This is a genomic window from Schaalia sp. lx-100 (assembly GCF_021083625.1).
Classification (GTDB): domain Bacteria; phylum Actinomycetota; class Actinomycetes; order Actinomycetales; family Actinomycetaceae; genus Pauljensenia.
In genome coordinates this window covers 115,344-173,014 of the sequence record NZ_JAJNRP010000001.1, presented here as the reverse complement: position 1 = coordinate 173,014, position 57,671 = coordinate 115,344, and the positions used below count along the sequence as shown (strand labels likewise).

The following is a 57,671-nucleotide window of genomic DNA, read 5'->3' as shown; positions in this document are numbered from 1 at the left end:
GGTTGCGATTCCTGTAGATCCGTACGCTATAGATACCTGGCCTGATGCTCAGCTCGTATGGTTGAATTCACCTGGGAATCCCGATGGGCATGTTTTATCTGTGCAACAGTTGTGTGCGGTACGTGAATGGGCTGCCCGTCGTGGAGCGATTGTTATTTCTGATGAGTGTTATGCCTCTTTGCCCTGGGAAGAACCTTATGCTTCACAAGGGGTTCCCTCTCTTTTAGATGAGCGTGTATGCGAGGGGGATCCGACGGGTCTGTTGGTTGTGTATTCACTGTCAAAACAGTCGAATCTTGCAGGTTACCGCGCTGGTCTGTTGGCGGGAGATCCGGCTTTGGTTTCTCTGGTCGTTCAGTTGCGTAAACATTCAGGAATGATGGTGCCAACTCCTGTACAGCATGCGATGGCCGTTGCTTTAGATGATGTGCAACATGTGGATGAGCAGCGTGAACGTTATCGTGTGCGCCGTGAGTGTTTGTTAGCGGCTTTGCAGGGAACAGATTTGGTGTGTGATCCGCTTTCGGTTGCGGGCTTGTATTTGTGGGTGCGTCAAGCGCAGCAAGGTGAGGATGCTGCGACTGTTTTTTCCCGAGGCGGAGGCGATTCGTGGGCTTTGGTGGATCGTTTTGCTCGTGCGGGGATTGTGGTTGCTCCGGGTGATTTTTATGGTGAGGCGGCCCGTGGTGCGGTGCGTGTGGCTTTGACGGCTAGTGATGATCGTATTCGCGCGGCGGCTTTGCGTATTTCGGCTATGACACGGTAAAACAGTAAAAGGAGTAAAGGTCAAAAGTAAAACTCCTGCAATATAGAGCAAGAAGTAGTAAAGTTTAGGACTAGGGTCCCATTTTGAATGAGATGCCAAGGTCGAGACAACAAAGACGATGCTCGTCGCGCCGACAGGAGGATACGATGTCCCAAGAAAATACACCACATCACGATGAAGGTGACCTAAATTCAAATCTGCGCACACACGTTCCCGCATACCTGACCATCGGTGAAAATAGTCTGGAATTACCACGTCAACAAGCCACGGCAGGTACAGATGGTATTCGTATTGGTCGCCTCATGTCAGATGCCAATGTGGTCACGCTGGACACAGGTTTTACAAATACGGCCTCATGTCAATCAGCTATTACGTATATCGACGGGGAAGCTGGTATCTTGCGATACCGCGGTTATCCCATTGAACAACTTGCGAAACATTCATCATTCCTTGAAGTTGCCTACCTGCTGATTCACGGAGATTTACCGGATGCTTCTACTTTGGAAGCATTCATTCGTCGCGTCCAAAGACACAGGCTTCTACATGAAGATTTCAAAGCCTTCTTTACAGCTTTCCCGCATAAAGGTCATCCGATGGCAATTTTGCAGGCAGGTATTGCTGGCTTGGCAACATACTACGAGGACACCTTGAACCCGCGTGATGAAAAACAACTGCAAGATGCTCTTGTTTTATTGATCGCAAAAGTGCCGACAATGATTTCGTATATTGCAAAACGGGCCGCCGGATTACCGCTACTATACCCCGATGCACAACGCAGCTATATTGAAGATTTCATTCGTCTTACTTTCGGCATGCCCTTCCAAGCCTACGATATCGACCCTGCTTTAGTACGTGCGCTCGATATGCTCCTTATCCTGCATGCCGATCATGAACAAAACTGCTCAACCTCGACAGTCCGACTTGTGGGTTCCTCCCAAGCGAACCTGTATGCCTCGGTTGCTGCTGGTGTAGGTGCGCTCGCCGGACCGCTCCACGGTGGGGCAAATGAAGCTGTGTTACGCATGCTCCACAGTATTCGCAATACGGGAGAAAGCGTACGCACATTTGTTGAACGAGTGAAAAATAAAGATGAACATGTGCGTCTCATGGGCTTTGGGCACCGCGTGTACAAAAACTACGACCCACGTGCTGCCTTAGTGAAAGAAACAGCTCATGATGTCCTTTCGCGTCTAGGTAAGCGTGATGAACTTTTAGATATCGCAATGGAACTTGAAGACATTGCCCTCAGCGATGACTACTTCAAGGAACGTAAACTGTATCCGAATGTTGATTTCTATACGGGTCTTATTTACTCAGCAATGGGTTTCCCCACCAAGATGTTCACACCGCTTTTTGCTTTAGGGCGTTTACCGGGCTGGATTGCGCAATACGTTGAAATGACACGTGACCCAGAAAATAAGATTGGTCGTCCGCGACAGGTATATGTAGGCGAAACCTATCGTGACTACATACCTTTACGTCAGCGTTCGTCGCGTCGAGTGCTCTGAGCCGGAAAAGCGAGCGGGGGGCTGCTGGAAAATATTCCAGCAGCCCCCCGATGACTTATTCATATCGTATGAGAGAGGAATAAGTCAGTTTGTCGAATGCAACTCATCATTCAAAACGATGCCATGACCACCACGCGCCAGAGCCTCGACGCGACCAGAGAGTGAATTACGGCGGAACAAAACATTGGAAGCGCCAGCTAATTCACGCGCCGACACGGTGCGTGGCTCAGCGAAAAGACCATGCGCATTAGGGATAACTCCACCTGAAGGCATAAGAGTGACTTTTGTTCCTGCCGTCAAATATAGGCCAGCTTCAACAACACAATCATCCCCTAGTGGAATACCTAGACCAGAATTTGCTCCCAAAAGGCAACGCTTACCTAAACGCACCCGTTCTTTACCTCCACCGGATAACGTGCCCATTGTGGATGCCCCGCCACCAACATCAGATCCATCATCAATGACAACGCCTTGTGAAATACGGCCTTCCACCATGGAACGTCCAAGAGTTCCTGCATTGAAATTGACGAATCCTGCGTGCATCACTGTTGTGCCTTCGGCTAAATGTGCGCCTAAACGGACTTTAGCTCCATCGGCAATACGTACACCGGAAGGAAGGACATAGTTGACCATTGGTGGGAATTTATCCACACCCATGACGGTGACAGGATGGCCTAAATGTGCGCGCAGACGTAAACGTGTTTCTTCGAAATCTTCTACTGGGCAGGGGCCAACAGAAGTCCAGACAACGTTGGGTAGGCGTGAAAAAATGCCATCAAGATTAATTGTGTTGGGTTGAACAAGCCGATGGGACAGCAAATGTAGTCGCAGGTAAGCATCTGCGGTGGATTGGGGTTGATCTTCTAAATCAGTGCTGCACACAACTACCGTGGTACGCACACGTCGAGCATCATCTGTTTTTTGCAGCGTGCTGAGCGTGTCAAGAAGCTGTGCGTCCCCATTTTCTGGACGTTCACCAAGGTGCGGGTCAGGAAACCAGACATCTAAAGTACATCCACTGAGTGTGACTGTTGCCAGGCCAATACCCCATGCTTTCGTTGTATCCATCCCCTCACTTTATGAGAGAGGCTCAGGATAGGCCTGTTTATTCCATACCGTGGCCATCTTTCGTGTACGCGCAAGAGCAAAGAGGGGTGGACTCTGCATGTGGAGGTATTGAGCAGGCCGCCTTTTGAACAGAATATCGTGGAGATATGCCACTGCCTATTGGCGACGGTGATCCCACAAATCGGGCCAGAAAACACCGAGTTCGTTGGCAAGAGAACGCAGCAGAGGTAAAGAAATGCCAACGACGCTGTGATGGTCACCTTCCACGCCTGTGATGAAAGGCCCTCCAAGTCCATCGATTGTGAAAGAACCGGCAACATGTAATGGTTCGCCTGAATCAACATAGGCGTCGATCTCTGCATCACTTATATCGCCAAAATGAACCAAGGTGGAAGCACTTGCGGTCTTATAACCGATGAGGTCACGGTGACCATTCGTTCGAGTTTCGCTAAGTAATGCTAGGTGATGTCCGGTCCACAGTGTGGCTTGCGTGCGGCGCATATGACGGATGCGTTCACGAGCAATATCGGGGGTATGTGGCTTACCTGCCATTTTCCCATCTATTTCAAGCATGGAGTCGCAGCCAACAACCAGTAATTTCTCATGTGCAGGTATATCGTTCAAATCCTCTGGATTTTCTGACGCATGATCTGTTTGCGGGCGGCAGAGTATAGAAACAACCGCCATGCATTTTTCTTGTGCGAGTATGCTTACTTCATCTGCTGGGGTCGTGTTCCCGCCGCTAAAAGCCCGACCGCCTGGAAGCTGGCGAAGAACAGCATCTTCGTCGATGTCAGATATTCGGACAATGGGAGTAATACCTGCATGTATCAAAGTGCTACGACGTGCAGGTGAGCGTGAGGCAAGTATAAGGCGCATAGAAGTATTGTCTCTGATTATGTAAAAAAGTGTGATGAGGTGGCATGAAATATGACGAACTGGATCACCAAGATGATAATATGCGTGAGTTGCATTACACTGGAGAGTGATAGCTGACACACTTTGGAGGTGTGGGTACCTGTGAACACCCAACGGGGTGACCATTTTAGAGAACTTTTGCCCTCTGGCACTGCTGTGTATGAAAAACAGTGTGAGGACATAAGTTCTTTCGTTGCACCCGCTGAAAGTGCGCATGCGACTGCTGTCTCTGCCCCAGTGCCTATGGATACATCAGCCTCTGAAACCCTCCAGACCCATATGAAATCCTCCTATCTGCATGATGTGGAAGTGCCTGAAAATACTCACAATAAAAACTGCGAGCAGGAGTCACTGACCTCAGAAATATCTCAATGGTTGCGTGGCGGTACACCGGTATATAGTGCCCAAGATCTAGCGTCATGTACGGGTAGTAGCATCGAAGCTGTATGTGATTATTGGGCGCATATGGGTTTTCCTGTGCGTGATGAATATGCGGTTGCTTTTACTCAGCGAGATTTAACGGTCTACGCATTGTGGGCTGATCTTTTGCAATCAGGTGCTATTGATAGGTCAACAAGCAGGTCGCTTCTGCGTGCAAATGCGCATCTTGCCGATCGATTAGGCCTATGGCAAGTGGAAGCCTTGGTTGATGATGTTGTGCGACGGATGAGTGTGAATGATACGCAGGCGCGTGAAGTTGTTTTGCGAACAATGCAGGAAAAAGTCGCCGTCTTTGAAAAAATGTTTACGCACTCATGGCAACGGCAATTAGAGGCACTACTTACTCGCACTGAAAAAGAAATATCCAAGCGTAGCGGTGATGATATGCGCGCCCGATTCCCGCTGAATCGTTCCTTAGGTTTTGTTGATATGGTCTCCTACACTTCCTCGTCAACGATTTTAGGTGGAGCGCTTGTTGATCTCATTGGACATTTTGAGGACGCATGTCGAACGGCTGTAACTGAAGCCGGCGGTAGGGTTGTCAAAATGATTGGCGATGCTGTTTTATACATCGCTGATGATTTACCTACGGGTCTGAAAGTGGCAATGGATCTGGTTGAACGTTTGAGTGCAGATGATGAGATTTTGCCTGTGCGTGCCTCTTTTGTTCGAGGCGATGTCTTTTCGCGTTCAGGTGATGTTTTTGGGCCAACGGTGAATTTGGCATCACGTTTAGTGGATATCGCGCCCGTGGGAAAAATTTTGACCGACCCGACAACTGCCGCGGCAATTGCTGCAGGGCAAGGTGGGGATGGGTATCACTTGGAAGAATTTCCCAGCGCTCAATTGCGAGGCTTTGGAACGATCGCGCCTTATGTGGTTTCTGAACATCGGGCACAATGATCTGAATTTTTATGGAATTTTCCCTCTGTTTCACAATTTTACTATGTGAGCAAAAGGGAGTGAAAAGGTCAAAAAATATGAAAGTTGTATCAGGTAATAGTATAGGATAGCTACGTGACTATAGTGCTTCTTGTTGAGGATGATCCAGCAATCGCCGAACCACTTGCTCGTGCGCTCGGACGAGAAGGTTACGACGTGCGTGCGCATGGCACGGGTCGAGGTGCCCTAAATGAAGTTGACGGTGCTGATCTTGTAGTTCTTGACCTAGGCCTGCCTGATATGGACGGTCTTGAAGTTGCGCGTGAGATCCGTGCGGCCGGTCGGGCAACTCCTATTCTTATTTTGACAGCCCGAACAGATGAAGTTGATATGGTTGTTGGCCTTGATGCGGGTGCAGATGACTATGTGACTAAACCATTTAGGCTTGCTGAATTGTTGGCACGTGTACGTGCTTTACTGCGTCGCACAGTTGGTGAGACACCAGAAACGGACCTATGCGCGCAAGACGTGCGGGTAGATGTCCATGCTCATCGAGCTTTTATAGCCGATCAGGAACTTCAACTCACCGCTAAAGAATTTGATCTACTTCGTGTCCTTGTCCGTGAAGCTGGCAACGTTGTTGAACGCGATATTTTGATGCGCGAAGTCTGGGGTTCTGATCCAGCAGGCTCAACCAAGACTCTTGATATGCACGTGTCATGGTTACGACGCAAACTCGGTGACGATGCTGCTGATCCTCGCTACATTGCCACTGTACGAGGAATGGGTTTCCGTTTCGAGAAAGCCAGTCGATAACATACTTTTAATGCGTAAGCTCGGCTCAAAAGCCGAGCTTTCGTGTATTACCGGTACCCGCATAGCTATAGTGTGGCGCACCCCAGCAGGAGGAAAGAATGCGCAAAAGAACCGTTCGTATGATTCTGACGGCCGTCACAGTAGTAGCACTACTTTTAGGGATTCCCGGCGCTTTCGCTGCCTCTGTTTTTCAATGGCATTCTGAACAACGCGCATTGGATACGCGGGTCACCTCACTGGTGCGTGCGCTGGAACGTCGTATCCAACTGGGACACGAGATCACCGAAACAACAATTGAAGCGTGGACACTTCCCTCAAAGGAAGATCCGATGAGTGCGTGGACCCGTGTGGTCCTACCCAAAGGGCAAGTAATTACAGCAGGCACGCCGCACACAGGACTACGATTAACCTCCTCCACAGTATCTTCCACTCATATTCGTGTGCGTATGGATGTATCAGCCTATCCTGCGATTGAAAAAATTTTTTATGTGTGCCTGCTTTTCTTGGGCGGAGTGGTTTTTTCTCTCATCGTCGGCTGGATTATGGCTAATCGTTTCTCACGTAAGCTCTCTGCCCCTCTCATTTACCTATCCGCCCAAGCTGAGCAAATTGGGTCAGGGCATGTGCGGGCACGAGTCAAACCCTCTGGCATAGAAGAAATTGACCTCGTCCAAGAAGAACTCGTTCGTACCGGTGAACGTATGGCAGGACGTCTGGCTGCTGAACGACAATTTGCCGCCGATGCCTCACATCAGTTGCGTACTCCATTGACAGCTTTATCGATGCGCCTAGAAGAAATCGAACTGATTACTACGCAGGATGAAGTACGTGAAGAAGTACATTCATGCCTTGAACAAGTTGAACGTCTGACAGGTGTTCTCACGGATTTACTTGACGCAAATGCCCGCGGAGGAGGTCGTACAGAGGCTATTCATATCCTCGAAGTATTTAATACGCAGCGCGAAGAATGGGAAAACACATTTGAAAATGCTGGTCGCTCCCTCGTATTTACTGATGAGGCTGAATGTCCTCTTTTGGCAGATAATGCCAAACTTGGTCAAGTGCTTGCTACCCTCATTGAAAACTCGTTGAACTACGGTGAGGGGATAACTCGCGTTATTGCTCGACGTTCCTCAAATAAGCGTGGTGTGGTTATTGATGTATCCGATGAGGGACAAGGGATTGATCCTGATTTTTCTGCGGAAATCTTTGAATATGGAATATCTGGACACGGTTCAACAGGAATTGGTTTAGCACTGGCGAAAGACCTCACAAATGCTATGGGAGGGCGTTTAGAACTCGCTCAGGCTCAGCCACCGATTTTCCGTCTTTCACTTGCCGCAGTTCCGGCCTCGCTTGATCCTAACCGTGTGATGCCAGTGGGTCCTCTTGTTTCTATGGGGCGACGGTCACGACGATTCTAAAAAGAGCATTTTTACTGTGTGCTCAGTGACACCTGTAAATGCCTACAGATTCAATGATTATGCTCATGAGCCACTGGCTTATCTGTGTCTCACAATGAGCTTTACTTACCGTTACATGACAAGCGCGATAAAGTGGGAGAGTGGATCAACATCTTTGTACACGTCCTGTCCTCGCTGTTATTGGTGGAGGCCAGCTTGCCCGCATGATGCAAGAAAGCGCTATAGCGCTAGGAATAGACTTGCGTCCCCTTGTGGAAAGTCCCGATGGATCCACTGGGCAAGTGGTTGTTGACGCGCCCGTGGGTAGTCCAACACAGATACGTGATGTAGAGGCACTCATTTACGGCGCTGACGCTTTAACATTTGAACACGAACATATTGGACAAGATATCCTCACTGATCTTCCAGAGGGCCTGCCAATCCATCCCAGTGCCTCGGCACTTCTTTATGCGCAAGACAAAATCGCCATGAGGAAAAAACTCGCACATCTGGGAATCCCATGCCCCCGCTGGGCTGAAATCACCACGGCTGACGAACTGGAATCTTTCGCGCAAAAAGTAGGCTGGCCCCTGATCGTCAAAACACCGACAGGTGGCTATGACGGTCACGGTGTGCGCCTCATAAAGGCAACCCATGACATTGATGACTGGTTAGCGCGCGGGAAACCGCTCCTTGCAGAAGAAAAAGTTCCTTTTATCGCTGAAGCTGCGGCTCTTTTGGCACGTAGGCCCTCAGGAGAAATACGTTCATGGCCCCTGGCCACCACTGAACAAGCGCACGGGGTGTGCTCAATTGTGACTGCTCCTGCACAGGGACTTTCTGCTGATCTCATGGAAACTGGCATAAAAATTGGACGCACAATCGCTGAGGCGCTTGACGTGACCGGAGTACTTGCAGTGGAACTTTTCGTTGTTTCCACAGATAAAGGCATGAAATTACTGGTAAATGAATTAGCGATGCGCCCGCATAATTCAGGGCACTGGACCATTGATGGCTCTGTGACCAGCCAATTTGAACAACACATTCGCGCAGTTTTAGACCTTCCACTTGGTAGCACAGATATGCTTCGACCTGACTGCGTGACGGTGATGGCGAATCTTCTGGGCTCAGAGCTACCTGAGCCTGCGCGCGCACTGCCGGAAGCTTTAGCGGTGGACCCTGCTGTGCGTGTTCATCTCTATGGGAAAGAAGTGCGACCGGGCCGTAAACTTGGTCACGTAAATGTGGTGGATAAAGACCCTGCCCGCGCACGTGACCTCGCTATACGCGCGGTTGAAGCTTTAGCTGGTCATAGTGACAAAGCTGCAAACAGCGGCGCCGAGAAAGACTGAGATTATTCCAGCGTGGCATGAAGAAGAATCTATCGGTGCGAACGAAAAGGAAAAAAATGAATTTACCTGAGGATCTTTTGCTCAAAGCAACAGGGGCACAACCTGTCGTTGGAGTTGTGATGGGGTCAGATTCGGATTGGTCAGTGATGAGTGCTGCGGTGGAGGCACTCGCAGAATTCGACATCGCATGTGAAGTAGGTGTGCTCTCTGCGCACCGTATGCCAGAGGATATGGTGGCGTATGGGCGTATGGCTGCAGAACGTGGGTTACGTGTCATCATTGCTGGCGCAGGGGGAGCAGCTCATTTACCGGGGATGCTTGCTGCTTTAACGGAGCTACCGGTTATTGGTGTTCCTGTTCCTTTATCTCATGTCGATGGAATGGATTCCCTTCTGTCAATTGTGCAGATGCCTGCGGGCGTACCGGTTGCTACGGTGTCGATTGCTGGTGCGCGTAATGCTGGGCTACTTGCAGCACGAATCCTAGGTGCCGGTCAGGACGAAAATGCAGCTTCCTTGCGTGAAAGAATGCGTTCTTTCCAAAGAGAATTACGTGCTGTTGCTGTGGCAAAAGGTGAAGCGCTTACACACCGAGTGAATGAGGATAGGTCCACCTGCTCATGAGTGTGGTACCGACATAAAAAGTATGTATATGTCATGTGAATGTGTCGTACGCGCTCAGGTTGAACGAATGAGAATTATTGTGTTACAGAAATATGATTCAGTGTGTCTATCTGCAAAGAGTGGGATAGGGCGCTAGGCTGGAAATATGAGTATTCTTGTTACTGGCGGCGCGGGTTATATCGGTGCGCATGTGGTAAGGCTGCTTGAGCAGTCTGGTGAAAAAGTTGTCGTTGTTGATAACTTATCAACGGGACGCGTAGAGCGCATAGGTGGAGCAAAACTGATAACCGTTGATATTGCTACGGATAAAGCGCGGACACTGCTGGCAAATCTGATGGTTGATGAGGATGTTTCCGCTGTTATCCATTTTGCAGCGCGTAAACAAGTGGGTGAGTCAGTAGAACGACCAGCTTGGTACTATCAGCAAAATATCGGTGGCCTCGCAAATATCCTCATGGCTATGGGAGAAACCGGTGTTGACCGAATGATTTTCTCATCCTCTGCCGCCGTGTATGGGATGCCACCCGTTGAAGTTGTTAGTGAGGATGAGCAATGCCACCCCATTAATCCATACGGGGAAACAAAACTCATCGGTGAGTGGATGATGGCTGACTGTGAACGTGCATGGGGGCTGAACTGGATAGGTTTACGCTACTTTAATGTTGCCGGAACAGGATGGGTTGACCTTGAAGATCCAGCAATTTTGAACTTAGTTCCTATGGTTCTTGACCGATTAGCTAAAAATGAGCCACCGAAAATCTTCGGCACAGACTATCCCACACCAGATGGGACCTGTATCCGTGACTACATCCACGTCCTTGATTTGGCTCATGCTCATATTGCTGCTCTGCGGGCGCTCGAATCAGGAAAACCAGGACACCGCACCTACAATGTGGGCACAGGGGAGGGGACCTCTGTACGAGAAATTATTGAGGGAATACGACGGATTTCCGGATGGGAATTTCCTGTAGATGAATTGCCTCGCCGCGCAGGTGATCCACCGAAGCTCATCGGTAACGCTGAAAATATTTCTCACGATCTTGGATGGAAAGCTCAGCAGAGCGTGGAGGACATCCTCATATCTGCATGGGAAGCATGGCAGCAAGGACCTAGGCGTATTACTGTTCCTACGGAATAATCCATTACCTACACGTAAAGAAATCCTCCGTGTCACTGATGCGGAGGATTTCTTTGTATGCCGGTACTATCCCGAATGATCTGAGTAAATAACGGGATCAATACGACAGAACAGATCATCAAATCAGAATTTTTGAATGAAATCTTCTGCGGTCAAAGTTCCAGTACGCATTGCAGAAAAAAAGCGCGGTGCGGTTGTATCCACAAGGAGCACAGAAGAACCTGCAGCGGTTTGTTCATTGAGAGAAGCAATAGGTGGTGCGCCGACGAGCTGGTCTTTTTGAGCTTTCTTGAAAGCAAGTAATAAGCGCGCCACATCAAGAACAGAAGCATTTTTATCCACAGTGATAGCGCTTGAACCTGCCCGTTCAAGTGACAGAGTGCGCCCAGGATGAACAAGAGTCGAAGGTGAAAGGGCAGTAGCTACGGTTTGTGAAATAACTTGTCGTTGCCGTTGAGTACGACCAATATCACCCAGAGGATCGGCGTAACGCATCCGTGAGAAAGCAAGTGCCGTGGTTCCATCAGATACATGACAGCCAGCAGTCCAATTCAGTTGAGAGTACTCGTCTGACACGTCCATATCCATGCATAATTCAATGCCGCCGAGTGAATCAACGATGTGCGCTACGCCGCCCATCCCGATTTCCACATAATGGTCAACGGTAAGTGTGGTGAGTTTTTCAACGGTTTGCACTAAAAGTTCAGGGCCGCCGTATGAATAAGCGGCATTAATTTTTGACCAACCGTACTCAGGTATTTCCACATAGGTGTCGCGTGGAATAGAAACCATTGACGTTTGCCCGTTAGGAGCTTGGTGAATCAGAACAATTGAATCTGAGCGTTGCCCTTCGGCTCCGTCGCTGACAGCGCCATCAGCACGCGAATCTGAACCAGCAAGTAACCATGTAGTACCCGGAGTATCAGGGGCGGCAGAAAGCGCAGAAACTCGTTCTAAATGAGCGTTTGCATCCCATATGAGAAAAGCAGGCCACCCTACGAAAATAAGTATCGCCGTTACTAAAACACCTACTAAAAAGCCAGGCCAGCGACGACGTTTACGTCCCGGTGAACGTGCAGGGACCGTAGAGGGTGAAACTCTATTTGTTGGCGTAAAACCTGAAAAACGCGGGGAGGAAGCCGGAGCTGAACGTGCAGGATGAGGGTGAGGGGAAGTAAGTGGAGTGCGCCGCGCAGGTTGAAAAGATGGCGGCATAGTGGCTTGAACGCGATGCGGTACTTCTTGACCAGGCAGAGGAGTAGAACGAGAACCTGAAGATTCACAATGACCAGAAGTGGGAGTACCTGTGTCCTGATGACGAATTGAACGACGCTCGGGTACGGCACGACGATCGACACGTGGACTAAAAGATGGAGGGAGAGTCTGGTGATCTGACAGCTCAGAATTGATGGGAGAATCAGACTCTTTGAGCGAATGTGGAATAGAAGGTGAAAAATCTTCCTCTTTTTGCTGTTCCAGGGAGGGGTTACGCGGGCGCTGTCGTTTACGCGAAGGATCTGGTGAAAAAGAAGGAGGCTGAGTGGTCATATTAGTTCTGGGGAGGGCAAGAATCGGCTACCTGAGTTTCTGCGGCAGGCGCAGTGGCTGGGGCATTTTCAGAGGGGGTGGGAGTACTTTCTAAGACGGAAGATGATGGTGCTGCTGAATCTGGTGCGGTATTTTCTGTTGCCTGAGTAGGGGCAGTGACTATGGTTTCTTCACCTGAAATATCACGGTAAAGCGTGCCGATGGGGAAAGGAGAATCAGATTTCAAGGCTTCCCATACTGGACGAGCACGCGGGAGATCTTCTATAACGCGATTGAGGTCCCAAGGTGCAGGAGCATTCGGCATAGTGATGAATTGAAGACCGCTGCGCTCTAAAGAGGTCAGGGAAAGCATGAGTCCTGCCGCAGTGTTGATGTCGGCTAAATTCGGGGAAACCTTCAGAGCAGAAACTGTGGCTTTTAAGAAAGTGAGTAAAGAGGGTAAATCTGTCAGATAATTCTTAGACTTCAATGTTTTGAACATAGCGCCAACTAATTGATGTTGGCGGCCAATTCGTGAAAGATCTGAACCATCACCAAGATTGTATCGAGCGCGGGCATAAGCTAACGCCTGAGTAGAATCAATATTGTGGCATCCGGCGGATAAGCTTAAACCGGATAAAGCATCGTAGACTTCTTCTTCAAGGTTAAGCCACACGCCACCTAAAGCATCGACCATTGATTTGAAGCCAGAAAAATTCACGACAACGAAAGCATCAATTGTTAGACCAGTCAATTGTTCAACGGTGGCTTTCGTGCAGGCAACACCGCCTGCGAGGTCATCTGTGACCGCTCCTGTTGTAAAAGCGGAGTTAAACATACCGTCATAGGGCCGTGTTTGTGAACCATCGGAGCGCGTACAACTGGGGATTGCTGTAATGAGATCGCGCGGAATTGAGACAACTTGGATACGTGATCGGTCAGCGGATAGGTGAACAACCATTGTCGTATCAGATTGAATGGTGGAAAGTTCCTCAGAACTCCCATAGGCACGTGGATCTTCACCGTAACGTGAATCAACGCCAGAAACCAAGATATTGACTGCCTGACCTGTAAAAGGATCTCCTGGAGGTTCTTCCTCAGGTTCACTTTGAGGCATGACATTCTCAAAGGCAGAAATATCTAAGGCACTGTCGGATACTTGTCGCGCCAAGTCAAGGTAGATCCCTAAAACAGTTGTGCTGACAAGCAGAACAATACTCAAAAGAGCAGCGCACATCGTTTTCCATACCCCGAAACGGTAAGGATAAGTTGCAGCATGAGCAGCAGGGACAGTATCCGAATGTTGTATATGAGATGTCATCGTCACGAGTCTAAAGGGTTGAAAGAAAATATGGGATTTGACTGTGGAACATGTTGCAATTGTGTTGAATTCTACTGTGTGCCACCAGGGGAGTCAGAGGAAAAGCCAGATGCCTCAGTAGAGGATGGGACAACAGGTGGGGTTTGTGCGTTCTGGAGGGCAACTGCGCGTGCCAGTTGAGTGAGTTTATGTTCGGTTTGAACAGAGCGACGGTACGAGGTCATCATCTGCGCGAAGAAAGCAATAGTAAGGAAATAAACCAAAAGATTGATGCCGCGTTCAACACCGATCAAAGTGGCAAATTGGTTTAAGAAATGTGGAAAAAGAACAGCAAAAACAGCCAAAACAATAATAAATAACGTGCCAAGTCTGCGCAGAGCTTGATGTTGCGCTGTTTTTACAGGTTTGAGCATGAAAAAAATAAGGATCAATAAAGCTAAGACGAGGATAGCTTTAATTAACCAGTAGCTTGGCATAATTACCCCAGAATCAGGTCGACGAGAATATTGACAGAGTTAAGTAAAGACTGGCCTTTCGCACGTGAATAATCTGTGTAATCAATATGCACAGGCATTTCAGCCCAGGGCAGACGTGTACGCGCAAGTTCATTCACGATTTCGCTGGCGTGTGCCATGCGACTTTGACGTAGGTAAATACGTTTGACAGCATCCATACGCAGTAGACGTAAACCATTATGCGCATCAGTGAGGTGCAGGCCTGTCTGCCAGCGCGTGACCATAGCAGCCGTTTTAAGAACGAGGCGTTTCAAAGGGCTGATATCCACTTGCCCTTCAAGAAAACGTGAACCGTAAATAATCGCAAGATCATCTGCTAGAGCGCGTTCGCGCATAGCAACAGCATCCGAAACACGATGCTGCCCATCCGCATCAAAAGTAACGGCATAACGGGCATCAGTGTATTTCGTGAGGTAATCGAAACCTGTTTGTAAGGCTGCCCCTTGGCCAAGATTAATCGGATGCGTGATGACTGTGGCACCGGCATTCAAAGCAGCTTGACCTGACTTATCTGTGGAACCATCATCAATACACACAATATGTTCAAATGTGGGCAGAGCAGCGCGTATCACATCGCCGATTACTTGTTCTTCGTTATACAACGGGATAACGAGCCATGTGTCATGAATAGGCTTCATGAAACCAGTATTTCACACTGTTCTATGTGTGGTTGCTATTTATGCGCATATGTGTGATGTCTGTGTATTTCCTTGCCTAATGGGGAATGGCATTCCACATGAAACACATAGGTAGGCTGCATCCTCTGAAAGCCCTACGTAGCGTAGTATCGCTGTAGTACTTCTTATCCTTGTAAGGCACTCATAGTCCTGAATAGTCCTGAATGACGAAAGAGATCCGCATGAGCGAACTATCCTCACGTAAAGAACTTGGAATTGAAGAAACACCGATTCCCGGATTTTTACGCATTGATTTAACAGTGCATGGTGATAATCGTGGATGGTTCAAAGAAAACTGGCAGCGAGAAAAAATGGTGGACCTAGGCTTGCCAGACTTTCATCCCGTGCAGAATAACATCTCTTTCAATGATGAAATTGGTGTGACACGAGGAATTCATGCTGAGCCGTGGGATAAATTCGTTTCTGTTGCCACAGGCAAAGTTTTCGGCGCATGGGTGGATCTGCGTGAAGGCCCCAGTTTTGGAACGGTTTATACAACAATTATTGATCCGTCTGTTGCTGTTTTTGTTCCTCGGGGAGTAGGAAATGCCTATCAGACCTTGGAACCTCACACGGCCTACACGTACCTTGTAAACGATCACTGGTCACCGCAGGCTCAGTACACGTATGTTCATTTAGGTGATCGCACTGCAAATATTGCATGGCCAATTCCATTGGAACACGCGATTATCTCTGACAAAGATCGTGCTCATCCTGCTCTTGAAACAGTCATACCTTTTCCTGCGCAGAGGAATACGCGACAGCGAGTACTCGTCACCGGTGCAAATGGGCAACTGGGACGAGCGATGATGCAGCGTTTAGCGGATGCGGGATATCAGGCTCACGGTGTGGATTTACCAGATTTTGATATATCTGATGAACAGGCTCTTGCGAACGTGAACTGGTCCGAGTATGACATTGTGGTTAATGCAGCGGCTTGGACACAGGTGGATGCTGCTGAAACTGATGAAGGACGGCCCTTGGCTTGGCGTGCGAATGCGACAGGTCCTGCCCTTTTATCACGTGTCGCAGCTCGTCATGATCTGCTCCTTGTTCACGTGTCCAGTGAATATGTTTTTGACGGAAAACACAGCATCCATACAGAAGATGAGCCCCCAAGCCCCTTGGGAGTGTACGGACAATCAAAAGCTGGCGGAGACGCGGCAGTATGCGCTGCTCCACGCCACTACCTTGTAAGAACCAGTTGGGTTGTTGGCGAAGGAAAGAACTTTGTGCGAACAATGATGAGCCTTGCTGAAAGGGGAGTAAAGCCCGCTGTGGTCAACGATCAGGTAGGCCGCCTTACTTTTACATCAGAACTTGCTGAAGGGATTATCCACCTGATCTCTCAGCGCCCTGAATACGGGACATATAACCTGTCATGTGAAGGCGAAGTCACCTCATGGTTTGATATTGCTCAGCGTGTCTTTGAGCTATGTGGAAAAGACCCGCAATCAGTGACACCTGTATCTACCGAGGAGTATTTCCACGGAAAAGAAGGCATTGCCCCGCGCCCATTACATTCGTTACTTGATTTAACGAAAATCAAAAAGGTAGGTTTCACGCCGCGTCCTGCACACGAATGTTTGGATGAATACGTGAAAGTAGCTTTGAATCAATAAAAGGCAGATTCGCTGCTTACGCTGTAGGGTAGTTTTTGCTGCTCAGGATTTCCTCTGTTATGCATATGTGAGTACACAAGGTGAATACATCATCAGGAAAGTGCAGGAAAACCTCAAAAATCCTGAGTTATTGCCCGGAATCCTGAATAAATAACGTGTACATAAAGACCTGCGTTCACTAAAAATACAACAGGGAATATGCGTTAGACTCCCAAGGATTGGAAATGCTACCATCTGCTGACGAGAATCCGGATGTGCGTGTTTTATCGGTGAAAAACACGATATTGAGGTTACAAGTGAGGGTGTGACATGAATAAGCGAGATGCCATTCGTTTCGGTACGGTTGTTTCCTCACGCGATAACAACCTTGATCTTATTCGCTTTGTCAGTGCAATCGCAGTGATTTGGTCACATTCATTTTCTTTAACTCAAGGGCCTCACAGTTTAGGGGCTTTTTTGGATCAGTGGACTGACCAGCGCCTGAGCTTTGGTGGTATGGCAGTTGCTGTATTTTTTCTTTACGGTGGCATCCTCATTGCGAAAAGCTGTGAAAGCCATCCAGATACACGTAAATTTTTTATTGCTCGCTGTCAAAGAATTTTCCCACAACTCATATTTATTGTCCTTTTCTCAACATTCGTGTGGGGAGGGGTATTGACAACTCTGTCAATAACAGACTATCTAACGAATGGTGAAACCTACCGGTATTTACTCAACGCCATTCTTATTCCTGTTCATACTTTGCCGGGTGTTTTTACATTTAATCCTTATCCTGAAGTAGTCAACGGCTCTTTGTGGACACTACCGGTTGAATTTGCTGCATATATTCTGTGTTACCTTATTTTTCGATTAACGGCTTTTCGGAAGAAAACCTATATATGGACCATTATCGTCGTAATCGCTTGCGCAATTGTCTATTTTGCTTTCTTTCATCTGTATATGCTGAGCGTGGTACGCGCCGTTCTTGAGTTTTATATTGGTGTGTGTTTATGGGTGTGGCGTGACAAAATTATTTTGCGTCCCTCATGGGGTATTTTGTCGATATTCGCAACGATCGTTTTATGCTACTTCGGTTGGGATATCGCTGCGATGCTCGTGACTTTCCCTTACGCATGTCTGTGGTTAGGCTGGGGGACACGACGTAAGTTTTCTCATTTTGCCAAATACGGGGAATTTTCTTACGGCATTTACTTGTGGGCTTTCCCCTTACAGCAGACACTCGTATTCTTATGGCCAACACCTATGCATTGGGCAGTAAATGCCTCACTTATATCCCTTATTGCAATATGCGGGGGTATCTTCAACTATCACGTCATTGATAAACCTGTGATGAATATGGTGCGTCGCCGCCGAAAAATTACTGCCAGCACCAGTCACATGTGATGCGTAGGCACGCGAGTATCAAAAATACTCACAATGAGGACTCAGATGTGACTGAAGCTGCGCACTCCCTTACACATTATGAGTTTTTACTGTCTGAAGTGAGGAAATCAGGTAAATCTGAACTATCGTTCTCATACCAGGCGAGTAGGTCATCAATATATGTTGCCGCGTAGGAATAGTAGGTCAGAAGCCACTCGCCGACATCATCTCCTTCGGCTTCTTTTGCTAGTGCCCACACATACCAACACCAGCCGGCAAAAACAACGTATGCCCAGAAATGACGCATTTCTTCGTGTGTAGGTATGCGGTCAAAGTAATACCGTAAAGCTTGTTGCGCCTTGTCGGGGCACAATCGTGTACACACAACTAGTGTCCCAAAATCACTGGCCACATCAGACATGCCAGCATATTCCCAGTCAATTAAATGAATGGTGTTATCTGTTTCAATGAGGAAATTTGGTGGATAAAAATCGTTATGGCATGGCACGTGAGGGAAATCATCATTATCGGCTTGAGTTTTAAGGCGGAGGATTTTTTCACGTAGTTCAGCGTATTCTGGTAAATCAATGGGACCATGCTGTTCTAGTACGCGCTCGTAAGAAAAGCTTTCAGAAATAAAATCGAATGAACGAGAAAGCGTTTTACCGCTGTTATGTAGGGTGCGGGCCATACGCATTGCTTGAGCTAGTTCTTCAGGATTTTCTGGGTCAAGATTGCGCGTATGTGGAATATAACGTGAAATTTTCCAACCAGAATCTGGATCTCCTGAAATAAAAGTTGAATCTAACCCTAAATCAGCGGCAAGATGCATAGCCTCAAATTCTGCTTGTCGATCAACAAGTTTGCTGGTTCCTGTTCCTGGATGGCGGTACACGTATTCTTTACCATCGAGGGAAAAATGGCAGGAAAGATTTGTGACCCCTTGTTTCAGTGGGAAAATATCGTGGATATCATTGATAGGGCAATGAAGGACAGAAGAAATATTATGGAAAACCTCAGAGTCAATATTTTCCATAAATAACGGATCAAAATTGCGTAATTCATCAACAGAATCAAATTCATTAATCATTCCTGCGGGATAGCGACGTATCACCATGTGCAAATCTTTAATGTGGTCAAGATAAATGGATTCCCACAGTTGTGGCACGGTACGCGGTAAGTCATAGACCTTATCGAGGATACGACAGAATGCGCGTGAGAATTCGCGGTCGAAATACACATGTCCGAGCATTGTCCATGAATCGTGACCACCGATAGTTGCTCCGGTGATTCTGTCGCCAGGGCCTGTCGTTATACACCATTCTTGTGTGGGGCCCTCAACGTATTGAGCTGAATAATAGGCTTGGTAGACGTGTGATTCAAAAGGATTTTCGGTGAAATAATCATCGGAAGAACAAATATATGTGTTGGCGAGTTGATCGCGTACACGCCACAGCGAGCCATTGTTATTACGTGTCGCGTATTCGTCATTAATAACGAGTTTCACGCCAAATTTTTTAGCAAGGTAGAAGAAATACTCTTTTTTATAGCCAACAACGATAGTGATGTCAGTGATACCTGCCTCAATGAGTTGACGAATTTGCCTTTCAATGAGGATTTCACCGCGTACACGCAGAGTTCCTTTAGGTCGCTCATAAGAAATTGGCGCAAAACGTTGGGATAAACCGGCTGCCATGATAATTGCGTTATTGACACGATAAGGAGCAAGGGCTGCGCGACCCGCATCTGTAATAACTTTGTTGGCTATGTAGCCGCGTTGTTCGCATATGCGCACGGCAGTGTTGATGCGTCCCAGCGATATCTGTGTTTTTTCGTGAAGTTGCCGCTGGGTGAGGGGAATATGAGCGCATGAAAGTGCGTAAAGAACCTCAAATTCAGATCGGGTGAGCGAATCCATGTGTATCAACCAATCGTGTGTATGCCAGCTCAATTATGTTCAATTTTACTGCAGGAAGCGGTGCGGGTGAACGATTACGAGGATAAAACACAATATATTGCTGTGCACACAATCAACTACTTATCTAATAAAATCTCAAAAAGATCATTTCCTGACGAGGAAAATATAGGAAAAGTACCCTTTTATTTGTCTAGCAGCCCCAAAAGGTAAGCCCCATAACCGGATTTAACCAATGGTTCGGCGCGTTGACGTAAACCCTCATCGTCAATAAAGCCCATACGCCATGCGACTTCTTCGGGCGCGCCAATCTTCATACCTTGACGTGCCTCAATAGTGCGCACAAAAGCAGTGGCATCAGCCAAAGAATCAAAAGTTCCTGTATCAAGCCACGCACTTCCGCGGGGGAGTACCTCTACGGCAAGCGTGCCGGCTTGTAAGTAGGCCTTGTTAATATCAGTAATTTCATATTCACCACGCGCAGAGGGCTGTAAATTCCGTGCAATCTCAACAACATCGTTATCGTAGAAATACAAACCAGGCACAGCGTAATTTGACTTAGGATTTGTGGGTTTTTCTTCAATTGAAAGCGCAGTGTAATTCTCGTCAAATTCAACGACACCGTATTCCTGCGGGTTTGTCACATGGTAGGCAAAAACAGCTCCACCATGCGGATCTACATGTCGGCGCAGGCGAGTGCCCATACCTTGCCCATAGAAAATATTATCCCCGAGGATAAGCGCGGCACTTTCGCAGCCAATATGATCGGCACCTAAAACAAAGGCTTGTGCCAGACCGTTAGGAACTGCTTGAACAGCGTAAGTAATATGAACACCCAGCTGTGAGCCATCACCCAGTAAACGTTGGAAAGCTGGGGCATCATGAGGTGTTGTAATGACAAGGACATCCTGTATTCCAGCAAGCATCAGCGTGCTCAGGGGGTAATAAATCATGGGTTTGTCATACACAGGAACCAGCTGCTTTGAGGTTCCTAAAGTAATGGGATTAAGTCGAGTACCTGAGCCACCTGCCAGAATGATGCCCTTCATTGTGCCTCCTGCTTGCGTGAAATCTGCTCCTCTTGATTATGCCCTCTGAATCGGGTTCTAGCTAAACCATTCATTGAAAAGCCGCCAGAAATTACGATTCCCATACGTTGAACACTGATCTCCCGTGCCGCTTAAGTGACGTAATGCGGCAGCATTAGGCTGGTAAGGGGTGTAGTTGTACAAAGCCGCAGTTGCACGATTTGCCATAGTGACCCGTGAACCGCCACAACTTGCATTCGGGTGATATCCCACCCATGAAGTGCGTCCGGCTGCATGATTGAATTTATGAGGTTCCTCGCCGTACTGCACAAGGCGTGAGGCTGCTCCATATACCTGCAAAGGGAATGAAGCATAAGCTGAAGAACAAGGAGCTGAATCAGGACACGCATACCCCATAGCTTTGCTATACCTAGTCTGGCTTAGGCTATTACCACTGGCAGTAAGTAGGCCTTGTTCTTTTTGAAGCATGGTGAGCAGTACCTGAGGGTTAATCCCACATGCCTGCGCTGCCTTATAAATGACTTCCGCGCTACTTTCAGAAGGACTTCCCTGATAGGACGCGCAGTAGGGGAACTTCATTGTCGATGACGTTATTCGATAATCTTTCAAACAGGCAGTTCCATCAGAAGCTGGACGACATGAACGGCCTTTCTCAGATAAGAACTGTTGGATAGCGCCAGTGGACATTGTGTGCGCGTTAAACATCTGGGCATCAGATATAAGAAAGGCGGGGTTAAAACCACTGGCAGGAGCGGCAGAACCAGAATCAACGAGCGCTCCATTTTCGTCGAAATAGTAGGTGGTGTTATTGATAACTCGGCTGCCGGTGGACATAGCGCCACTGGGTTCAAGGTAGTACCAGTAGGCCCCGAGTTTAATCCAACCGGTTGTCATTGCGCCGCTAGAGCCAAAGTGATACCAGTAGGTTCCAAGTTTGGCCCAACCTGTCGTCATTCCTCCGTTAGAGCCAAAGTGATACCAGAGGCCACCGATATTCTTCCAACCGGTTGCCATTACCCCAGTGGAATCAAAGAAGAACCAATATCCTCCTATTGATTTCCAACCGGTGGCCATAATGCCGGTAGGTTCGAGGTAGTACCAGTAGTCTGCGACTTTGATCCAACCGGTTGTCACTACTCCGTTGGAATCAGCGAAATACCAAGCGTTTTGATACTTTACCCATCCTGCGCTCAGAGCACCGCTGTTGGCAAAAAGATACGTGGTTTTATTGACCATGTACGGGCCGGTAACCATGGTGGCATCAACGTCAAAGAAATACCAGGTTCCGTTGATTTTTTGCCAACCGGTGACAAGCTCCCCATTGGAGGATACCCAGTACCACTTGCCGTTGGCTTGAGTCCAACCACTGGATGCCTGCGAGCCGCTATCAGTGAAAAGGTACATCTTGCCGCTGATGACACGCCTTCCAACTGCCATAGTGCTATCGGAGTCGAAGTAGTACCAGGTGCCGTTGATTTTTTGCCAACCGGTTGCTAATGCGCCATTGGAGGATACCCAATACCAAGTGTTTTGAAGTTTGAGCCACCCCTGTGGGGCTAGTGCTCCGCTATCGGTGAAGTAGTAGAGATCTGAGTCAATGATACGTTTCCCGGTGACCATTGATCCATTGGAATCAAGGTAGTACCAGGTTCCGTTGATTTTTTGCCAACCGGTGAGCATATCGCCATCATCAGAGAGGTAATACCATACTCTGTCGATTTGTTGCCAACCGGTGGCCATCGCACCATTGGAATTGAAGTAATACCATTTATTGTTGATTTTTTGCCAACCGGTTGCCATTGCGCCGTCAGAGCCCAAGTAAAACCATGTGCCCTCTGATAGCAGCCAGCCGATGTGCTTTTGACCGGTGCTGAGCACGTAATACCATGATGTGCCTCCGCGAGAATTTGTGAGCTGCTGCCATTGCCCAGCCGGGGAGGAATTTGAGCCTGAAGTGGCAATAGAACGGATGACTCCGAGTTTTGCATATCCCATATTTCCTGGACATTCGGTAGCTCCGTTATCGCGGTGTCCAGAAATACGTGGGAGGTAGGCGACTTGGCCGGCTGTGTATTTTCCGCTGTTACCTTGAGCTGTAAAAGAACCGGAAGACATCGGGTCTACGCCTGCTGCTCGTAGATGCGCGCCAGCAAGTTTGCCAACTGTGTCCAGTGTTGCTTCCGAAGGAGCAACGGTGCTGTACGTGCCGAGCATAGAAATCCCCATGGTTCCAGTGTTAAAACCATAGGAATGGCCGCCTACAACCATTTTGCCGTTACGAGCAGCTGCTGATCCGGAACGTCCTTCGTAAGCACGTCCCCATTTATCGACGAGGAAGTTGTAACCGATATCGCCCCACTCTAAGGTGACCGCGTGGTAATGGTAGATACCTCGAACGATTCCGGGAGCTTGGTCACGTGTGTAATTATTTGTTCCCGCTGTGTGGTGAACAACGACGAAAGGTGCGTAGGCCTCAGATCGTGGCCATGTCATTTCTGATTCGTCTGCTTGCCATTGTGAGCGACTGAAAAATCCGTAGGACAAGGACTCAGGTATTGATGTGGCAATACTACGCGCAGAAGTTACTGCAGCCGAGGTTCCTAAACTGCCGATGCGTCCAATGAGTCGTTCCGATAGTGCTGTGGTGTGAGAAAGAGTGGGATCGGGTGTGTCGCTGTTTTGCGAATTTTCTTCCTCAGGTGAGGAAAGTTCTATGTCTGCATCACTGTCTTCTTCGATGAGGGGTGTGCCAGGTGCCTCAACGGTTTCCAGATCACGGTCTTCCAAAGCGACGGTGCCAGAAGGCTGTGCGGGGATGAGGGAGAGCTGAAGTTCAGGGGGGAGGTTATTTGGATTACCAGTCACACGAATTTGGACTCCGTCGGCGGTGCCGGTGATGAAAGGTTCAGTTCCGGGGTGTCCTACATTGTCATCACGCCCTGAAGCAACTTCGGCTTCGACCTCATGCCACGGGGACCAGTCATCATTTTCACGTACACGCATATAGATGGATGTGCCTTCAGGTAGATCTGCGCGTCCAGTCCATGTTAGGCCCGCAACTGTGAAGTCTTGGACTTCCAGTGGCTGGGTCAAGATCGCGGCATCGTGGGGAGCGTCAAGAGCATTTTCGCCTGTGGAGGATAACGCTCCGCGTTGGAAGTAGTGCAGGGAGGCGCCGCCATTTCCGGCGGGGACTGTTTCTAAAGCTGCAGTGGCTGCTGCAGTGGGATTACCTGCTTCATCGGTTAGTTGCAGTATGCGAACAGGAGTTTTTCCCTCAAGGGCGTTATCGGCAGCATATGCAAGGGAAGCGCCCAGAGTGAGGGCCACCAAGACTGTAGGTGTGGCAAACCTCAGTAGTCTTTTCCAAGACATTATGTTACTCCTGTGACAAATGTTGATAATGTGACATGTGAATACAACATAACATGAACATTTCACAAAGTCACGTGGGAGTTTTTTGCCCAGAAGCGGCATAATCAAGTCAGAGCATTTATCTGGCAGGAGTACTACTTATGCATATCGTTGTTACAGGTGGAGCAGGTTTCATCGGCGCAAACTTTGTCCACACCCTCCTTGAAGACCATCCTGAGGTTGATATCACAGTTCTAGACAAATTTACCTACGCAGGTAACCGCGGCTCCTTAACGGTGACACAACCAGAACACAACGCACGTCTAAATATCATCGAAGGCGACATCACTGACGCAGACCTTATTGATTCCTTGGCCGCACAAGCTGACGCAATCGTTCACTTTGCCGCAGAATCACACAACGATAATTCCCTGAATGACCCTTCTCCCTTTGTCATGACAAATCTTGTGGGAACCTACACGCTATTAGAAGCCGTGCGCCGACACCATGTGCGTTTCCATCACATCTCGACAGATGAAGTTTACGGTGACCTTGAGCTTGACGATCCTGCAAAATTTACACCAACAACACCATACAACCCCTCATCGCCTTACTCCTCAACGAAAGCAGGCTCAGACCTCATGGTTCGCGCATGGGTGCGATCATTTGGAGTCGAAGCAACCATCTCAAACTGCTCCAATAACTATGGGCCGTTCCAACATATTGAAAAATTCATCCCACGTATGGTGACAAACCGCCTGCGAGGTATCCGCCCTCGACTCTACGGAGAAGGGCTAAATGTGCGTGATTGGATCCATGTGCGCGATCACAACACCGCAGTGTGGGAAATCCTCAATCATGGACGTATAGGCGAAACCTACCTCATCGGCGCCGACGGTGAAACGCAAAACAAAGAAGTTGTGCATATCCTGAACGAACTCATGGGATATTCAGCAGATGACTACGATCATGTTGCTGACCGCGCAGGGCATGATCTGCGCTACGCAATCGATGCAACGAAACTCCGTGAAGAACTTGGATGGGAACCTCAATACACAGATTTCCGATCCGGACTGGCAGACACAATCGAATGGTACCGAAATAATGAACAGTGGTGGGCGCCACTAAAAGAAGCTGTCGAAGCAAAATATGCTGCTCAAGGACAATAAAATCTGAAAACTTCACTCAAGTGCAGGACTACATGAAGGAAAATTGCCTAGCAGTGCTCCTTCGAGCTAGTCCTGCACTTACCTCTATACATCTATTACATCGCCGAATTTGCCAATAAGTGATTCAGGCGCGGCTCCGCTTGTCACCGTAGCGTCGTGACAAGTTCATGGTAGGTTGTGAGCAACTGACATGCAGCACACGGTTGTACATGAAACTGCGACAGAGTGACTGAATAGGAAGGAAACCTCATGGACCTCATAGTTGTCGGCTCAGGACTTTTCGGCTTAACTGTCGCACAACAATGCGCTTCACGTTGGGGACTGAAAGTAACGATCGTTGACCGTCGTCCCCATATTGGCGGAAATGCATACTCCGAAATTGATCCCGACACCGGAATTGAAGTCCATACCTACGGTGCCCATCTTTTCCACACATCAAATAAACGAGTCTGGGAATACGTCAACCAATTCACGACATTCACCAATTACACCCATAAAGTGTGGACTACCGTCGCTGGCGTGGTTTACCCCATGCCCGTGAATCTGGGGACTATCAACCAATTCTTCAACAGCGCCCTAACTCCGACACAAGCTCGTGCGCTTATCGCTGAACAAGCAGCAGAAATAAGCGGCGAAGACATCACAGATTTTGAGTCACGAGGTATTTCCCTTGTCGGCCGCCCCCTCTTTGAAGCATTCTTCAAAAACTACACTGCGAAACAATGGCAAACAGATCCTCACGACCTTCCGGCTTCCATCATCTCCCGTTTACCTGTGAGGTACACCTACGACAATCGCTATTTCAACGATACCTACGAAGGCCTCCCAACGGACGGCTATACCGCATGGCTCACTCGAATGATTGACGATGAGCGTATTGACGTTGTTTTAGATACAGACTTCTTCGACCCGAACCACCCCTTAAATAAAGCCGCGGTTGCCGGTCAAATTCCGATCGTATACACCGGGCCAGTTGACCGATACTTCGACTATTCGGCAGGCGATTTATCGTGGCGAACTGTTGATTTCGAGAAAGAAGTCCTCGACATTGGTGACTTCCAAGGCTGCCCCGTTATGAACTATGGTGACCTTGATGTTCCCTACACGCGCATCATTGAATTCCGGCACTTCCACCCCGAACGTGACTATCGCACCGATCGCACGATTATTGCACGCGAATTTTCACGTTTCGCCGATCACGGTGACGAACCCTACTACCCGGTGAATACTGCGCAAGATCGTCAGCGTATTTCCGCTTACCGTGAACTGATGGCTGACGAAAAGCATGTTTTCTTTGGAGGGCGACTCGGAACCTACGCATACCTCGATATGCATATGGCTATTGCTTCTGCTCTGACGATGGTCGATAACGACCTCGCCCCAATTTTTGATGCCCGCAGCATCCGCTGATACGGCTCAGACATTGAAAATAGGGGAGGCTCACGCCTTTTAAGGCGTGACCTCACAAAAGTAAAGTTGCGCTTTCAAATTCGGCAATCCTTTGTACGTCCTCGCAGGTGTATTCAAAGCGATCAACGAACACAACGGACATTCCCCGTGCCCAGCAATTGACGATTCGTGCCATATCATTGTAAGGATCTTCGCTCAGTAGTAGCACGCGTGAAATATCTGAGGGTATATGAGACATAGTGCCGTTCAGTACATCTTCGATATGAGGTGCCGTATCCAGGAGCGGGACAACAACAGAATCCGCATGTGACATCAGCTCACTGAGCGCATCTGAGCAATTCTCAGGCAACGGCCCAGGCCACATGTAGGTTAGAGGATCGATGCACTGCAGGAGTACCCATTCGCCAGAAAACGGATAACTGAGTGCCGATTCTTCATCGGAATGTACGCGAATATTAAGGAACGTATCTTCGGGTACGTACATGTGCTCAGGCTGTTGCGGCCCCTGTTGCACGTGCTCTGAGGCAAAAAAAGGAATGTGCGACATGACATTACCTACAGCTTCTTTATCTGTGCGTAGCGTATTTTCTGGGCGAAAAACCGTTGCAGGGTAATACACAGACCAGCCATAGAGCGTGGCAGATGCGCTCCACATAATGTTTTGCCAGGTGCAGCCAAGATCTATAAGAACATGCCCTGCAGGATCATCCCCGTAGAGTGCAGGTGAAAAATCTTCCCCCAAGGCATTCGCTGTTTTTGATAGCCAACGCGCAACTACTGGAGCTCCCAGCTCTGTGCGATCATGACCGTAGAAAGTGAGGGAAGGGCCTAGTCGTCCCGCAAGAGAATGAGTGAGATCAGATAGATACGTCATGCTCAGAGCCTAGCGTGCGAGAGGGAAGTCAGCGACTCTGCATATAAGAGTCCATCAAATGAAATAGGGATTTTGTGCTGTTAAGAGGGCTTCCAGCACTTTTCTGAAGGGAAGAAAGGAGCTACTTTGTCGAAAATAGGAAAAATATTCCTATAGCAGCATGTTGCTCATAATGATGACAATATCTCAAATACCTCATACCACTTGACTTGAACGAATGACACGCGTGTAATTCTCATATTGGCCTTATCGCAATGAGGAGAACCTCGTGTGGAATATCCTTGGAGACGGACCTATTACATGGTCTGACCCCTTTGACGCATCGACGGCTGGAGCCGACGATGGTCCTTTGGCATGGCAGCAGCATGCGTTATGCGCTCAAACAGATCCGGAAGCATTCTTTCCGGAAAAAGGTGGCTCAACCCGCGAAGCGAAAGCAGTATGTCAATCATGCGAAGTTCGTGCAGAGTGTTTGGAATACGCCCTCGCTAATGACGAACGATTTGGTATCTGGGGTGGTCTGTCAGAACGCGAAAGGCGACGAATACGACGATCAGCAGTATGAAAGACAACATGTCTGTGAGCGCTGAGCTCGAATACGTGACATGAAAATACGATCATAAAAAGTGTGTGCAGGTCCGAGCACACACTTTTTCTTTGGAAAGCCACCTGGAAAAACCTCGTAGCAGTGCCGATAAAATACAACGCACACATAAGCTGGTCGGCACGCATGCGCAATAGTACGGTGAATGGAAAATCCTACGAGAGTTCTTTTTCTAACTCATCTGGTGGAATAGTTAAAATATGTGAAATTCGCTCAATGATGAGGCGACGCAAGAAAACAGCGAGTTGATCGGAAGTAACTCGTTGAAGGACAGGAAGACGATGAATCACAATCCGATCAGGTAAGCCACGGCGACGATCCGCCGGAAAAATACGCGCCAAAATAACAGTGGAATCCTCCCAAAACGCAGGAAGCGAAGGAGGAACATCCTCAACAGCAAATTCAATGGTACCTACCGCTGGCCACCGCTCAGTAAGTTCTGCGACGATTCTGGCAACGAGTGCATCAAAATGTTCACGCCGTGTACGCCAGCGTGGAGTTGAAGGAGGGAAAAGCACATATCGAAGGCCGCGACCATGACGATCACGAAAAGGAGAACGATGCAATGCTACGGACACCCCCTCACTCTATCGCTCAGAAATCTATGAAGTAGCATAGAGTAGTTCGGTGATTTCGGTTCGACATTGTTCCAAACCAGGGTGTACTCGTCAGTCTGTAGCGACCCTGACATACGACTACCATGAATCAACGGCGGTTTTAGGTCCTTTGGCAACAGCTGCTGAACCGCACACATATGATCTCTGCGAACTTCACGCAGAACATCTCACCGTGCCACGTGGATGGCAAGTTGTTCGACTTCACACAACTTTTGAACCAGCTGAGCCTTCAGAGGACGACCTCATGGCTCTTGTAAATGCAGTACGCCAAGCAGCACAATCTCCACGTACGACTGCAGATAATCACAACAATGCAACAGTACATTCCCTCCACGAACACCGTTCACGTACAACACCACCTGAGCCTCATGAAATCGAATATGGTCCTTTTGCCCAGCCCCGCAGCAACAGCACCGACCAAAGCGCACAGATCGAAGATGCTCACCGCAGTCCACTTGATCCGCAATCCCCGTGGGCTAAACGCCGCGATCAATTTCGCATAGTCCCTGAAGAAAAAGACGACGATACTACGACACGTTAAAAGGTGTACGCATTGCGTGTGCTCGACGTTGCTGAGCACTCTTTTCTTGCTGCCAGAGGCGCTGACACTCCCGATCACGTAAGACAACCAGAACAGCCGCGAGGAAACGTTCAGGATGGGTACCCTGCGGTGGTAGCGGGGCAACTGAGGTACTTACACGTTGAGCCAATGATTCAGCAGCCTGTGAACGCATAGCAGGCTGTAAGATCCGATTCGTGCGCAAGAAGCCTAAAACCTCGCGGTGAAGCTCAGATGAAATTGGCAGAATTTGAGCAGTCGATGCCCATTGTGCCAAATCCGGAGGCATAAGAATAGGGGGATACGCATATGACTCAGGTTCAGCAACCACAATCGTGCCCGCAGCAAAATCTCCCAAACGTTTACCGCGCGGCGAAACAATTGCACTGATGAGTGCCAAAGCGCCGAAAGAAATCCACACATCCATCAGACCAACGAGAGTGCGCATAGCGACATGACGAGCAGTAATAACGCCGCCATCATCACGTACCACGCGCAAACCGAAAGCCCATTTTCCTAAAGAAGAACCACGTGTACATAACTCCACACAAAAAGGAATGATGAGGGCGAGCGTGACAAAAAGGGCAATGAATAGTGTCCGTGTAAGTGATTGACTGGCATTATCAAGGTGAAAAAAGAATACGCGCACAAAAACAATCGAAGCGAGTATTCCCAGACCAATATCAGTAAAAGTTGCTGCAATACGCACTAACGGAGAAGCCGGATGAATATCGAGTTCAACAGCCGCGCCGGTCACAATAGATTCGTCAGGTATTCGTCGATACACAGTGCGGTTAGTTGAGCGAGAATCGATCATATATGACACGCTAGCGGAGTGAACATAGAAGCGCTCGAAGTTGCTCACAGCACGAACTGGCAACGGTTACATGAACTGTCGCGTCGTCGTCGTTTGGATGGGAAAGAAATTGAGGAACTGACTGCCTTATATCAGCAGGGAACTGCGGATTTGGCTGAAGTAAAGACTTTGATGGCAGACCCGGATATCACTCGTCGTTTATCTCGTGATCTTGCGCAAGCACGTGCGCGTTTAACAGGTACAACGGGCGGGTCTATAGAAGCGATTTCACGGTGGTTTTGCCTGGTTTTACCTGCTGCTTTGTATCAGATTCGTTGGTGGATTGTGGGGGTGACAACGGTTTTTCTTCTCGTTTCCTCCGCACATGCCCTCTGGATACTGTGGCATCCATCATACTTTGCATATTTAGGGTCTGAAGAAGCTCTGAAAAGCTATGCTCAAAAATCTTTCGTCAAATATTACAGCCAAGATACAAGCGCAGAATTTGGTATTTCTGTGTGGTTTAACAATGCTTTTATCGCTTTACAATGCGTGGGTGCTGGAATCACAGGTTTCTATCCAATTCAAGTTCTTTTCGCAAATGCGGCTTCTATTGGGACAACGGCTGCCATTGTGATCCAATTTGGTGGAGTGTGGCATTTCTTCCGTTTCATTTTGCCGCATGGGCTTCCTGAACTGACAGCAGTTTTTATTTCAGGAGCAGCCGGTTTACGTATTTTTTGGGCACTTATCGTTCCAGGCTCACTTACACGTATGCGAGCGGTTGCTCAGGCTGGACGAACAATGGTGACAGTAGCCGGAGGCTTAGTGATCCTCCTCTTCATTTCAGGGATGCTTGAAGGGTTTGTTACCCCCTCATCTTTACCGGATGCTGTGAAAATAACAGCTGGTTCCCTCGTTGTGATTGCCTTAGCTCTGTATATCTGCGTCCTTGGGCGACGTGCTTATATGGCGGGCTACAGCGGGGATATTGAAAAAGACGCGGGCTACGATTACGTGACGGCTGGCTAATGGGTTTCGGTTTTACTTGCGCTGGAAAACCATCACAAACGTCCTGATTTCTTCAAAGCAAGGTAAGTGTCAGATAGGTGAGCCGCTAAAAGACCTGCATCCGTAGTGATAACAATAGCTCCTGTACGCTGAAGCTCATGCGCACCCGCGCGTGTCTCACGTAAAGCAGCATGAGCTGCAATCACGTCATATACGTCAGTGGTAGGCGGGGGAGTATCTGGACTCATTTCATAATGATCGGCCGTATGAGCGTGGTTTTTATGCTGATCGTGTGATTGTGCCATGCGAAGGATCGTAGGATCTTGAGCGCTGGCCACAATGACCGTGTGAGTACGTGTTAAAAGAGCGACAGCTTCATATAGCTGAGGGTCTGTACCAGCAGGAGGCAGATCAGTGCACAAAACCACAAGGGATTTATGATGCACTGTACGACGTACTTCAGTGATGAGGCGCTGCCAATCCATTGGGAGCAGCGAAGGACTGACATCAGCTAACGATAGGCCACACTGGCGTAGCAAGGCTGGACCTTGCACCCCATCAACCCGCGCACGGATAGAACGATCCATTGCTAAGAAATGCACGTGGTCGCCTGCACGATCGGCAAGGGTCGCTAAAAGAAGTGCAGCCTCAATGCTGGCATCCATACGTGGTGTGGCACCGAGATCAAGGGCATCGGCGTTAGAAGAATGCTCAGGAGCGCCTAATAACAGAGCGCCGGAACGCCCGCAGTCAACAATAATAACCACATGCCGATCACGTTCTGGCCGCCAGGTGCGAACTATTAAATCCTGTGAACGAGCTGAGGCTCGCCAATCAATATCGCGCGGATCATCACCGCGCACATAGGTGCGCAGTGAATCAAATTCTGTGCCAGGACCTCGTAAAACAACAGCTGTGCTTCCTTCCAACTCATGTAAGCGTGCAAGACGTGAAGGCAGTAATTTTCTTGCACGAAATTCAGGAAGAACTGCAATAGATGCCGGTGCCGATAAAGAGACTTGGCGTGCGGCTAAACCTAAAGGCCCCCAGACGCGAATGGTGATGCGATCACAACGGCGTGTTCCCCGTCGTTTGGGAGAGAGCACAGTAGTGACACGCACACGATCATGTGCAGCTAAACGAATATGGTGGCGTGAGGGTGTTGGCTGCATCGAAGGCGGCCAGGCATCACGGATAGTGAGTGTTACGCCGCGACGAGTAGGGTTCTCAATCCATAGGTCACATGTTGTGCTCTGGTCTGCACGTATATTGTCTTTGACATGACGTTCTATACGAAACTCACGAGGAGAAAGCGCGCATACAGCATCAATGAGCGCCAGAGTAAGTGACAGGAAGATCCACCCCCATGCTGTTGAAAGTGTGGGGGAAAATATGAGCAGGAAGATTCCGCAGGCTATAAGGACTGCTGTACGCCACGATAAAGCCATTAGCGTGGCACCGCAACGGTTGTCAGTAGTCCTTCAAGTACTGTGCGCGCACTGATCCCTTCAAGATCGGCTTCAGCACGTACACTCATGCGGTGAGCTAAGGTGCTGATAGCCATATCTTTTACGTCATCTGGCGTAACATAGGCACGTCCTTGAAGGAAAGCCCAGACGCGACTGGTCCGAAGCAAAGCTGTTGCTCCACGCGGTGAAACTCCTAAGCGAACAGACGGTGAGGTACGTGTCGCGCGAACAAGATCCACCATATAGGTCAAAACTGCGGGCGATACTTCAATACGTGAAGCTGCTTGACGTGCAGCAAAAATATGTTCAGGTGAAGCAACAGCTTCAATACCTGCTTTTGTTAGCTCAAGCGGGTCGAAACCTTCTTGATGGCGAGCAAGTACGTGAATTTCTTCTTCACGACTGGGTAGCGACAAATCAAGTTTGACGAGGAAACGATCAAGTTGTGCTTCAGGTAACGGATAAGTGCCCTCATATTCCACAGGATTTTGTGTAGCGATCACCATGAAAGGAAAATCTAGGGGATGGGTGTGGCCATCAATGGATACCTGGTGTTCTTCCATTGCTTCAAGCAAAGCCGACTGAGTTTTAGGAGGAGTACGGTTAATTTCATCTGCAAGAAGCAAATTGGTAAATACAGGCCCCGGCCTAAATGTGAAAGAGGAAGTCCCCGAATCCCAGACCATAGAGCCAGTGATATCAGCGGGCATGAGGTCAGGAGTAAATTGCACACGAGACATATTCACATTGAGCGCTGTTGCCATAGTGCGCACAAGCAAGGTTTTCGCCACTCCAGGAACACCTTCCAGCAAAGCATGTCCACCTGCAATGAGGGCAATGACCAGACCTGTGACAGCGCCTTCTTGTCCGACGACGGCTTTAGCGATCTGTGTACGTAAACGGAAGAACGCTTCACGTGCTTCCTGCGCTTGTGGGGTAAGAACAGGAGAAACAGATGAGGTAGGTGTTTCCTGTGTTGGCACGGGTTCAGTAGCAGGGCTGAGAGAAGAAGCAGTATTCAACACACTGGAATTATCCTGAGGAGTGGGGGTAAAAGGCTGATCAGTCATGAGAAATACTTTCTTCTAATTCGTTGAGAGAATGAGCAAGGGCAAGGAATTCTTTTTCAGTTTCAGGTGCTTTACCCCACAATAAGTGATATGTGAGGTGTTCATCAATACCTTGTCGAGTGAGAGCTGCGTGGAGTTCTTCAGGAGCAGCGCAATGAGCTATGCCAAGTGAAGAAGCGAGTTTTTCAGCAGTTTTCACTCGGAGAAGATGAGCAGCATAGCCATAATCGCCGGACTGTTTTAGTAATCGAGCGCGTCCAATAACTGTTTCGGCGCTCGGAACCGGGGTGGGGATATCTTCGCAGACGAGCCTACCTAATCGTTGTCCGCGCGCGCATCCATAGGCAAGAAGGGCTACGCCAAGTAAAAAGAGCATGGGGATAAGGAAAGGCGGGGTTAAATCAGGTAACTCATCCAGAGTATCTGCGGGGGAAGGTGTGTACCAGACTATAGATCCGGTGCGGCCAAGAGTGCTGATCGCTAAGGAAGCATTTCCGTGTTCGGCTATCTTTTGATTGGTAACGATGGATGAATCGCTGAAAAGAGCACGCCATTTCCCTTGAAGTGTGCCTTCAGCATAGGTATACACGTCTTCTTCCAAAGGGAAACAGCCTATCCAGTTTGGGTCGCTCAGCTGAACACCATAGGTGCTGGACGAGAGTGTGCGTGCACGTTGCGCAGCAGGTAGATCGCACGAAGCGTGAAATTCTGAGGCTGTTGAACGGCTTGGATATACGGTGACACCAGGAAAAGGAGGATCGTACATTTGTTGTAGACCTATGTACGTCATTGAAGGAAGATCAGCGAAGGCTTCAGAAATTTCATGAGGCATTTTCCACGGGTGGGGAACTACCAAGATTGTGTGATCTTTTTGAGCGTGTACTAAAGCGTCACGGGCAGAAGATGCGACATGTACTTTCACACCGTGTTCACGTAAGACTTGTACGAGGGCGCGTGCTCCTTGTGGTCCGGGATTGTCAGGGGACAAAGGAGTTTTATCAAAAGAATCTGCGGTGTAGAAGAATGTGATGATACCTGCGCATAGGGTAATTGTGATAACGGCAAGTATTTGTCGGATTTTCTTCCACAGTACTCGTGGTGCTGGTGCGAGGAGTATCGCGCTTTTTCGTGTCATGGTCGTTCACCATCTTGAGCGGTATAAGAAGCGCGAATATTTGCGTAAATATTTTGTGTGAGTTGGATAAGAAGGGTGACGTCAGTATTTTGCGCATTTTCGTCACCGTAACGCACAGCGTCAAAAAGCTTAGCCGCATGATTAAGAGCATCACTGTGTTGAGGTGTAGCCGTAGTTAATGCGAGGGCAACTTCACGTGCTGTGACACCGGGACCGTCATGAATGTGATGATCTTGAGCCAGTGTAAGAACCATTAACCGGAAAGCCCATATGTAGGCTTCATTCCATTCTTGCGAATTTTCAGCGGCAGCCAAATGAGCACGGGCTTCGTCGATGGTCAGTTTTTCGTCACCAAAAACAGCGGATGATATGTGCTTTTTCTTTACACGTATTGGATTAATGACAATGACAACAATGAGGACAATGAGGAAAACAAAGAAAACTAAGAGAAGTACAAGAGAAATCGGTGGATGCCATGTTCCTTGGAAAAAGCCGTCACTGAGGGCTTTGAGAAGCCATCGAATGAAACGAGTAAGAGGGTTGAGCTCGGTTCCATATTCAGGACGGGAAAGTTCTTCACTTACCCATCGTTGTGCTTCGTCTTGGTCAGGGGTTGGTTCCTCATACGGTAGCCACATGGTTACATACTCGCAGCCTGTGCAAGTCGTGTGGCGAGCCCTTCAATGCGCATACGACGATCAAGATACATGAGTGTGATGTATGCAGCTGTCAGTGGAATAACAATGGCAGTAAGTAAAGTGCTGATGAAATTGAGGACGACCATCGCTATGGCTGGGGGCATCACAATCATCAGAAGTGCGCCGAATGTGCTGATAACGGTTGAAATAACACCACTTGCTGCTGCGATCGCTAGAGTGATAAGCACGTAGCGGCCCAGTGTGGCCCAAAAAGCGCCGCGTGTGAGTTCCCATGAGCGTTTCAAAGCGGGGAAAACTTTTTGTCCTTCGATAGCCACGATCGTTGGAGTGTAGATCAAGCGCATGGCTAAGAAAAGCATAAACAGCAAGAGTGCAATGACCCCGATAATACCGATGAGTACGGATATCCATATTTCAAATTGTCCAATGAAAATGCATATAACAAGGATCAGGACCATGAAGGCCACAGGGATTCCTGAAATAAGGGACACCATAAAGGTTGCACCTAAAATTGAAACCACATGTGGACGCATACGATCCCATGCTTCCCCGAAAGTGATCAGACGCCCAAGAACAGCCTCACTGACAGACATAGCCAGTATGCCTTGAAGAACACTGGTAGCAATAAAGGTCAGGAATTGCACTCCAATTCCACCAACAATAAGGTGCGAAAAACCTGCTGCTACTTCTGTGAGCATGTCATCAACGCTACCGGTGGGATTTTCTAGGTAGTTCAAGAAAGAACCGAAAAACCAGTAATTTAAAAATGCGTTGAGGAAGGCAAGAACCGCCATGATAGCGACAGAGAAACCGAACATCACCACTGGATTTGATCGTATTGCTCTGAAAGTTCCTTCAAAAAGTTCAGCAATATTGAGTGGTCGTAGCGGTATGATTCCTGGGCGTGCTGCCTGAACCCAGGATTGAGCGCCCGCCCATTGTTGATCTTGGGGGGTCGTTGACCAAGGGCCTGCCTGTTCTGGTAAAGACTGGGATGGGTCATGTGGTGGGGGAGTCTGCTCTGATGTGCCCCACTGAGGTTGTGCTGTGCTTCCATATTTGGCAGCAGGAGAGTTTTGTGGTGCTGCCGGAGCAGTAAATCCTTGAAACTTTGGGGATTCGGGAGAAGTCATAGATGGCTCAGGAGGTACAGAATGAGGATTTTTCCAAGGATTTTCAGGGATGTTCGGGTCCGTCATGAGTATCTCCCTCAGTATCTTGCGTTGCTATTCACAGAATAATCAACAAAAGTGAACATGTCTTGCTGTGTCTTATTGCCTGTGTGGAGCATCAGGGGTGTGTACTGATACTTCTATGGGAAGGGTACCGATGATCTGATAAGAAGGAGAGGGACGACGGAGAAAAAGGTAAAGAAAACGCAAAATCATATTTTTTTGTCCAACTTGCGTGCAATAAAGCCCAAGTCATGACACGATCTGTATATGAGATCTCGGATCCTAGTAATTGATGATGATGTTGCTTTAGCAGAGATGATTGGTATCGTGTTGGAATCTGAAGGATTTTCAGTTTCTGAATGTGCTGACGGCAGTGCTGCGATTGACTACTTTCATCAAATAGCACCCGATCTTATTCTGCTTGATTTAATGCTCCCAGGGATGGACGGCATTGAAATTTGTCGTAGAATCCGACGTGAATCCGATGTGCCAATTGTGATGCTCACTGCCCGTTCCGACACGACAGATGTTGTTGCAGGACTTGAAGCAGGAGCCGATGACTATGTTCCTAAACCCTTCAAGCCAAAGGAACTGGTAGCGCGAGTGAAGGCTCGACTGCGTGGGCGGGAAGACTCAGGTGAAGAACACCTCTCTTTAGGTCCCCTTGTTATTGATGTTCAAGGGCATACGGTTCGACGAAATGGTGAAGTTATTTCATTGACGCCACTTGAATTTGATTTACTTGTTGCTTTGACGCGTGCGCCTTGGCGTGTTTTTTCCCGCGAGGAGCTTCTGGAAAAAGTCTGGGGTTATCGTCATGCAGCCGATACGCGCCTAGTGAATGTGCATGTGCAACGTCTACGTTCCAAAATTGAACGTGATCCTGAAAAACCTGAACTCGTTGTGACGGTACGAGGCGTCGGTTACCGAGCAGGAAATGCTTCATAGCCGAATGAGCGTCCGCGCAATATGCGATCGACTGCTTTTAGTGTGGACATCAGTGGCGAAGTGGCGTTGGTTTCATGCCATTCGTTCTTCTTTATCTTTGCGCGCGGCAGTCACATTAACTGTTGCAGGTGTTTTAGCGATCGTCCTTTTTGGTGCAGCTGTATCAACCCAAATGCGGACTAATGTTTTTGAAGCCAGGCGCACTCAGGTTCTTGAAGATGCATCTGTTCGTTTTTCGGTGGCACAGGGTTTTTTTGACCAATCAACTGCTTCAAATAGCGATCAAGTACAAGAAACTGCCCGACAGGTCGTTGAATCAATCCGTTCCTCTGCTGCCGGTGCGGGGGCTGTTTCTGTGCTTTTGTTGCGTTCTGAGCATGATGGGCAAGGAATCCGTATTAACGAAATTGCGGATCCTGCTATGGAACCGGTGATTTCATCAGAATTTCGTACAGCAGTTATTGAATCGTCACATGCTCAGTGGCAGTCGGTAGATATTGGCCCTGCTTTAGGGAATGCGTCTGATTCACTACCGGCAATCTTAGTGGGGAAAACAGTAAATTTGCCACGTGCGGGAACACATGGCCTTTATATTGTGTATTCATTAGGTCACGATCAAGCAATGATTGATACGGTGATGAATGTCCTCATTTTAGCTTCAACCCCTTTGCTTATCGCCGTGCCAATCGGCGCATTTTGGATGCTCCATCACCTTATGCGACCTGTACGCCGCACAGCATCAGCTGCTACTGAACTTGCAGGCGGTAACCTGACCGTACGCGTCCCTGAATCAGGGAGTGACGAAATGAGTGACCTGGCACATGCTTTCAATAACATGGCGGCTTCACTGCAAGAAAAAATCAACGAATACGACATGCTATCGAAATTTCAGCAGCGTTTTGTATCAGATGTTTCCCATGAATTACGTACCCCTCTGACAACAATCCGTATGGCTGAAGAAATGATTTACGACGATCGTGAATCTTTGGGACCTGCTGCAAAACGTTCCGTCGAACTTCTTCACGGGCAAGTGGAACGTTTTGAATCAATGCTTGCAGATCTCCTTGAAATTTCCCGTTACGATGCGCAAGCAGCTCTGCTTGATCTTGAGATATGCGATATGCGTCTGCTGGTTGAAAAAGTAGTAGCTGCTCATGAAGAACTAGCTCAAAAATTAGATGTACGTGTTCGCGTGCATCTTCCTCATGAGCAGTGTGCTGCAGAAGCTGATGCGCGGCGTATTGAACGGGTGCTCAGGAACCTACTGGTCAATGCATTAGAACATGCAGAAAAAACTGATGTGATGATTGACGTGGCCTGTGATAATGAGGCTGTTGCCGTGCGTGTACGTGATTATGGAATAGGAATGACTCCTGAAACTGCGCAGAGAGTTTTTGACCGTTTCTATCGTGCAGATCCGGCGCGTACACGTACAACAGGAGGTACCGGCCTTGGTCTGTCAATTGCCCGTGAAGATGTGGCACTGCACGGAGGAATACTTCAAGCGTATGGGCAGCCAGGACAGGGTGCTTCTTTTGTGATGACGCTTCCAGTAAGCGCAGGCAAACCCGTGCGTACACATCCTTTAGTTTTATGGGAAGAAGAATAGGCATCATGAAGGCATCTACGCTTCGTTACTTGGGGGTTGTGTGCATTACGGTATGTGCCTTCGTTGTGTCGTCGTGTTCTTCTTTGCCGCGTGCGGGTAGACCTTTGCCTTTTGATGTGAAAGCTCCTGTCAATGCGCCTATTGAATTAGTAGCTGGAGGCCCGCAGGAGGATACGACGCCAGAACGACTCGTTCAAGATTTCTTATTAGCATGTGCAGCAGGAACATCCGATTATTTTGCAACTGCCCGATTATTCCTTACGCAAGGTAGCGCCCAAAAATGGGATCCGACAGCTCACGTACAAATTTTTGCTACGGACTCCTCGCCTCAAGTCTCGCTAAAAGAACCAGAGAACATGGATAAAACGAAAGTGGTTGTTGGGGCTGCGGCTCTTGCTTCCCTTGACGATACAGGTGTGTTGAAACGTGCTGAAGGATCATCGGTATCCAATACTTACACTTTGGTGAAAGAAAAAGGTCAGTGGCGCATTGATTCTCCACCGGACGGGATTTTAATGTCGCAAGCTGCTTTTATGGCTTCTTACAGCAGAGCCTCCCTGTATTTTCCTGCGCATGCGGGTGATATTTTGGTGTCAGACCCTCGGTGGTATCCCACACGGCGTTTAGCTTCGTATCTACTTGATGGTCTTGTGCAGGGGCCGCGTGCAGATTTGGAATCTGTGGTGACAAATGCTGTTCCTGCGGGGACGCGACTTGAATCGCATAGTGTGGAAGTGAGCGATGGAATTGCGAAAGTCCAATTGGAAGGACCTGCGCCTGCTGATGCTCATGACCAAGAGCTTATGCAATGGCAGATCGCTCGTACTTTGACGGGGGTACGCACTATCAGCAGTGTGAAAATTAGTGTGTCCGGTCAAACATTTCATGATTTTGAGATGCCTGAGGATAAAGAGAGCGCAGTTGATTCTCCGCTGGTTTTGACTGCCCAAGGAATTGGTCGTCTTGTGGGGGGAGATTTCCGTTCTTCTCCTCTGAGGGGCGTAGATCCGCTTGCTCGTGCAATTGCTGTTGGTTCGACCTCTACTTCACCGTATGCATGGGTCAGTGAAGGTGAATTACATATTGTGGATAGTACGGGGGAAACGGAACGTATTGTGCCGCTTGATGAGGGCTGCGCAGCGGATCCTCGTATCTCAATTGATCGTTTCGGATGGGTGTGGTCCTGTGGTTCTTCGGCGGGAACATTGAAGGCTTCACACATGCAAGATCGTGATGTGAATATTCCTGTGGATGTAGCGGATGCAGGTTATGTGCGTATGGCTGCTGTATCTGCGCAGGGAAGCTATGTGGTGATGTTGCGTGAATATGAGGGCAGTGTAGGCGCATGGCTAGGTGTGGTTGTGCGTGATCGTGATGGGACGCCGCGTGAGATTAAAAATGTGAATGTGATTGATGGGGCGCGCACAGGGATTGAAGATCTGTCATGGGCTGGTGAGCAAACGATTGTGGCTCTGCAACGTATGCAGCGTTCGGGCGTTGAGGAAACTTTTTTGCTCACGGTGGATGTGGGAGGTTTTACTCAAAGAAGCTCTGTTTCCAGTGAGGCTGTTGGAATAACAGCGGGTTCATCGCCTTTTGCATTGGCGGTTCTTTTCAAAGACGGGACATATCAATTACGTTCAGGCGCATTGTGGCAGAGCCTTTCTACTGATATTTCTCTTTTGCGATACCCCGGCTGATATAGGGCTACAGCGTGTTATGTGAGGGGATTTTTGCTTTGTGAAATACGAGGAAGCAGTGTAGGCGAGTATTGTCTTCATTTTCTGCTTGTGCTCGTGTGGACTTGTGGATATGTGGGAGGCCGTCCACATTTCTTTCAGATACGCATACCTGCGTTTTAAGGAAATGTTTTGCTGAAAAGGTGATTGGTCAGTGGCGTAGGTTTTTCATCTGTGTGCGGCATATGCTGTCGATTTTTATGCGCGAGGTTGTAGCGTGTGTATGGCCGACACAATGTGTGGGATGTGGTTTGTGGGATGTGGTGCTGTGTGCTGACTGTGAACAGCAGTTTACCTGTGGCACACGTGAGTGGAGTGCGCTGTCTGTATCGCTTGGTGGGGAAGCTGTGCCTTTTATTGCTTTAGGTGAATATGAGGGTGTGAGGCGGCGTGTGATGCTGTCAGCTAAACATCATCGTTTTGTTGATTTTTCGCAACTTTTGCAGCGCGCTGGTGAAAGTATTGCAGAATCGCTTATATGTGTAGGAATGATGGTTTTTCTTGCGGAGCCTTCAATACGTGAGTTGTGGGTGGTTCCTGCTCCTGCAAGTTGGACGCGTCGTTTGTGGGGACGGTCGGTGACAATTCCTGTGGCTTGTGGTCTTGCGCGAGTATGTGCTGCTCATATGTCTGTGCCGGTGAGGGTGGTTGAGGCTGTGAGTTTACGTGTGGGGACTTTTTCACAAGCGGGACGATCATCGCAACGGCGCAGGCAAGGGCGTCGCGGTGTGATGCGTTTACGTTTTCCTGTGCCGCAGGGGGTAAAAGTTATCGTGGTGGATGATGTTGTTGCCAGTGGAGCAACAGTGGAGGAATTGCTGCGTTGTCTGGGGAAAGTTGTGTCTATGGTGGCGTGTGTTGCGTGGTCTACAGGAAAAGTTTCTCGTTAAATATGAGCAGAATCACCTTATGGGGTATGATGGTAGTCACAACTGAAAGGGCATAAATGAATTGCTCATTCATCACCACAGGGAGGTGGGAACTACAGGCATTGTCTTAAGGGGTTGGCCCTTAGGCATTATCGAGGCGAGGGAACTCGCATATTCTTTGGAGGACAATATGGACGTCACCGTCATTGCTCGCAATGCAGAAATTCACCCTAATTTTCGTGCATATGTTGAAGAAAAAGTTGCAAAAGTCACTCAGTTTTATCCGCGTGCGCAACGAGTAGATGTGGAACTGACTCACGAACGTAATCCACGTCAAGCTGATACAGCCGAACGTATTGAACTCACTGTTTTTGGCAAAGGGCCAATTATTCGCGCAGAAGCAAAATCTTCTGATCGTTATGCCGCGGTTGATATTGCAGCAGGAAAGCTCTTTGAAAGGTTACGTCGTATGCGTGACCGAGCCAAAGACCACCGTCGTCGATATGCTGATCTGGCTGCGGATATGCCTTTACCTGAAGAAGTTTCTGAACAACCCGTTGAGGAGACTTTGGAAGTAATGACAGGACTTCACAGTGCCGCAGATATGAAGGTGGGTGAAGCTCGTGAGGAACAGCTCGGTGACTCTCCGGTTATTGTGCGTCAAAAAGTCCATGAAGCACAGGCAATGTCTTTGGATGAAGCCCTGTATCAAATGGAACTCGTGGGACATCCTTTCTTCCTCTTCATTGATGAAGAAACACAACAACCATGCGTGATCTACCATCGTCACGGATGGACATATGGTGTTCTTCGTCTGAACGCGACTGTTCGATAAACACTTTCTTTTGTTGAGGGAGCACTTCACATGGCGAAGTGCTCCCTCGCAAGTATCTGTGCTGCCGGGCGTGTGATTTTCTGCTTGTATGCGTCCCTGTCGCTCCTTGGGGTGAGATTGCGTAAAATAAGCAGGAGAACGTACTTTTTGGTACATGTACTGCGATAATCGCGTTGACTATAGAACTTGGGAGACTTCGTGTCCATCATCGACAAGATCCTGCGTGCTGGCGAAGGCCGCATGCTGAAAAAACTTGACCGCATAGCCGACCAAGTTGATAAGTTACATAATGATTTTGAAGCACTCAGTGATGAGCAGCTACGTCAAAAAACAGATGAATTCAAACAACGTCTTGCTGACGGTGAAACTCTCGATGACCTATTGGTAGAGGCTTTCGCTACTGTGCGTGAGGCCGCGTGGCGTACTTTGCGTCAGCGTCCCTTCCATGTGCAAGTAATGGGCGGGGCCGCGCTTCACCAAGGCAATATTGCAGAAATGCGTACAGGTGAAGGAAAAACCCTTGTAGCCACTATGCCGGCCTACCTGCGCTCACTGACAGGTAAAGGCGTGCACGTCGTCACCGTCAATGATTACCTGGCAAAATACCAGTCTGATTTGATGTCGCGCGTCTTTAACTTCCTTGGTGTGAGTGTGGGATGTGTTCTGGTGGGACAAGACCCTGCTCAGCGGCGCAAACAATATGAAGCTGATATTACCTACGGGACAAATAATGAATTCGGCTTCGATTATCTTCGTGACAATATGGCGCAGCGCGTCGAAGATATGGTGCAGCGTGGACATAATTTCGTCATTGTTGATGAGGTTGACTCTATTCTGATTGACGAGGCGCGCACCCCTCTGATTATTTCAGGCCCAGCTTCCGGTGATGTAAACCACTGGTACACCGAATTTGCGCGCATCGCCCGTATGCTGACAGCCGGTGTGGACTATGAAGTAGATGAGAAAAAGAAAACTATCGGTGTCCTTGAAGACGGAATCGACAAAGTAGAAGACCAACTGGGTGTAGAGAATTTATACGAGGCTGCGAATACTCCTCTTATCGGATTCCTCAATAATGCGATTCGAGCAAAAGAACTTTTCCATCGTGACCGTGATTACATTGTTGATAACGGGGAAGTACTCATCGTTGATGAACACACAGGCCGTGTTCTGCCGGGACGACGCTACAACGACGGTATGCATCAGGCAATCGAAGCGAAAGAAAATGTCGCTATCAAAGCTGAAAACCAAACATTAGCAACGATTACCTTGCAGAACTACTTCCGTTTATATCCGGAAGGCTCGCGCTCAGGTATGACTGGTACAGCGGAAACTGAAGCCGCTGAATTCGCTTCGACATACAAGATCGGTGTTATCCCGATTCCTACTAACCGTCCAATGATCCGTATTGACCAGCCCGATCTGGTATATCCCACAGAAAAAGGTAAATTCGACGCCATTATCGAAGATATCGTGGAACGTCATGATGCTGGTCAACCTGTGTTGGTTGGTACTGCTTCAGTCGAAAAATCAGAGCTGGTTTCGCAACTTTTACGTGCCCGCCATATACCTCACCAAGTACTGAACGCGAAACAACACGCACGTGAAGCTCAAGTTGTGGCAATGGCAGGTCGTAAAGGTGCTGTCACAGTGGCAACAAATATGGCTGGTCGTGGTACAGACATCATGCTGGGCGGAAACTCTGAATTTATTGCTCAGGCAAATCTGGCTGATAAAGGGTTGGATCCGCATGAGAATGCTGAAGAATACCGCGCAGCATGGCCTCAAGCATTAGAAGCAGCAGAACGCGCAGTTCAAGCAGAACGTGAAGAAGTACGTGAACTGGGTGGCTTATACGTACTCGGCACTGAACGCCATGAATCACGACGAATTGATAACCAGTTGCGAGGACGTTCAGGTCGTCAGGGAGATCCCGGTGAATCCCGTTTCTACCTGTCAATGGAAGACGACCTTATGCGTCTATTTAACTCAGGTATGGCCCAGCGAATTATGGCTTCCGGAGCTTATCCCGAAGATCTTCCACTTGAAAATAAACTGGTCAGCCGTTCCATTGCTTCAGCTCAACGCCAAGTTGAAGCACGAAACTTTGAGATACGTAAGAACGTCCTCAAATACGATGATGTGATGACTGGCCAGCGTGAACTGGTGTATGAGGAACGCCGTCGCGTCCTTGAAGGAGAAGACCTCGAACCTCAGATGGCTTCTTTTGCTGAGAGCCTGGTGACGGGAATCATTGATGAAAAAATCGCTGATTTAACGCCGAAAGAATGGGATCTTGAAGCTATTTGGGAAACCCTGCGAGGCTACTATCCGACATCAGTGACCGTGAATGAGGTAGAAGAAACTCATGGTGGGCGAGGCTCGCTTGTTCGTGATGACCTTGTGAGCGAAATTATTGGTGATATACGCACTCAATACCTGAAAGCTGAACAGAGTCTGGCTGCTAATCCGCTGGCCATTTCTCAACTCGGTGAAGAACCGATGCGAGTTCTTGAACGACGAGTTGTTATCGCCACAGTTGATCGTTTATGGCGTGAACACTTGTATGAAATGGATTACCTGAAAGAAGGTATTGGTTTACGTGCGATGGGGCAACGCGACCCGTTGGTGGAATACCGCAGCGAAGGTGCGCGTATGTTTGCGGCCATGATGGAAAGGATTCGTGAAGAATCTGTCCAACAGGTTTTTGCTTACACTTATCAATTTGATCGCGCTCTTGAACAGATGCGCGAGCAGGAAGCTACACAAAAATCTGAGCAAAGTGCGCAAGACGATACTGCTGCTTCTGAAGCCTCGGCAGAAAAGAGTCAGGCAGCACGTGCCGCCGCAGCACGCGCGGCTTCTGTTATGGGAACAGTGGGCCGTGAAAGTCGCCCACAAAAACTCAGCTACTCATCAGCTGAAGGGGAACAAGCTACTGATAATGCTGCTTCCTCTGGTGGTAATCGTTCGCAACGTCGCGCTGCTGCAAAGAAATCACGTAAGCAGCACTGAGATACTGCATGGTGGCTGGTGGTGTTCACATATGCGAACGCCGCCAGTCACCAGTGCAACTCCCACACAACGGAACAGTAAAGCTACAGGAGTTTTACCTCAATCAAAGCTTAACGTCCTATAACATTAAAACCCTTAGTTCGCCTCCCTTAAAAGGAACGGGGGCAGCGACAGTTGATAATCTTTCACCTAATCTGCTCGGTTAAAACCCAAGGCAATAGTGTGCGCAGAAAAACTTGGATACCACATATGAAAGATATGGTGTAACAAGTGGAATATTTATTTATGGCAGAGGTTGCGCGCCCATCCACTCGTACCAGCCACAATGCAGGACCAACCAAGAAATCAATGCGTATCCAGCTTGACCTGGCAAAGTAACGCCACTTTCCGAGCGAGTACACGAAGCTGCCATATCTTCAAACCATTGTTCATGAGCAACCAATGGTGTGAAAGTATCAACGAAAGGCAATGAACGACGTTCACATACTTGCGCGCACGCATGAACAATATTTTTTACATGCGTATGGTCAACCCCCGCTAAAGGAGGAGGGCCAATAACGAAACTTGGAATCCCTAAAGCTGTAGCACGGTCAGTCATATTTGCAAGATTAAGCCGTGTACGTGCAGTTGATAAACCAGAAAACACATCACCGGTACCAACAGCGATCACAAGAGCGCGAGGGCCTTCTGTGCCTAAACGATAAAGAACCTCATTTTCCCAACGAGCAGCAAGGCCACTGGTATTCTCACCTGGAACAGCAAGTGACATCACCGTAGGCGTAGCCTGAAAATCGCTGCGCGCGATCACACGACCGACCCATCCTTGTCCACGAGGATCACCGACACCGGCAACAAGTTCATCACCGACGACACAAATACGCATAAAAGCCCCTTCCTGTGACTAAGAGTAGTTGCTTTTTCACTTTCAGTCAGACTGACAAGCACAAATATGATGTGACACGAAGTTCACATGCGCGGACCGCTTGTGCGGGCCACTTATTTTTCTTACCCATGGGACGCGTTCTTTCACTAATGTGGACAAGAATGAAAGCACAGAAAAGCAAGTGCCTGTACTTTCCCCCTGAAAAAGGAAAATACAGGCACTCTATGAACGATCAGCGCATAAATGCTTCATCCAAGAGAGTACGTAATTGCTGCTGATGTAAAGCAGCACGACCTGCAGCAGTTGTTGCTGAAGCAGGACGCGATACGCGACGCACAGGACGATCAAGCTGCGGGAAAAGCTCTAACGCCAAGAAAGGCCAAGGCCCTTGGTTTGCGGGCTCATCTTGTGCCCACACAAACTCTGCATGCGCATACGGAGCAAGTACCTCACGTAATTCATTGACAGGTAGCGGATAGAACTGCTCGATACGAATAAGAGCTGTGCGAGTATCACCGCGTTTTTCACGTTCGCGTACCAAGTCATAGTACAAACGCCCAGAACATAGCACGACACGATCAACATTCGTGCTGATAGTGCTATCCATTTCACCATAAACCGGTGTGAAAGCGCCCTGAGTAAATTCATCCACTGATGATGTAGCAGCCGATAGACGCAACAACTGTTTCGGAGTAAAAGCAATCAATGGTTTACGGGGACGACGATAGGCCTGTGTGCGCAACATATGGAAATGATTGGCCGGCGTAGAAGGCTGAACAACCCACATATTATCCTGAGCGCACAGCTGCAGATAGCGTTCGATACGAGCGGAAGAATGGTCAGGTCCTTGTCCTTCATAACCATGAGGCAACAGTAAGACAACAGAAGAACGCTGACCCCATTTTTGTTCAGCAGAACACACAAACTCATCAATCACTGTTTGCGCGCCGATAGCAAAATCACCAAACTGCGCTTCCCAAATCACAAGAGCATCAGGCCGTTCCACAGAATACCCGTACTCATAAGCCATAACCGCATACTCAGATAAAGGCGAATCAAAGATAGCGAAAGGTGCTTGAGAATCTGTTAAGAATTGCAGAGGCGTGAATTCTCGACCATTCACATTGTCATGAAGAACAGCGTGGCGTTGAACGAATGTCGCACGGCGAGCATCTTGTCCTGAAAAACGGACAGGTGTTCCCTCCATCAGCAAAGTACCTAATGCAAGAAGCTCCCCAAACCCCCAGTCAATAGGAAGCTGCCCGGAAGCCATTTTTGCTCGTTTTTCACACAATTGACGAATTTTCGGATGAGGTGTGAAACCTTCAGGGAAAGCAGTTTGAGCGTCACCGATACGTTGCAGGTAGTCACTGCTTACAGCGGAACTCCACCCAATCATCATGCCCTGACCAGGAAGCTGCGATTCAGGGATTTCCCACTCAGAATCATCATGCGAAGGCGTGGGAACCCACCCATTTTCACGAGTTTCTTCAAGAATATTGACAAGCTGATTCTCATAAGCTGCCGCCAGCTCAGCAGCTTCGTCTTCAGTGAGCTGACCGCGTCCAATGAGGTTACGCACGTACACTGCGCGTGTTGAAGGAATCCGTCCAATGAGGTTGTACATTACTGGCTGAGTCATCGAAGGATCATCGCCTTCATTGTGCCCTCGCCTGCGATAACACACTAAGTCAATGATGACATCCTTGTGGAATTCATTGCGATACTCAGTTGCCAAACGAGCAACACGAATAACTTGTTCAGGATCATCAGCATTGACATGCAAAATAGGGACTTGTAGGCCTTTTGCTAAGTCTGTGGGGTAGCGCGTTGAACGTCCTGAAGTTGGGCCGGTAGTGAAACCAATCTGGTTATTAACAATCACGTGGATAGTTCCACCGGTGCGATAGCCTTTGAGTTGGCTGAGATTCAAACATTCTTGAACAACACCTTGCCCAATAAAAGCGGCATCACCGTGGATCAACACGGGAACAACCGGTAAAGAAGGGTCGTTGAGCTCATCTTGTTTTGCTCGGACAATACCTTCAAGTACGCCATTGGCTGCTTCCAGATGCGAAGGATTAGCTGCCAAATATACTTTCGTTGCTAAGCCATCCTCAACACTGTAAACACCTTCAGTGCCAAGATGGTATTTCACGTCGCCGGATCCTTGAACAGTCCGAGGATCTTGATTCCCTTCAAATTCTGAGAAAATCTGCGCGTAACTCTTGCCAGCAATGTTTGCAAGAACATTCAAACGACCACGATGTGCCATCCCGATAGCAACTTCATGGATACCGTCGCGCGCACAGGAACGCATCACCTGATCGAGTAATGGGATGAGCGATTCTCCGCCTTCTAACGAGAATCGTTTTTGCCCGACGTACTTGGTTTGCAAAAACTCTTCAAAAGCTTCCGCACGTATCAACGTGTCGAGAATACGCCTTTGTTCATCCTGAGATGGAGGCTCATAGGGGCCTTCAATGCGTTGTTGGACCCAACGGCGCTGCTCGGGATCTTGAATGTGCATGTATTCAATTCCGACAGTGCGCGTGTAAGTGTCGCGGAGCCTTTCCAAAATATCACGCAGAAGCATATGATCGCTGTCACCAAAACCGCCAGTGGGGAAAGGACGGTCAAGGTCCCACACTGATAATCCGTACCGTGAAAGAGCAAGATCAGGATGCTGACGGATACGGTAAGCCAAAGGGTCAGTATCGGATGCTAAATGTCCGCGCGACCGGTAGGCATGAATGAGTTCAGCAATGCGAGCAGGCTTTCCTTTTTCGCGTTCCGCATCGTATTCGTGGTCAGGTTCCCACAGGTAAGGGGAATGTGGGATATGAAGTGAAGCAAATACGCGGTCATAGAATCCGTCTTTCCCCGTGAGCTTTGTGGAAATCAGCCGCAGGAATTCACCGGATGCTGCACCTTGGATAACGCGGTGGTCATATGTTGAGGACATGTACATGGTGCGCCCAATACCAAGTAATGCCAAGCGTTTAGGTGACACACCCGCATAAGCAGCAGGGTAGTCGGTTGCACCCACACCGATGATAAGTCCTTGTCCGTTCATGAGACGTGGAACAGATGTTGTTGTGCCCAAAGTTCCAGGGTTAGTCAGGGTAACTGTTGTACCAACAAAATCAGAGGCACCAAGTTCGCCTTTACGTGCACGAGTGACAATGTCTTGGTAAGCATCAACAAATTCCATGAAAGTCATGGTGTCAGCATTGTGAATGACAGGAACCATAAGTGAACGGTTACCTTTAGCGTCAGTAACATCAATGGCAAGACCAAGCCCCACATGCGCCATGCGTGTCATATGAGGCTTATTATTTTCGACGCTGTAACGCACATTCATTTTTGGCATTTCACACAGGGCTTCCACAATGGCGTACCCAATGAGGTGAGTGAAAGAAATCTTGCCACCGATGGTGCGTGACAAGTGGGTATTCATGAGAGAACGATTCTCAATGAGTAATTTCGCTGGAATCTCACGTTGCGATGTAGCTGTGGGAACACTGAGTGAATCATCCATATTCTTGGCTGTTGCTCGTGCAACAGCACGCAGAGTTTCCGTGATGTCATCGCTTAGTGCTTCAGCGTTAAGCGCGGATGCAGCTTTTCCGTGTTTTTGGCGAGTATAGGGAGAAGTGGCTTCTGCGACGTGAGTGCGTGGCATCGGCGGTAAATCTGAACGGGTGACTGTCTCAATCTCAACATCAATATTGGTGATATGCGAATCAGCCGGGTCAATGTCAGATTGTCCAGAGTCGATCATTACTTCGGCGGTGACAATAGCTTTTGGAGATGTGAATGTGCGCATTGACTGGTTGTGTGGAAATGAAGCACTGGGTGAGTTTCCGGTATCAGTAGGTGTATGCGGTGTGGGGGCCGGTGTCAATGTGTCTTGGGTCGTATGAAGTGTGGGTGCTGGCGGGGCTGGTGGTACAGATGTCCGTATTTGCGTAGGCCGGCCTTCAGAGGTGAAATATTGTTGCCATGACGCATCAACCGATGTGGGATCTGCTTCCCATTGCATTCGCATCCGCGTGATGTACCACTGGTCAGGGCCCTGTTGTTGTCCGCTCGAAGTCACCATTGTCCTCGCTTCCTATGGGCGTGTGTTTTTCTTCATTTATAGTGTAGGACGAATGGGACCTAAGTCTGAATCAAATGGAGAAAAAGTTTCCAATGTGGACATATGTGCGCTGCTCTTTTTGTTTTGTAGAACTGATTGTTTATTTAGATCGCTCACAGTAAGAGCATTCATGCGTATGCTTTATTCACCAATCGGTAGACTAAAAGCATCATGGACAGTGACAGTAGCGGACGACAATATATCTGCGTATGTGTGCCACGCCGTTTTACGGTATCTGAATGGACGGTGACCGACTCGTGATAGTCGATATCGTCATGCTTTTATTTGGTGTTGTGCTGACAGCGGGGACATTTCTTTTTGTTTCCGCAGAGTTTTCTTTGGTTGCTTTAGATCAAGCTGTTGTCGAGCGTCGTGCAGCGGAAGGCGATAAGGGAGCAACGCAAGTTTTACGAGCAACCCGTACACTATCGACACAGCTTTCCGGTGCTCAAATCGGTATTACACTCACAACGATTCTTTTGGGCTACACCACTCAAACAACCTTAGCTTCCTTGCTTACCGCCCTGTTTGGATATACAGGAATTGCCTACACGCTCAGTGCAACAATTGCAGTGACCCTGGCCGCCGTCATTATCAACATGTTTTCCATGCTTTTTGGGGAGCTCGTTCCAAAAAACTTGGCATTAGCCCACCCCTTACAAACGGCTCGCGCTGTAGTGCCTTTCCACATGGCATTTACCGCTGTGACCAGGCCAATCATTCTTTTGCTCGGTGGTATTGCAAACTGGGTACTGGCCCGCATGGGGATTGAACCTCAAGAGGAAATCTCAGCAGCTCGCTCAGCTTCAGAACTTGCGGCTTTGGTCCGCCATAGCGCGCAAGAAGGAACTCTTGATGTATCAACGGCGTCACTACTGACAAACTCCATACGTATTTCAGCGCTGACTGCCGTGGACGTCATGACCGATCGTGGCCTCATGCATTCTTTACCAGAGGACTCAACAGCTGCCGATGTCATTGCTCTCGCACGTGAAACAGGCCATTCACGTTTCCCTGTTATCGGGCAAGACTCAGATGATGTCCTGGCTTTCGTGTCCCTACGACGAGCTATCGCGGTTCCTTACGAGAAACGCGGTGAGGTTCCCGTGCTGTCACAATCTTTACGTGCTGAAGCTCCATGTGTTCCCGAAACCTTGGAGTTAGGTCCTTTGATGTTGCAGTTACGCGATGAAGGCCTGCAGATAGCCGTTGTCGTAGATGAATATGGTGGAGTTTCGGGCATAGTGACACTGGAAGACGTTGTTGAAGAAATCGTCGGTGAAGTCTCAGACGAACACGATCAACGTCGTTTGGGGATACGCACGCGCCATGATGGTTCTTTATTGATTCCTGGGACACTGAGGCCAGATGAGCTTCTTGAACGTACAGGAGTGGCTTTGCCTGCAGATGGTCCTTGGGATACCATCGCCGGTTTGGTGATTACTCGTTTAGGGCGACTACCTGTTGTCGGCGATGAAATTGTTGAGTCACACTATCGTTTAGAAGTCACTCAGATTCAAGGTCGTCGTATCACGCATATTGCTTTAGCTCCACGTGAACAAGAAGGTGAGCAATGAACCCTGTCCTCGCATTGGGACTTACATGTGTTTTGCTGCTGATTAACGCTTTTTTTGTTGCAGGTGAATTTGCGACGACTTCAACGAGGCGCAGTCAGATTGAACCTCTTGCTGAATCAGGTCTACCTGCTGCGCGGCACGCTTTATATGCTTTGGAGCATGTGTCTTTAATGCTGGCTATATGCCAGTTAGGGATTACTGTGGCTTCGACTTCATTAGGTGTTGTCGCCGAACCAGCGCTGGCATACCTCGTGGAAGCTCCATTAATAGCTGCGGGTTTTCCTGCGGCAAGTGCGCATGTGGTCGGCTTCGCTTTAGCTTTAGGTGTGGTTTTGTTGACTCATGTGGTTCTTGGTGAAATGGTGCCGAAAAATATTGCAATCGCAACACCTCACCGTACCTTGATGATCTTAGCTCCAGTTCTTGTGGCGTGCGGTCGCCTGTGTCATCCGCTGATCGCAATGATGGATAGGACAGCGAACTGGTTTTTACGTCGGGCAGGGGTGGAACCTCAGTCAGAGATTGCCTCCACTTTTACCGTAGAAGAAGTCGCGTCCATTGTGGAGCTTTCTCAACAAGAAGGCATGATTGATGATGAACTGGGGCTTTTGACAGGGACGCTGGAATTTTCAACGGAAACTGTTGCCTCAATTATGATCTCGCGTGATGATTTAGTGGTTGTGTCTGAGCATGTAACACCTGCTCAATGTGAAAAAGAGGTTGCGCGTACGGGTTTTTCGCGTTTTCCTGTTATTGATGATGCCCAGATGATCTGTGGATACGTGCATGTGAAAGATATCCTTCACGCCACTTCAGAAGAACGGAATCTGCCCATTGAACCGTGGCGTATTCGCCGTATGGAATATGTTGGCGCCAATGATGAAGTCGAGGATGCTTTACGTCATATGCAACGCACCGGAACCCATATTGCTGCTGTGCAAGACACGGAGGGAAGGGTCGTAGGTGTGCTCTTTCTTGAAGATGTGATTGAAGAACTGGTGGGTGAAGTCCGTGATTCTTTGCAGCGTGATGGTGGATGGTAAAGTCACGTAGAGAAGATGCCTTGTGAGGGCGGATGAATATTTTTATAGGCCGCACAAATGAAATGCAGGTTGTAGTCTGGGTGCAGGTGTCTTGAGAGGATTGTGGGTAAAGGAAGGGATAGTCTGATGGCTGATGATGCATTGCCTCACCAGTTACCCACGCGCCGTCAGTGGCATATGCAGCGTGATTTGGAAACCGGTGAAATTCCTTTACCTTCGTTTCCTTCACGTGCTTCACGTTGGGGATTGCGTGTCGTGGTTTTATGCCTTTTGGCGGCTTTAACCGTTGTGATTCCGTTGACGGGACTTGTAGATCCGGTGCGTTCTATTTCCTTACCTGTGCGTGAAGTGGGCACTGATACTGCGGGGAAAAGCTGGGCGAATACCTTGGTGCCGCTAGAAGATGACACCTCTTTGACTGAAAATATTTCTGCTGCAACGCGTGCTCGTGTACGCACACCAGTAACTCTTTCGCCGTGTGTGCCCTCTGATACTGCGGCGGCCGGTGGGCGAACAGTGACTCAGAGTAGTCAAATTTATTTCCCTGTTCCTGCGGGTGCGTATGAATACACGTCGCCTTTTGGCCCACGTATTGATCCTTTAGGTCGGGGGGAGTCTTTTCATAGCGGATCTGATTTTGCTGGTCCTTTGGGGACGCCGATTTATGCGGTTGCTGATGGTGAAGTCATTAAAGCTGCGGAGGCTGTGGGTGCTGGAACAAATTTGAAAATTCGGCATATGGATAGTGATGGTTCGGTTTTTTATTCCGTCTACTATCATCAATATATCAATCAGATTACTGTTTCTGAAGGCGACCAGGTAAAAGCTGGGCAGCATATCGGTGCGATTGGCAATAATGGTTGGTCAACGGGTCCGCATTTGCATTTGGAAATACATGATTCATCAGATACTCCCGTTGATCCGATGGTGTGGTTGCTTTCTCATCGAGCTGTTCATCTTGGTCAGGAGTGCTAAATGTATCCAGTGACTGCTGCACGTTGTCCTCTTGTCATTGCTCATAGAGGTGGGGGAGGGGAAGCCCCTGAAAATTCCGAACGTGCTTTTGAGGCTTTACGTTCTTTAGGGATTCGTCATATTGAGACAGATGCTCATGTGAGTGCTGATGGTGTTGTTGTGGTGAATCATGATGCTTCGGTTGATCGAACATTTCACGCACAGGGAATGATTCATGATTATGCGTGGAATGATCTGAAGCGTATGGAAGGAATCTCAGGACAGCGCATGTTGGCTCTGTCTGAGGCGCTTGAAGCATTCCCTGATATGTACTTCAATATTGATGCTAAAAGTGATGCTGTGGTTGATCCTCTCCTTGAGGTGATAGCTACTCATCGTGCTTTTCATCGAGTATTAATTGCTTCCTTTTCAGAGAAGCGTTTGATGAAAGTGCGTGCTCTGTGCCCGCAGGTGACTACATCTTTAGGTACTGCCGCGGTTGTGCGTTTACTTGCAGCTGCGCATACTCACAGTGATGCTGCTGCGTGGGGTGTTCCAGGGCCTAAACGAGGTGTTCGAGCCGTTCAAGTTCCTGAATATCAGGGTCCTATTCGTGTGGTGGATCGTCGTTTTGTGGCGGCTGCGCATAGGGCTGGTTTGGCGGTTCATGTGTGGACTGTTAATGATGAAGCTGATATGCATCATTTGTTGGATATTGGTGTTGATGGTCTTGTGACAGATCGGCCGACTCTTGCTCGTCAGGTGTTGATGGAACGTCAGGTGTGGCGTGAGCTTCCTCCGCCGGGGCACGTCCATGCGCCTTCTCGTCGTCCGCGGGATTAGTGGTGCCTTTTTTCACATAATTTGCACTTGGTGTAAATTTGCACTGAGTGTAATGTTTCTGTGTGGCTCAAAAAGAAAACACAAGTGAACGTCCTTCACTTCGCATGCGCCGCGAAGAAATTATCCGTCGCGCCGCATATGACCTCATTCTTGAAAAAGGATATTCACATGTCACAATGGACGATATTGCTGAACAAGCGGGAGTATCACGACGCACTGTATTCAACTACTTTCCCTCAAAAGCAGAGACATTAGGTTTCTTACCGCAGCCTGTTTCTGCTGAAGAAATCACGATCATTGAGGATGAGCACACTCCTCTATATGACTGCATACGTCGATGCTTAGCGCTACGCTTTTCTCGCATAGCCCTTGAAAGTACCTACTTTCGACACGTGAAAGACATCCTTAAAGCAAATCCTGAAGTAAAAATCATACTTGACCAAGCTATCCATACAAATGTCACCTCACTGCGACAGGCTTTTGCTACACGCTTTCACGCAAGCAGTGAAGACATCACAGTACTAGCTGCTGTACACCTCATGCAGACAATTGAAGGATGTGCAGTCGTGTATTGGTGCCGTGCAATGGAACAAGAAACAGAAGCAGAAACAGAGGGACTCATCGCAGCCCTCGATATGACACTTGATACTTTCCGCACAATTCTTACCGATAATTCCGACAAAAAGTGAAACGGTATACAACACTACAGAACTATAGAGAAGAAAATGATAGCAACTCCCGTGAAAAAAACCTCGGAAAATAACTCTCATACAGATACCTTTGATACAGCCTTCCATCCCGACCGAAAATTCTGGGCAATATATGCAGCCCTGATGATCGTCATGTTCTTATCCGCAATGGATCAAACAATTGTTGGAACCGCGCTCCCTACCATCGTGGGAACCCTTGGCGGAGCAGAACATATGGCATGGATCGTCACAGCATATACGCTGGCAATCACTGTGGTGATGCCAATTTATGGGAAATTTGGTGACCTCATCGGTCGAAAAACCCTTTTTATCAGCGCAATTATCCTTTTCCTCGTGGGCTCGGCGCTATGTGGTTTTGCTCAGGACATGTTCCAGCTAATTGTATTTCGTGCGCTTCAAGGACTCGGTGGCGGGGGCCTCATGATTTCTTCACAAGCCATCATGGGGGATTTGATTCCGCCACGCTCACGCGGAATCTACAGTGCGCCAATCGGCGCAATGTTCGGTGTGGCCTCTGTGCTTGGTCCGATTATTGGAGGCTGGCTCACAGATTCAATTTCTTGGCGGTGGACATTCTGGATTAACTTACCGCTGGGAATCATTGCCCTCCTAGCGGTTGTCCTCACACTGAAACTGCCACGTCATCACTTACATGCTCCGATTGACTGGCTCGGGCTTGCCCTCATGAATATCGGAGCGGTTGCGATTGTTTTGGCTGCTACATGGGGTGGCGGACAATACGCGTGGACTGATCCCGTGATTATTGCTTTACTTGCATGTGGCCTTGTCGCATGGGGATTATTTGGCCTGGTGGAAATGCGTGCCGCAGAGCCTGTCCTGCCTTTAAGTATCCTTATGAATCGCACATTTGTGGTCGCTACCATTAGCGGCATGCTTGTCATGGGTGTCATGGTAGGCTCCACGTTATACCTACCCACCTACTTCCAAATGGCATACGGCTATTCCGCTACCGTATCGGGATTGCTTTTAGTCCCTATGACGGCTGGCATGATTGGTGGCGGCCTTTTCTCTGGTGCTGCAATGAGTCGTACAGGAAACTACCGGATCTACCCGATCCTTGGGCCACTTATTGCCGCTACGGGAACTTTTGGCCTCAGTCGCATCACAATTGAAACACCAGCATGGGTGCTTTCCGTATTGACATGTGTGATGGGTGTAGGAATTGGCTTATTTTTCCAATTGCTTGTCACCCTGGTTCAAAATGATGTTCCTCAGCAGCACATGGGGACTGCGACAAGTGGAAATAACTTTTTCCGTGAAGTTGCCGTTTCTTTAGGTGCTTCGCTCATCGGTACAGCTTTTGCATCGGGTCTGAAAACGCATATGAGTGACAATATTGCTTCAGCCCTTGCAGCACATCCGGCGCTCTTGGAAGTTTTTTCTCAATTCTCATCCGGACACGTTGGTGAAATAACGAATGATCTGACACCAGCAGGTGTTCAAGCTATGCCTGAAGCCCTACAACAAGTAATTGCTCAGTCGTATGCTGACTCATTAGTACCAATTTTCACCCTCCTTGTGCCTATCCTTATCTTCACTGCTCTCATCGGCTTCTTCTTCCCATCGAAGGCTTTATCAACAAAGACAGGCCTACAACAGTTGGCAGAACATGAAAAAGCTCAGATGGAAACCCCTGTGGAATAGGACATCTCACCTTTCGATTAACTATAGCAATA

General features: G+C 48.6%; 46 protein-coding genes (1 of these 46 only partly in view). 27 read left to right on the top strand and 19 right to left on the bottom strand.

The window, feature by feature from the left end; translation table 11 throughout:
* Together dapC and LRP54_RS00695 are read left to right on the top strand one after the other, a co-directional pair.
* Positions 1 to 766, top strand: partial view of a succinyldiaminopimelate transaminase gene (gene dapC / locus LRP54_RS00700; RefSeq protein WP_442984574.1) — the 3' portion only. 401 nt of this gene lie to the left of the window's left edge; only the last 766 of its 1,167 coding nucleotides appear in the window; its start codon lies off the left edge, out of view; its stop codon occupies positions 764 to 766.
* 146 nt (positions 767 to 912) lie between these two features.
* Positions 913 to 2,274 (top strand): citrate synthase, encoded by a 1,362-nt coding sequence (locus tag LRP54_RS00695; protein WP_231234618.1) that lies wholly within the window; start codon positions 913 to 915, stop codon positions 2,272 to 2,274.
* Between the two features lie 84 nt (positions 2,275 to 2,358).
* On the opposite strand, the gene dapD is transcribed toward LRP54_RS00695, so the two are convergent.
* Positions 2,359 to 3,342, bottom strand: coding sequence for a 2,3,4,5-tetrahydropyridine-2,6-dicarboxylate N-succinyltransferase (gene dapD, locus LRP54_RS00690; protein ID WP_231205419.1), 984 nt, complete (start codon positions 3,340 to 3,342; stop codon positions 2,359 to 2,361).
* A gap of 156 nt (positions 3,343 to 3,498) precedes the next feature.
* The gene (locus LRP54_RS00685) at positions 3,499 to 4,221 is read right to left on the bottom strand and encodes a Maf family protein (RefSeq protein ID WP_231234617.1); all 723 of its coding nucleotides are present in this window, start codon (positions 4,219 to 4,221) and stop codon (positions 3,499 to 3,501) included.
* Between the two features lie 141 nt (positions 4,222 to 4,362).
* Here LRP54_RS00685 and LRP54_RS00680 point away from each other — a divergent pair, with 141 nt between their 5' ends.
* The 6 genes from LRP54_RS00680 (at position 4,363) to galE (ending at position 10,915) form a co-directional block, all read left to right on the top strand.
* Positions 4,363 to 5,604 carry an adenylate/guanylate cyclase domain-containing protein gene (locus LRP54_RS00680; RefSeq protein WP_331274792.1) on the top strand — a complete coding sequence of 414 codons (1,242 nt, stop codon included), beginning with the start codon at positions 4,363 to 4,365 and terminating at the stop codon, positions 5,602 to 5,604.
* A 114-nt stretch (positions 5,605 to 5,718) separates the two neighbouring features.
* Positions 5,719 to 6,399: a response regulator transcription factor gene (locus LRP54_RS00675; RefSeq protein WP_231205416.1), complete on the top strand. Its 681-nt coding sequence runs from the start codon at positions 5,719 to 5,721 to the stop codon at positions 6,397 to 6,399.
* Between the two features lie 98 nt (positions 6,400 to 6,497).
* Positions 6,498 to 7,823 carry a HAMP domain-containing sensor histidine kinase gene (locus LRP54_RS00670; RefSeq protein ID WP_231205415.1) on the top strand — a complete coding sequence of 442 codons (1,326 nt, stop codon included), beginning with the start codon at positions 6,498 to 6,500 and terminating at the stop codon, positions 7,821 to 7,823.
* Positions 7,824 to 7,963: 140 nt separating this feature from the next.
* Positions 7,964 to 9,154: a 5-(carboxyamino)imidazole ribonucleotide synthase gene (locus LRP54_RS00665; RefSeq protein WP_231234616.1), complete on the top strand. Its 1,191-nt coding sequence runs from the start codon at positions 7,964 to 7,966 to the stop codon at positions 9,152 to 9,154.
* A 56-nt stretch (positions 9,155 to 9,210) separates the two neighbouring features.
* Positions 9,211 to 9,777, top strand: coding sequence for a 5-(carboxyamino)imidazole ribonucleotide mutase (gene purE, locus LRP54_RS00660; RefSeq protein WP_231234615.1), 567 nt, complete (start codon positions 9,211 to 9,213; stop codon positions 9,775 to 9,777).
* 145 nt (positions 9,778 to 9,922) lie between these two features.
* Positions 9,923 to 10,915, top strand: coding sequence for a UDP-glucose 4-epimerase GalE (galE, locus tag LRP54_RS00655; protein ID WP_231205412.1), 993 nt, complete (start codon positions 9,923 to 9,925; stop codon positions 10,913 to 10,915).
* 123 nt (positions 10,916 to 11,038) lie between these two features.
* Here galE and LRP54_RS00650 read toward each other — a convergent pair whose 3' ends face one another.
* The 4 genes from LRP54_RS00650 to LRP54_RS00635 form a co-directional block, all read right to left on the bottom strand.
* Entirely contained in the window at positions 11,039 to 12,463 is a 1,425-nt protein-coding gene (locus LRP54_RS00650; protein WP_231234614.1) for an LCP family protein, read from the bottom strand.
* A gap of 1 nt (position 12,464) precedes the next feature.
* Positions 12,465 to 13,763 (bottom strand): LCP family protein, encoded by a 1,299-nt coding sequence (locus tag LRP54_RS00645; protein ID WP_231234613.1) that lies wholly within the window; start codon positions 13,761 to 13,763, stop codon positions 12,465 to 12,467.
* Positions 13,764 to 13,834: 71 nt separating this feature from the next.
* Positions 13,835 to 14,239 (bottom strand): DUF2304 domain-containing protein, encoded by a 405-nt coding sequence (locus LRP54_RS00640; RefSeq protein ID WP_231205409.1) that lies wholly within the window; start codon positions 14,237 to 14,239, stop codon positions 13,835 to 13,837.
* Positions 14,240 to 14,241: 2 nt separating this feature from the next.
* Positions 14,242 to 14,916 carry a glycosyltransferase family 2 protein gene (locus LRP54_RS00635; protein ID WP_231234612.1) on the bottom strand — a complete coding sequence of 225 codons (675 nt, stop codon included), beginning with the start codon at positions 14,914 to 14,916 and terminating at the stop codon, positions 14,242 to 14,244.
* Positions 14,917 to 15,137: 221 nt separating this feature from the next.
* On the opposite strand from LRP54_RS00635, the gene LRP54_RS00630 reads away from it, so the two are divergent.
* The gene (locus tag LRP54_RS00630; protein ID WP_231234611.1) at positions 15,138 to 16,577 is read left to right on the top strand and encodes a sugar nucleotide-binding protein; all 1,440 of its coding nucleotides are present in this window, start codon (positions 15,138 to 15,140) and stop codon (positions 16,575 to 16,577) included.
* 309 nt (positions 16,578 to 16,886) lie between these two features.
* Positions 16,887 to 17,960, top strand: coding sequence for an acyltransferase family protein (locus LRP54_RS00625; protein ID WP_231234610.1), 1,074 nt, complete (start codon positions 16,887 to 16,889; stop codon positions 17,958 to 17,960).
* Between the two features lie 76 nt (positions 17,961 to 18,036).
* On the opposite strand, the gene LRP54_RS00620 is transcribed toward LRP54_RS00625, so the two are convergent.
* From LRP54_RS00620 to LRP54_RS00610, 3 genes are all read right to left on the bottom strand, one after another.
* Complete coding sequence (locus LRP54_RS00620) at positions 18,037 to 19,857, bottom strand: phosphotransferase (RefSeq protein ID WP_231234609.1); 1,821 nt, start codon at positions 19,855 to 19,857, stop codon at positions 18,037 to 18,039.
* A gap of 182 nt (positions 19,858 to 20,039) precedes the next feature.
* Positions 20,040 to 20,903, bottom strand: a complete 864-nt coding sequence (rfbA, locus tag LRP54_RS00615; protein WP_231234608.1) for a glucose-1-phosphate thymidylyltransferase RfbA — start codon at positions 20,901 to 20,903, stop codon at positions 20,040 to 20,042.
* A gap of 57 nt (positions 20,904 to 20,960) precedes the next feature.
* The gene (locus LRP54_RS00610) at positions 20,961 to 24,278 is read right to left on the bottom strand and encodes an N-acetylmuramoyl-L-alanine amidase (protein ID WP_231234607.1); all 3,318 of its coding nucleotides are present in this window, start codon (positions 24,276 to 24,278) and stop codon (positions 20,961 to 20,963) included.
* A gap of 140 nt (positions 24,279 to 24,418) precedes the next feature.
* Here LRP54_RS00610 and rfbB point away from each other — a divergent pair, with 140 nt between their 5' ends.
* Both rfbB and glf read left to right on the top strand, forming a co-directional pair.
* Positions 24,419 to 25,426: a dTDP-glucose 4,6-dehydratase gene (rfbB, locus tag LRP54_RS00605; protein ID WP_231205403.1), complete on the top strand. Its 1,008-nt coding sequence runs from the start codon at positions 24,419 to 24,421 to the stop codon at positions 25,424 to 25,426.
* A gap of 249 nt (positions 25,427 to 25,675) precedes the next feature.
* Entirely contained in the window at positions 25,676 to 26,836 is a 1,161-nt protein-coding gene (glf, locus tag LRP54_RS00600; RefSeq protein WP_231234606.1) for a UDP-galactopyranose mutase, read from the top strand.
* A gap of 52 nt (positions 26,837 to 26,888) precedes the next feature.
* Here the strand turns inward: glf and LRP54_RS00595 are convergent, their stop codons facing one another.
* Positions 26,889 to 27,710, bottom strand: a complete 822-nt coding sequence (locus LRP54_RS00595; protein WP_231234605.1) for a hypothetical protein — start codon at positions 27,708 to 27,710, stop codon at positions 26,889 to 26,891.
* Between the two features lie 268 nt (positions 27,711 to 27,978).
* Between LRP54_RS00595 and LRP54_RS00590 the strand changes: the two genes are divergently transcribed.
* A complete protein-coding gene (locus LRP54_RS00590; protein ID WP_331274740.1) occupies positions 27,979 to 28,275 on the top strand; it encodes a WhiB family transcriptional regulator in 297 nt (98 codons plus the stop codon).
* A 194-nt stretch (positions 28,276 to 28,469) separates the two neighbouring features.
* On the opposite strand, the gene LRP54_RS00585 is transcribed toward LRP54_RS00590, so the two are convergent.
* Positions 28,470 to 28,892, bottom strand: a complete 423-nt coding sequence (locus LRP54_RS00585; RefSeq protein ID WP_231205400.1) for a metallopeptidase family protein — start codon at positions 28,890 to 28,892, stop codon at positions 28,470 to 28,472.
* A gap of 49 nt (positions 28,893 to 28,941) precedes the next feature.
* Between LRP54_RS00585 and LRP54_RS00580 the strand changes: the two genes are divergently transcribed.
* Complete coding sequence (locus LRP54_RS00580; RefSeq protein WP_231205399.1) at positions 28,942 to 29,472, top strand: DUF3499 domain-containing protein; 531 nt, start codon at positions 28,942 to 28,944, stop codon at positions 29,470 to 29,472.
* Here the strand turns inward: LRP54_RS00580 and LRP54_RS00575 are convergent.
* Complete coding sequence (locus LRP54_RS00575) at positions 29,459 to 30,307, bottom strand: RDD family protein (protein WP_231234604.1); 849 nt, start codon at positions 30,305 to 30,307, stop codon at positions 29,459 to 29,461. The two genes, LRP54_RS00580 and LRP54_RS00575, sit on opposite strands and share 14 nt — an antisense overlap.
* A gap of 18 nt (positions 30,308 to 30,325) precedes the next feature.
* Here LRP54_RS00575 and LRP54_RS00570 point away from each other — a divergent pair, with 18 nt between their 5' ends.
* Positions 30,326 to 31,318, top strand: coding sequence for a stage II sporulation protein M (locus LRP54_RS00570; protein ID WP_231234603.1), 993 nt, complete (start codon positions 30,326 to 30,328; stop codon positions 31,316 to 31,318).
* A 32-nt stretch (positions 31,319 to 31,350) separates the two neighbouring features.
* Here LRP54_RS00570 and LRP54_RS00565 read toward each other — a convergent pair whose 3' ends face one another.
* Genes LRP54_RS00565 through LRP54_RS00545 form a run of 5 tightly spaced genes read right to left on the bottom strand, consistent with a single transcriptional unit; the run spans position 31,351 to position 36,829 of the window.
* On the bottom strand, positions 31,351 to 32,745 hold the full coding sequence (locus LRP54_RS00565) for a DUF58 domain-containing protein (protein WP_231234602.1): 1,395 nt from the start codon (positions 32,743 to 32,745) through the stop codon (positions 31,351 to 31,353).
* On the bottom strand, positions 32,745 to 33,836 hold the full coding sequence (locus LRP54_RS00560) for an AAA family ATPase (RefSeq protein WP_231234601.1): 1,092 nt from the start codon (positions 33,834 to 33,836) through the stop codon (positions 32,745 to 32,747). The genes LRP54_RS00565 and LRP54_RS00560 overlap by 1 nt, the downstream gene beginning before the upstream one ends.
* A complete protein-coding gene (locus LRP54_RS00555) occupies positions 33,829 to 34,971 on the bottom strand; it encodes a DUF4350 domain-containing protein (RefSeq protein ID WP_231234600.1) in 1,143 nt (380 codons plus the stop codon). The genes LRP54_RS00560 and LRP54_RS00555 overlap by 8 nt, the downstream gene beginning before the upstream one ends.
* Complete coding sequence (locus tag LRP54_RS00550) at positions 34,968 to 35,609, bottom strand: DUF4129 domain-containing protein (RefSeq protein WP_231234599.1); 642 nt, start codon at positions 35,607 to 35,609, stop codon at positions 34,968 to 34,970. The genes LRP54_RS00555 and LRP54_RS00550 overlap by 4 nt, the downstream gene beginning before the upstream one ends.
* A gap of 2 nt (positions 35,610 to 35,611) precedes the next feature.
* On the bottom strand, positions 35,612 to 36,829 hold the full coding sequence (locus LRP54_RS00545; RefSeq protein WP_231234598.1) for a glycerophosphoryl diester phosphodiesterase membrane domain-containing protein: 1,218 nt from the start codon (positions 36,827 to 36,829) through the stop codon (positions 35,612 to 35,614).
* A 243-nt stretch (positions 36,830 to 37,072) separates the two neighbouring features.
* Here LRP54_RS00545 and mtrA point away from each other — a divergent pair, with 243 nt between their 5' ends.
* From mtrA to secA, 6 genes are all read left to right on the top strand, one after another.
* Positions 37,073 to 37,753, top strand: a complete 681-nt coding sequence (mtrA, locus tag LRP54_RS00540; RefSeq protein WP_231205391.1) for an MtrAB system response regulator MtrA — start codon at positions 37,073 to 37,075, stop codon at positions 37,751 to 37,753.
* Entirely contained in the window at positions 37,743 to 39,362 is a 1,620-nt protein-coding gene (gene mtrB, locus LRP54_RS00535; protein WP_231234597.1) for an MtrAB system histidine kinase MtrB, read from the top strand. Before mtrA ends, mtrB begins: the two co-directional genes overlap by 11 nt.
* Positions 39,363 to 39,367: 5 nt before the next feature.
* Complete coding sequence (locus tag LRP54_RS00530; protein WP_231234596.1) at positions 39,368 to 41,062, top strand: LpqB family beta-propeller domain-containing protein; 1,695 nt, start codon at positions 39,368 to 39,370, stop codon at positions 41,060 to 41,062.
* A gap of 239 nt (positions 41,063 to 41,301) precedes the next feature.
* Entirely contained in the window at positions 41,302 to 41,991 is a 690-nt protein-coding gene (locus tag LRP54_RS00525) for a phosphoribosyltransferase family protein (RefSeq protein WP_231234595.1), read from the top strand.
* A gap of 169 nt (positions 41,992 to 42,160) precedes the next feature.
* Complete coding sequence (hpf, locus tag LRP54_RS00520; RefSeq protein ID WP_231205387.1) at positions 42,161 to 42,805, top strand: ribosome hibernation-promoting factor, HPF/YfiA family; 645 nt, start codon at positions 42,161 to 42,163, stop codon at positions 42,803 to 42,805.
* 198 nt (positions 42,806 to 43,003) lie between these two features.
* Complete coding sequence (secA, locus tag LRP54_RS00515) at positions 43,004 to 45,820, top strand: preprotein translocase subunit SecA (RefSeq protein ID WP_231205386.1); 2,817 nt, start codon at positions 43,004 to 43,006, stop codon at positions 45,818 to 45,820.
* Between the two features lie 283 nt (positions 45,821 to 46,103).
* Here secA and LRP54_RS00510 read toward each other — a convergent pair whose 3' ends face one another.
* Positions 46,104 to 46,703 carry a GDSL-type esterase/lipase family protein gene (locus LRP54_RS00510; protein WP_231205385.1) on the bottom strand — a complete coding sequence of 200 codons (600 nt, stop codon included), beginning with the start codon at positions 46,701 to 46,703 and terminating at the stop codon, positions 46,104 to 46,106.
* Between the two features lie 232 nt (positions 46,704 to 46,935).
* Positions 46,936 to 50,808: a multifunctional oxoglutarate decarboxylase/oxoglutarate dehydrogenase thiamine pyrophosphate-binding subunit/dihydrolipoyllysine-residue succinyltransferase subunit gene (locus LRP54_RS00505; RefSeq protein WP_231234594.1), complete on the bottom strand. Its 3,873-nt coding sequence runs from the start codon at positions 50,806 to 50,808 to the stop codon at positions 46,936 to 46,938.
* Positions 50,809 to 51,086: 278 nt separating this feature from the next.
* Between LRP54_RS00505 and LRP54_RS00500 the strand changes: the two genes are divergently transcribed.
* The 6 genes from LRP54_RS00500 to LRP54_RS00475 all read left to right on the top strand — a co-directional run bounded on the left by LRP54_RS00500 (position 51,087) and on the right by LRP54_RS00475 (position 57,639).
* Complete coding sequence (locus LRP54_RS00500) at positions 51,087 to 52,424, top strand: hemolysin family protein (RefSeq protein WP_269212660.1); 1,338 nt, start codon at positions 51,087 to 51,089, stop codon at positions 52,422 to 52,424.
* A complete protein-coding gene (locus LRP54_RS00495; protein ID WP_231234593.1) occupies positions 52,421 to 53,467 on the top strand; it encodes a hemolysin family protein in 1,047 nt (348 codons plus the stop codon). The genes LRP54_RS00500 and LRP54_RS00495 overlap by 4 nt, the downstream gene beginning before the upstream one ends.
* Before the next feature lie 126 nt (positions 53,468 to 53,593).
* Complete coding sequence (locus LRP54_RS00490) at positions 53,594 to 54,442, top strand: M23 family metallopeptidase (RefSeq protein ID WP_231234592.1); 849 nt, start codon at positions 53,594 to 53,596, stop codon at positions 54,440 to 54,442.
* Positions 54,443 to 55,264 carry a glycerophosphodiester phosphodiesterase gene (locus LRP54_RS00485; RefSeq protein WP_231234591.1) on the top strand — a complete coding sequence of 274 codons (822 nt, stop codon included), beginning with the start codon at positions 54,443 to 54,445 and terminating at the stop codon, positions 55,262 to 55,264.
* Between the two features lie 62 nt (positions 55,265 to 55,326).
* Complete coding sequence (locus tag LRP54_RS00480; RefSeq protein WP_231205380.1) at positions 55,327 to 55,953, top strand: TetR/AcrR family transcriptional regulator; 627 nt, start codon at positions 55,327 to 55,329, stop codon at positions 55,951 to 55,953.
* A 36-nt stretch (positions 55,954 to 55,989) separates the two neighbouring features.
* On the top strand, positions 55,990 to 57,639 hold the full coding sequence (locus LRP54_RS00475; RefSeq protein ID WP_442984573.1) for an MDR family MFS transporter: 1,650 nt from the start codon (positions 55,990 to 55,992) through the stop codon (positions 57,637 to 57,639).
* Positions 57,640 to 57,671 lie beyond the last annotated feature (32 nt).

Excerpts from the sequence above, each read along its gene's own strand:
- LRP54_RS00650 (WP_231234614.1), bottom strand. The coding sequence starts at position 12,463 with ATGACCACTCAGCCTCCTTCTTTTTCACCAGATCCTTCGCGTAAACGA.
- LRP54_RS00550 (WP_231234599.1), bottom strand. The coding sequence starts at position 35,609 with ATGTGGCTACCGTATGAGGAACCAACCCCTGACCAAGACGAAGCACAA.
- LRP54_RS00670 (WP_231205415.1), top strand. The coding sequence starts at position 6,498 with ATGCGCAAAAGAACCGTTCGTATGATTCTGACGGCCGTCACAGTAGTA.
- LRP54_RS00475 (WP_442984573.1), top strand. The coding sequence starts at position 55,990 with ATGATAGCAACTCCCGTGAAAAAAACCTCGGAAAATAACTCTCATACA.
- LRP54_RS00555 (WP_231234600.1), bottom strand. The coding sequence starts at position 34,971 with ATGACACGAAAAAGCGCGATACTCCTCGCACCAGCACCACGAGTACTG.
- LRP54_RS00560 (WP_231234601.1), bottom strand. The coding sequence starts at position 33,836 with ATGACTGATCAGCCTTTTACCCCCACTCCTCAGGATAATTCCAGTGTG.
- LRP54_RS00500 (WP_269212660.1), top strand. The coding sequence starts at position 51,087 with ATGGACGGTGACCGACTCGTGATAGTCGATATCGTCATGCTTTTATTT.
- dapD (WP_231205419.1), bottom strand. The coding sequence starts at position 3,342 with ATGGATACAACGAAAGCATGGGGTATTGGCCTGGCAACAGTCACACTC.
- LRP54_RS00685 (WP_231234617.1), bottom strand. The coding sequence starts at position 4,221 with ATGCGCCTTATACTTGCCTCACGCTCACCTGCACGTCGTAGCACTTTG.
- LRP54_RS00595 (WP_231234605.1), bottom strand. The coding sequence starts at position 27,710 with ATGACGTATCTATCTGATCTCACTCATTCTCTTGCGGGACGACTAGGC.
- LRP54_RS00645 (WP_231234613.1), bottom strand. The coding sequence starts at position 13,763 with ATGACATCTCATATACAACATTCGGATACTGTCCCTGCTGCTCATGCT.
- mtrA (WP_231205391.1), top strand. The coding sequence starts at position 37,073 with ATGAGATCTCGGATCCTAGTAATTGATGATGATGTTGCTTTAGCAGAG.
- galE (WP_231205412.1), top strand. The coding sequence starts at position 9,923 with ATGAGTATTCTTGTTACTGGCGGCGCGGGTTATATCGGTGCGCATGTG.
- LRP54_RS00530 (WP_231234596.1), top strand. The coding sequence starts at position 39,368 with ATGAAGGCATCTACGCTTCGTTACTTGGGGGTTGTGTGCATTACGGTA.
- rfbA (WP_231234608.1), bottom strand. The coding sequence starts at position 20,903 with ATGAAGGGCATCATTCTGGCAGGTGGCTCAGGTACTCGACTTAATCCC.
- LRP54_RS00565 (WP_231234602.1), bottom strand. The coding sequence starts at position 32,745 with ATGGCTTTATCGTGGCGTACAGCAGTCCTTATAGCCTGCGGAATCTTC.
- LRP54_RS00620 (WP_231234609.1), bottom strand. The coding sequence starts at position 19,857 with ATGGATTCGCTCACCCGATCTGAATTTGAGGTTCTTTACGCACTTTCA.
- LRP54_RS00505 (WP_231234594.1), bottom strand. The coding sequence starts at position 50,808 with ATGGTGACTTCGAGCGGACAACAACAGGGCCCTGACCAGTGGTACATC.
- rfbB (WP_231205403.1), top strand. The coding sequence starts at position 24,419 with ATGCATATCGTTGTTACAGGTGGAGCAGGTTTCATCGGCGCAAACTTT.
- LRP54_RS00640 (WP_231205409.1), bottom strand. The coding sequence starts at position 14,239 with ATGCCAAGCTACTGGTTAATTAAAGCTATCCTCGTCTTAGCTTTATTG.
- LRP54_RS00510 (WP_231205385.1), bottom strand. The coding sequence starts at position 46,703 with ATGCGTATTTGTGTCGTCGGTGATGAACTTGTTGCCGGTGTCGGTGAT.
- LRP54_RS00610 (WP_231234607.1), bottom strand. The coding sequence starts at position 24,278 with ATGTCTTGGAAAAGACTACTGAGGTTTGCCACACCTACAGTCTTGGTG.
- LRP54_RS00635 (WP_231234612.1), bottom strand. The coding sequence starts at position 14,916 with ATGAAGCCTATTCATGACACATGGCTCGTTATCCCGTTGTATAACGAA.
- purE (WP_231234615.1), top strand. The coding sequence starts at position 9,211 with ATGAATTTACCTGAGGATCTTTTGCTCAAAGCAACAGGGGCACAACCT.
- LRP54_RS00495 (WP_231234593.1), top strand. The coding sequence starts at position 52,421 with ATGAACCCTGTCCTCGCATTGGGACTTACATGTGTTTTGCTGCTGATT.
- LRP54_RS00490 (WP_231234592.1), top strand. The coding sequence starts at position 53,594 with ATGGCTGATGATGCATTGCCTCACCAGTTACCCACGCGCCGTCAGTGG.
- glf (WP_231234606.1), top strand. The coding sequence starts at position 25,676 with ATGGACCTCATAGTTGTCGGCTCAGGACTTTTCGGCTTAACTGTCGCA.
- LRP54_RS00625 (WP_231234610.1), top strand. The coding sequence starts at position 16,887 with ATGAATAAGCGAGATGCCATTCGTTTCGGTACGGTTGTTTCCTCACGC.
- LRP54_RS00525 (WP_231234595.1), top strand. The coding sequence starts at position 41,302 with ATGCGCGAGGTTGTAGCGTGTGTATGGCCGACACAATGTGTGGGATGT.
- LRP54_RS00485 (WP_231234591.1), top strand. The coding sequence starts at position 54,443 with ATGTATCCAGTGACTGCTGCACGTTGTCCTCTTGTCATTGCTCATAGA.
- hpf (WP_231205387.1), top strand. The coding sequence starts at position 42,161 with ATGGACGTCACCGTCATTGCTCGCAATGCAGAAATTCACCCTAATTTT.
- LRP54_RS00630 (WP_231234611.1), top strand. The coding sequence starts at position 15,138 with ATGAGCGAACTATCCTCACGTAAAGAACTTGGAATTGAAGAAACACCG.
- LRP54_RS00545 (WP_231234598.1), bottom strand. The coding sequence starts at position 36,829 with ATGACGGACCCGAACATCCCTGAAAATCCTTGGAAAAATCCTCATTCT.
- mtrB (WP_231234597.1), top strand. The coding sequence starts at position 37,743 with ATGCTTCATAGCCGAATGAGCGTCCGCGCAATATGCGATCGACTGCTT.
- LRP54_RS00575 (WP_231234604.1), bottom strand. The coding sequence starts at position 30,307 with ATGATCGATTCTCGCTCAACTAACCGCACTGTGTATCGACGAATACCT.
- LRP54_RS00695 (WP_231234618.1), top strand. The coding sequence starts at position 913 with ATGTCCCAAGAAAATACACCACATCACGATGAAGGTGACCTAAATTCA.